Source organism: Actinosynnema sp. NPDC059335 (assembly GCF_042752395.1).
In the GTDB taxonomy this organism is placed as follows: domain Bacteria; phylum Actinomycetota; class Actinomycetes; order Mycobacteriales; family Pseudonocardiaceae; genus Actinosynnema.
In genome coordinates this window covers 21,817-75,932 of sequence record NZ_JBHYXZ010000024.1, presented here as the reverse complement: position 1 = coordinate 75,932, position 54,116 = coordinate 21,817, and the positions used below count along the sequence as shown (strand labels likewise).

The following is a 54,116-nucleotide window of genomic DNA, read 5'->3' as shown; positions in this document are numbered from 1 at the left end:
GGCTGTGTATCGTGGGCTGGGAGTTGTGTATAAGAGACAGCTCGTGCACGGCGACCACCGCGTCGGCCGGGATCGGCCCGTAGACGTGCGGGAACCACGGACCGTCCTCGGTCTCGCCCGGCTCCCACAGCACGGGCAGGCCCTCCGGGTCGATCACGAGCAGCACGAGGTCGTGCCGGTCGCGGTACAGGCGGTTGGCGGGCAGGTGCACGGTGCCCGGGTCGGAGCAGTGCACGAACCCGTCCGGGTCGAGCGGGATCGCGCCGTCCTCGCGCGCCCTCCGCCAGTCCGCCTTCGCACTGATCCGCAGGATCACGCCGCCTCCTGGGTTGTCCACAGGTCCTGTGGACAAAGCTGGGGATAGCTGTGGACAGCCGCTAGCGGAGGGTGATCTGCCGGCCGCGCAGACCGTCCCGCGCCCGCCGCTCCGCCTCGGTGAGCGGCTCGTCGTCCAGGCTGGTCAGAGCGTCCCGCAAACGCTTGCCCAACGCCTCCGCGCCGGGCGCCCACTCGCTGGAGTGCAGCTCGCGGTCCAGGTCCCACACGGGCACGAGCAGGCCGTGCGCCCGGAACGAGCCCGCGTACCGCGACCCCTCGCCCAGGTCCAGCTCGCCCCGCACGGACAGCCGGGCCAGCGCCGCCAGCAGCGCCTCCTCGGGCTCCGGCCGCACCCAGCGCAGGTGCGCCTTGTCGCCCGCGTCCACCCAGTACGCGGCGTCCACGCCGGGGGCGGTGAGGCGCTCGGTGGGCAGGATCGCGGCGTTCGCGCGTTCCAGGGACAGCGCGACCTCGCCCGCCGGCTCGTTGTCCGGCGGCAGCCACCACGCGAAGTCGGGGTGCAGCTCGGGGCTCAACGTCGCCTCGACGTCGAGCAGGTCCTGCAACCGGCCGGGGTTCGAGCCGTCGTCCGGGCCGACGACGGCGAGCGCGTCACCGGTCTTCGCCCGCAGCGCCCACTGCACGGCACGGGCCAGGTCGCGGCTCAGGTCGCCGGAACGGGTCTGCACCTGGAGGCCCACGAACGCGGTGCCGTCCGCCCGGACCAGGCCCGCCGCCGCCATCGGCAGCACGGTGGCCAGCACGATGTCCCGGCCGGAGTCGTCCTTGAGCGGCAGCTTCACCGTCGCCGAGGGCACGAACTCGCGCAGCGCGATCAGCTCGGCCTCGGCGGCCAGGCCCTGGAACGGGCGCGACACGATGACGTCCGCCGCGCCGCCCGCCGAACCGTGGCACGCCTTGTAGCGCTTGCCGGAGCCGCACGGGCACGGCTGCCGCGGGTTCACGCCGTCCGCCGGCTTGGTCTTCACGGCTGTCCGCTTCGCCACCGCGCCTCCTCGGTCTCAGGGCTGGTCGGGCGTCAAGTTATCCGCAAGGTGCCGGCGGGTCTCCTCCGGGTTGTTGGTCGCGAGGAACCGCACGCCCCGCTCCCGGCACAGCGCGATGTCGGCCGGGTCGTCCACCGTCCACGCGTAGACGCCCTCTCCCCGGTCCGGGTGACGCTTGAGCAGGTGAACGCCGGGTCCGGCGAAGTCGGCGAAGCGGGGCCGGGTGCGGGGCCACAGCCGGTCGTAGAGCAGGACCGTCGGCACCTCCGGCCGCAGCTGCTTGAACCGGTGCACGGCGAAGACGGAGAACGACATCATGACCACGTCGACCCGGTGCCGGCCCAGCTCCTCGGCGAGCCGCCGCTCCACCGCGCCCCGGCGCCGGACGGGGTGCTTGGTCTCGACGAACAGCCGCGTGCCGTGGTCGGCCGCGAACGCCAGCAGCGCGGCCAGCGTGAGCACCTCGGCCGGCTCGCCGCCGTGCCAGCTGCCGAAGTCGTGCCGGCGCAGCTCGGCCAGGGTCATCGCGCCGACCGCCCCGGAGCCGCCGCTGGTGCGGTCGATCGTGCGGTCGTGCACGCAGACCAGGTGCCCGTCCCTGGTCAGCCGCACGTCGCACTCCAGCCCGTCCGCGCCCTGGCGCAGGGCCAGCTCGTACGCGGCGAGGGTGTGCTCCGGCCGTCGGGTGGACGCGCCGCGGTGGGCGATGACTTCGGGCGACACGCTGGGCAATGGTCCTGGTGAGGCACGCGGGCGGTCAACCCGACTACGCGATGTCACAGCTCGCTGAATATTTGAAAGAACAACCACACTCGGATGGACGCGAGCCTCGCTCTAGACCTACCGTCCGTCACCGTGGCGTCCTTCGACCAGCACGACCCCGCGTTCATCGCGAACCCCTACCCCGCGTTCGCCGCCCTGCGCGCGGAGGGCGAGGTCCACTGGCACGAGGGGATGGGCGTCGCGGTGGCGGTGTCGCACGCGGCGGCGTCGGCGGTGCTGCGGCACCGGTCGCTCGGCCGGATCTGGAGCGACGCGGAGCCGCTGGACCTGTTCGGGTCGTTCAACCTGCTGCACCGCAACTCGATGCTGGAGAACGAGCCGCCCACGCACACCCGGCTGCGCCGGCTGGTGGCCGCCGCGTTCGGCCGCGGCCACGTGGAGCGGCTGCGGCCGTGGATCACCGACCTGGCCGACCGGCTGGTGGACGACCTGGCGGCCGCGATCCGCGACGACGGCCAGGCCGACCTGCTGGCCCGCGTGGCCGCGCCGCTGCCGGTCGAGGTGATCGCGGAGCTGCTCGGCGTGCCCGCCGGGGACCGGCCGCTGCTGCAGCCGTGGTCGAACGCGATCGTGAAGATGTACGAGTACGACCTGGCCGAGGACAAGCGGGCCGCGGCCGAGCGCGCGGCCACCGAGTTCGTCGCCTACCTGCGCGGGCTGGTCGCGCTGCGGCGCGCCTCGCCCGGCGACGACCTGGTGTCCGACCTGGTGGCGGTCACCGACTCGGACGGCGCGAAGCTGACCGAGGACGAGCTGGTGTCGACCGCCGTGCTGCTGCTCATGGCGGGCCACGAGGCCACGGTGAACGTCATCGGCAACGGCGTGCACGCGTTGATGGGGCACCCGGACGAGTGGCGTCGCCTGGTGGCCGACCCGGGGCTGCTGCCCACGGCGGTGGAGGAGCTGATCCGCTACGACTCGCCGCTGCAGCTGTTCGAGCGCACCGCGACCGAGCCGGTCACCATCGCCGGGTACCGGGTCGAGCCGGGCGAGAAGATCGCCGCGCTGCTGGGCGCGGCGGCCCGCGACCCGCTGGTGTTCCGCGACCCGGACACCTTCGACCTGTCCCGCGACCCGAACCCGCACCTGGGGTTCGGCATGGGCATCCACTACTGCCTGGGCGCGCCGCTGGCCCGGATCGAGGTGCGGGCCGCGCTGTCCGCGCTGGTCCGCAAGCTGCCGGGCGCGGAACGGGCCGCGGAACCGCGCCGGCGGGCCGAGTTCGTCATCCGGGGCTTGCACGACCTGCCGCTCACGGCTCCCCGCCGGTAGCCGCAGCGGGGCCTACCGCTTGAGCGGGTGCCGCTTCGGCAGCTTGAGGCCGCGGTCGGCCATCACGGTGCGCAGCCGGTCCGGGTAGTCGGTGATGATGCCGTCCACGCCGTCGTCGATGAGCTTGTGCATGGTGGCCGGGTCGTTGACGGTCCACGGGACGACCTTCAGGCCGTGCGCGTGCGCCTCGTCCACCAGGGCCTTGGTGGTGAACGGCACGTAGTCCGGGTCGCCGACCTCCCCGTTCTGCGGGTTGCCGTGGACCGGGGACAGCGCGGACGCGCCGAAGCTCTTGACCGCCTCGACCACGCTGCCGCCGAAGTCGGCCAGGTCGAGCCCGCCGGTCCACGGCGAGCCGGGGCGCAGGAACTCGGGCTGGGTCAGCGCGACCAGCGGCACGCGCGGCTCGACCTCGCGCCACAGCATGAGCGTGCCCCAGTCGAACGACTGGACGGTGACGTTGCGGAGGAAGCCGGACGCGCGGATCTCGCGGGCGGTGACCGCCACGAACTGCTCGCGCGGCGCGGTCTCGTGCGGCGCGGCGGCCTCGACCTTGGTCTCGATGTTGAACTTCACGTCGAACGCGCGGTGGCGGCGGGCCAGGTCGAACACCTCGGCCAGGGTCGGCATCCGCGCGCCCGGCGACAGCTCCTGCTCCGGGTACTGCGACCAGCGGGTCGACCCGCAGTCCAGCGTGCGGACCTGTGCGAACGTCAGGTCCTTCACGTACCGGCCGGCGTAGGGGAACGCCGGGTCGCCGGGGAACGCGGGCGCGGTGTCCAGGCACTTCGCCGGGTTGGTCCGGCGGTCGTGCGTCACGACCTCGCGGCCGTCCTTGGTGATCTGGACGTCCAGTTCGAGGGTCGTCACGCCCAGTTCGAGCGCCTTGCCGAACGCCGCCAGGGTGCTCTCGACCGTCAGCCCGATCCCTCCCCGGTGCGCCTGCAGGTCGAACTGCCGCTTGCCGCCGTGCGCCGCCGCCACGCCGGGGACCAGGACGGAGAGGACCAGAGCTGCCACGAGTGCCCGCATGGGGCCACCGTGGCACGGGGTCGGCCGGGCGCCCAACGACCGCCGGGGGAACGACCGCTGAACAACCGGGGCCGCCGGTCAGCCCGCGACCGGCTCGGGCCGGCACCAGGCGGCGGAGGCGGTCGGCACGCGGACCCGGGCGGACTTCCCGGCCGAACGGGTCAGCGCGGCGAACCCGACGGGCGGACCGGGCGCAGGGCGGGCGCCGGGGCGTCCTTGACGTCCACCACCCGCATGCGGCGGATCGCGCCCGCCTCCACCGGCAGCAGCAGCGTGGTGATGCGGCGGACCACCACCGCCGTCACGATCGCCACCGCGGCGGCCAGCAGGTCGGCCACGGCGTGGAAGAGCACGCCGTCGGCCAGGGCCTGCACCCCGTCGCGGAACCCCCAGGCGAGGGTGAACGCGGCGAACAGGCCGGCGGCCGCCCACAACCCCCACCACCAGCGCAGCAGCTTCGACGGGGCGGGGCGGGTGGTGGCGGGCGCGCGGCACGCGGCGTGCTCCAGCTCGGCCAGGACCGAGCCGGGCACGACGAGGTTGACGCCGGGCACGACGAGGCCGAGCAACACCTCGTGGTCCGACCTCGACGGGCCGTAGCCCGCCTCCGCGGCGGCGGCGTTGCGGGCCCGGCGCAGCCACAGGAGGGTGAAGACGAGGGCCGTCGCGGACGCGACGACCATCACCACCGACGACGCCACGACCATCGCGTCCGACACGCCGACCGTGGTCGCGGACAACGCGCCGTAGCGGCTGAGCAGCAGCAACACGTAACGCCAGATCTCGCTGCCCGCCGCCCACAGGGCGGTCAGCGCGGCCAGGCCCAGCGCGTGCGACGCGGTCCGCGCCACCCGCTGCACCTGGTCGACGGTGTCGGCGGGGCGGTCGTCCGTGGCCACGGACGTGGGCCAGCGCCACGCCAGCAGCGGGAAGCCCCAGCGCGGCGGCACCGGGTACGACGGCGGGCCGGTGTAGCCCCGGCGCGGCGCGCCGGGGCGACGGTGCGGGTAGGCGCCGGGCGGCGGGCTCGCCACCCAGTCCACCCGCAACGGCCGCAGCGCCATGTCAGATGACCTCGGGCTCCGCGCCGTCGACCTCGGCGACCAGCGGCCGACCCTGGGCGGCCCACACCTGCATCCCGCCGTCGACGTTGGTGGCGTCCCACCCGTTGGCGTTCAGGTACTGCGTGACCCGCGCGGAACGGCCGCCCGCGCGGCACACGACGTAGAACTCGGTGTCGTCGGGCAGTTCGCCGAGCCGGCCCGCCAACTCGCTCATCGGGATGTGCAGGGCGCCGGGCGCGTGGCCGGCCGCCCACTCGTCCGCCTCGCGGACGTCGAGCAGCACCTTGCCCGCCGGCAGTTCCGCCGGCACCCCGGACACTTCAACGCTGGGAACGGTCACGGCTCCATGCTGCCACGGTGGTCATAAGCGGGGGATAAGGAGCACGCCGGCCGCCGTCCCCGGGAGGACGACGACCGGCGTGCGGATCGCGGCGGGCGGACGGCGGCTAGTGCGCGACCGCCTTCTCGGCGCCGACGCCGGTGAGGGCGCGCACCTCCATCTCCGCGTACTTCTCCTTGTCGTGCTCCTTCGACAGGATCGTGCCGAGGTAGCCGAGCAGGAACGCCACCGGGATCGACACGATGCCCGGGTTGGACAGCGGGAACAGGGCGAAGTCGAGGTCCTTGAACATCGAGGTCGGCTTGCCGGACACCGCGGGCGACAGCACGATCAGCGTGATCGTCACGGCGAGGCCGCCGTAGATGCTCCACAGCGCGCCCGAGGTGTTGAACCGCTTCCAGAACAGCGAGTACAGGATGGTCGGCAGGTTCGCCGACGCCGCCACCGCGAACGCCAGCGCCACCAGGAACGCGATGTTCTGGCCGTTGGCCGCGATGCCGCCGACGATCGACACGATGCCGATCACGATGGCGGTCCTGCGCGCCACCTTGACCTCGGCGTCCTTGTCCTCGACCGCGCCCTTCTTGATGATGTTCGCGTAGATGTCGTGCGCGAACGACGCCGACGCGGTGATCGTCAGGCCGGCCACCACGGCGAGGATCGTGGCGAACGCGACCGCCGCGATCAGGCCCAGCAGCAGCGGGCCGCCCAGCGCCTCGGCGAGCAGCGGCGCGGCGGAGTTCGCCCCGCCCGGCGCCGACCGGATCTTGTCCGGGCCCACCAGCGCCGCGGCGCCGTAGCCCAGGACGAGGGTGAACAGGTAGAACAGGCCGATCAGCCAGATCGCCCACACCACCGAGCGGCGCGCTTCCTTCGCGGTCGGCACCGTGTAGAAGCGCATCAGGATGTGCGGCAGGCCGGCCGTGCCCAGCACCAGCGCGAGCGCCAGCGACAGGAAGTCGAGCTTCGACGTGCCGGTCGCGCCGTACTGCAGGCCGGGGCCGAGCAGCTTCTCGCCCGCCTTCGGCGCGTTCTCCACAGCCGAGCCGAGCAGGCCCGACAGGTTCAGGCCGAACTTGGCGAGCACCCACAGCGTCATCACGCCGGCGCCGACGATCAGCAGCACCGCCTTGATGATCTGCACCCAGGTGGTGCCCTTCATGCCGCCGATGAGCACGTAGGCGATCATCAGCGCGCCGACGACCGCGATCACGATCGCCTGGCCGACCTTGCCGGTGATGTTGAGCAGCAGCGCGACCAGGCCGCCCGCGCCCGCCATCTGCGCCAGCAGGTAGAAGAACGACACGGCCATGGTCGACGTCGCCGCCGCGGCGCGCACCGGGCGCTGCTGCATGCGGAAGCTCAGCACGTCGCCCATCGTGTACTTGCCGGTGTTGCGCAGCAGCTCCGCGACCAGCAGCAGCGCGACCAGCCACGCCACCAGGAAGCCGATGGAGTACAGGAAGCCGTCGTAGCCGTTGAGCGCGATCGCGCCCGCGATGCCGAGGAACGACGCGGCGGACAGGTAGTCGCCCGCGATGGCGACACCGTTCTGCGGGCCGGTGAACGCGCGGCCGGCGGCGAGGTAGTCGGCCGCGGTCTTCGTGTTGCGGCTGGCCCGGACGACGACGACCAGGGTTGCCGCGACGAAGATGCCGAAGATGCCGATGTTCAGCAGGGCGTTGCCGTTCACGCTTGACCCCCTTCGAGCTCGTTGCGGATCTTCTCCGCGGTGGGGTCGAGGTTCTTGTTCGCGTGCCGCACGTACAGCGTGGTGATGAGGAACGTGGACACGAACTGCAGCAGGCCGAGGATCAGGCCCACGTTGATGTTGCTGCCGAAGAGCTTGGTCGACATGAAGTCGTGCGCGTAGTCGGCCAGCAGGACGTACAGCAGGTACCAGGCCAGGAAGAGTCCGGCCATGGGGAAGACGAAGCTGCGCAGCCGCCGCCGGAGCTGCCGGAAGTCGGGGCTGTTCTGCACTTCGACCCAGTTGTGGTTGCCCTGGGCGTCGGCTGGGGTGTGCTGCTCAGAGGTGCTCACGGTCCCCTCCTCGCGTACTTGACGACGGTGTGAACGGCACGTAAGTCCTCCTGGTGCGTTCCTGATACGCCGTGCACCGTAGGGAGACCTGGGTCACGCCTGAAAGACCTTTCGTGTGGCGTTGCGCTCAACTGTCGAGTGATGCGATGAGCGGTAGTAATGCTGAGACGAAGTGCCACTCGGGTGATCGAAATCACCGGTAACCGGATCGGTGTGGTTATCTTCACCCGATCGAGACCTAGGTCCACTCTCAGCGATCACGCCTCAGGGCCGAACGGGTACCGCGCAGGTCATGACCGGGTTACCCGTCGCGGGGAGCGCTCCCGGAGGCCGCGAACCGGGCCCGGGACCGCGCCGAGCGCGTGTGAGCGATATCACGAAGTGGTGCCGTCGGGCTGGTGTCTCAGGGCGACGGCGGGGTGTCGCCGCCGCGGCTCCGCTCCGTGACGCGGGCCTTCTCCTCCGCCGTGCCGAACCGCTGCACGTCCCGGTCGCGCATGAACCCCAGCGGGTCCGGGGCGTGCAGCCGCAGCAGGATCTGGTTCACGTCGTCGGGTTTGCGGCGCGCGGTCAGCTTGCTGATCATCACCATGGTCAGGAACGCCGCCGGCACCGTCACCAGCGCCGGCTGCGAGAACACAGTCGGCGCCCAGCCGCCGGTGTAGGAGCTGACCACGGTCACCACCTGCGAGCCGATCACCAGCCCGCCGCCGACGACCAGCCCGGCCACCGCGCCGACCCAGGTCAACCCGCGCCACCAGATCCCCAGCAGCAGCAACGGGCAGAACGTGGACGCCGCCAGCGCGAACGACATCGCCACCGTCAACGACGCGTCCGCGCGCGGCAGCAGCAGCGCCAACCCGATCGCCACCGCGCCCGTCAGCACCGTGGCCCACCGGAAGTCGCGCACCTTGCCCGGCAGGATGTCCGTCGACACCACCCCGGCCACCGACACGAGCAGCCCGGACGACGTGGACAGGAACGCCGCGAACGCGCCCGCCGCCACCACCGCGCCCAGCACCTGCCCCAACGGGTTCGGCTGCATCGTGGTCGGCAGCAGCAGCACCGCCGCGTCGGTCTTGCCCGTCACCAGCAACTGCGGCAGGTACTGCCGCGAGATCACGCCCAGCACGGTCGGGAACAGGTAGAACAACCCCAGCAGGTACAGCACGTGCAACGCCGTGCGCCGGGCCGCCCGCCCGTCCGGGTTGGTGTAGAACCGCACCAGCACGTGCGGCAGGCCCATCGTGCCCAGGAACGTCGCGAAGATCAGCGAGTACGTCTCGAACAGCCCCGACAGGCCGTCGGTCTGCGGCCGCAGCCAGTCCTCGTTGGACGTCGGCGACCCCTCCACCACGGGCACCGGCGACCCGGCGGCGAACCGCAGCTCGGTGTCCGCGCCCACCTCGTGCAGGCCGGTCGTCCAGTACACCGGCCCGTCCGCGGGCGAACCGTTCACCACGCCCGTCGCGGACAGCTCGACCGGCACGTCCACCCGCACCCGGACCGGGTCGACCGTGGTCACCTCGACGTCCTCGGGGAACCGCAGCACGCCCGCGGCGTCCACCGGCTGCGCGCCGTTGTCCGGCCCGGTCAGGAACAACGCGAACAGCACGAACGTCGGCGCGGCGATCGCGAACAGCTTGCCCCAGTACTGGAACGCCTGCACCAGCGTGATCGCGCGCATGCCGCCGCCGAGGACGTTCACCACCACGATCGCGGTCACCAGCACGCCGCCCAGCCACGCGGGCAGGCCCGTGATCGTGTTCAGCGTCAGCCCGGCCGACTGCAACTGCGGCACCAGGTACAGCACGCCGATGCAGATCACGAAGAACGTGCAGAACTTCCGCAGGTTGGACGGGCCGAGCCGGGCCTCGGCGAAGTCGGGCAGCGTGTACGCGCCGGACCGCCGCAGCGGCGCGGCCACGAACAGCATCATCGCCAGGTACCCGGCGGTGAAGCCGATCGGGTACCACAGCGCGTCGATCCCGTCCTTGAGCACCAGCCCGGCCACGCCGAGGAACGACGCGGCGGACAGGTACTCGCCGGAGATCGCCGCGGCGTTGCGGGTGGCGGGCACGGCGCGGCGGGCCACCAGGAAGTCGGGGGTCGTGTTGGCGCGGCGGGAACCCACGTAGCCCAACGAGAACGTCAGCAGCGCCATCACGCCGACGAGCACCAGGCTCCACGGGTTGTCGATCACCGGTCCACCGAACTCACGAAGTCCTGCTCGTGGCTCTCCGCCAGTCTTCGGTACGCGTAGCCCACCCCGTACAGGAGCGGGAACGGCAGCAGCGCCAGCAGCAGCCACGGCAGCCGCACGCCCAGGAACTGCACGTCCGACAACGACGGCACGAGGTAGAACAGCAACGGCAGCGACGCGAGCAGCACCAGCGTGCCGCCGCCGAGCGCCAGGCCGGTCCGCAGCTGGGTCCTGATCAGGTCGCGGATCAGCTTCTCGCCGACGCTGGTCTGCTCCTCCAGCTCGATGATCGTGCGCAGCACCCGCCCGCGCCCGCGCGGGTCCGCCAGGACCACGCGCCGCCGGCGGTTCTTGCGCGCCGACACCGACAGCCAGGCGTCGCGTTCGGCCGGCTGCGGCTGGTCCGGTTGGCCGGGGGGGCCGGAGTGCTTGGTCATCCCCAACTGCTCTTGGGGGGGCGCACGATCCGCTCCTTCAGCTCACGCGTGTGCCGCCGGCTCACCGGCAGCTCCTTCGCCCCCTCGCCCGACCCGATCACCACCGCGTACCCGTTCGACGTCATCCGCAGCTCGGTCACCAGCGGCAGCGCCACCAGGAAGGAGCGGTGGATGCGCACGAAGCCCGCGTTCTCCCAGCGCTCCTCCAGCTGGGCCAGCGGGATGCGCACCAGGTGGCTGGCGCCGTCGTTGGTGTGCAGGCGAGCGTAGTCGCCCTGCGCCTCGACGTAGCGCACGGTGGCCCGCGGCACGAGCTTGATCGTGCCGCCCAGCTCGACCGGGATCACCTCGTCGTCCTGCGGCTCGGCGGCCGGCTCCGGGGTCACCGCCGGGGTCGCGGCGACCCGGTCGACGACCCGCGAGATCGCCTTGTTGACCCGGTCGGCGTTGATCGGCTTGGTGACGAAGTCCAGCGCGCCCACCTCGAAGGCCACCACGGCCTCCGAGTGCTCGACCCCCGTGACGAACACCAACGCCGGCGGCGCGCGGAACGCGCCGAGCACGCGCGCGAGGTCCGTGCCGCTCAACCCCGGCATGTTGATGTCGGCGAACACGGCGTCGACCGGCGGTAGCCCGGCCCGGGTGCGGTCCATCACCTCGACGTCGTAGTCACCCCGGAGGATGCGCAGTGCCTCGGCCGCGTCGAAGGCCGTGAGCACGCGTCGGATGTGCGGGCTGCTTTCGAGCAGGTACTTGATCTCGCTCAGACCGGGTGCCTCGTCGTCCACCGCCAGGACGAGGAGCCCCGAGTGGTCCGCGCGATTGTTCACTGGGGTACTCACTGTGCCGCGCATCTTGCCGACCCGGCGGGGTCGCTGTCTACGCCGGTTGCCGGACGGCCGCGCGGCCGTGACCTCACAAGCCGAATCGCGACCAGCGCGCCCGCTCCTCCAACGCCGCCAACCCGTCCAGCAGGAAGTCGCCCGATCGGGTGGTGGCGCCGGCGAGCCCGAGACGGGCCAGGAGGGGTCGGCGGGGCTCGGCGACCGCGATGTCGGCGTCCGGGTAGCGCTCCGCCACGACGCCGCGCAGCGTGCCCAGCCCGTCGACCAGGCCCAGCTCGACGGCCTTCGCGCCGGTCCACACCTCGCCGTTGAACAGCTCGTCGTCGGTGCCCTTCAGCTTCGCGCCGCGCCGCTGCCTGACCCAGGCGGCGAACTGCTCGTGCAGCTGCGCCTGCAGGCCCTTGAGCCACTCGACGTCCTCGGGCTTCTCCGGGCTGAACGGGTCGAGGCGGACTTTGTTCTCCCCGGCCGTGTGCACGCGCCGCTCGACGCCGTAGCGCTCGATCAGGCCGTTGAGCCCGAACCCGGCGCTGACCACGCCGATCGACCCCACCAGGGACGTGCCGTGGGCGTAGATCTCGTCGGCCGCGCAGGCCAGCCAGTAGCCGCCGGAGGCCGCCAGGTCCTCGCAGAACGCCAGGACCGGCACCTTCTTCTTCGCGGCCAGCTCGCGGATGCGCTCGCCGACCAGCGCCGACTGGGTGGGCGCGCCGCCGGGCGAGTTGATCAGCAGGGCGACCGCGACCAGCCGGTCGTGGTCGAACGCGCGGGTCAGCGCGCTCTCCACGGTCTGCACGTTGATGGTGTTGCGGGCCATCGGCGAGGGCGTCGGGGTGATGACGCCGTGCAGGCGGACGGCGGCCACCACGGGGCCGCGCTCGGTCCGCTCGCTGACGATCTTCGGCAGCCGGGCCGCGATCTTGTCCGTCACGCTCATGCCCCGACCTTACGTGGGCCCGGCGGGGAGTGTGGCCGGGAAGCGGCGGCGCGCGCGGCTACCATCGAGCGGTGACGTTCAACCCGTTCCGGTGGCTCGAACGCTACGTCGAGTGGTGGGACGACCGCGGGCGCAAGAACGCCGACGGCCCGACCGCGATGCACGTCTACTGGATGTGGATGTCGTGGGGCATGTGCGCGGTCATGGTGGTCACGGTCCTGGCGATCGCCGCCGCGTGACCCCCGGCGCGGGACGTCACGCGCGCACGGCGGGCTGCTCGGTGGTGTCCTCCAGCCGCGGCGGCACCAGGGGCAGGTTGGTCTGCACGCCCCGGCTGTACTTCGGGATCTTGAGGATGATCTTCATGCCGGCGTCCGGCGCGGTCTCCACGACCAGCGCGTAGTCGTCGCCGAACACCGCCCGCATCCGGTGGTTGATGTTGCCCAGGCCCACGTGGGCGCCGGTCTGGTGGGCGTCCTTCAGGTCCTCGAACAGGCGGTCCGGGTCCATGCCGACGCCGTCGTCCTCGACGGAGATCAGCGCTTCCGCGCCGTTGTCCTCGGCGATGATCGTCAGCAGCCCGCCGCCGGGCTTCTTGGCCAGGCCGTGCCGGACCGCGTTCTCCACCAGCGGTTGCAGCACCAGGAACGGCAGCACGACCTGGAGCACCTCGGGCGCGATCTTCAGCCGCACGTTCAGCCTCGACCCGTACCGCGCCTGCTCGATGGTCAGGTAGCGGTGGATGTTGGTCAGCTCGTCGGCCAGCGTGGTGAAGAAGCCGTCGGTGCGGAACGAGTAGCGGGTGAACTCGGCGAACTCCTGCAGCAGCTCCCGCGCGTGCGCGGGGTCGGTGCGGATCAGCGACGAGATCGTGTTGAGCGCGTTGTAGACGAAGTGCGGCGAGATCTGCGCCCGCAGCGCCCGGACCTCGGCCTGCGCCAGCGCCTGCCGGGACTTCTGCAGCACCTCCAGCTCGAGCTGGGTGGAGACGAACCGCGCGGTCTCCTCCGCCATCCGGATCTGCCGCTTGTTCGCCACCCCGCTGACCACGATCAGCGTGCCGGCGACGTCGCCCTCCACCACCAGCGGCACGATCACGGCGCTGTGCAGCGAGCACGGGCCGGGCAGCTCGCAGTCGAGCTTGCGGTGCTCGACGTGCTCCTTGTGGCCCTCGCCGATGGCGCGCTCGATGTAGGGGCGCAGGAACTCGTAGTGGTCGTTCGCGCCGCCGTCCCACGACAGGAGCGTGTCCTCGTGGTCGGTGATGCCGACCGCGACGCACCGCAGCATCTCCCGCAGGTGCGGCGTCGCCTTGTTGGCCGCGTCCTCGGTCAGCCCCTCGCGCAGGTCGGCCGACGCCTTCGACATGCGGTGCAGCATGTCCATCACCGCGTCCTCGACCGACGTGCTGACCCGGCGGGCGCGGCAGAGCATCACGAACAGGCCCAGGACGGCCAAGGTCGCGATGAGGCCGAGCACCGCACGCTCGGTCAGGAGGTCACGCACGGCGTCCATGCTCTGCCGTGGGGGCGGCGGTGGCAAGGGATTCGCGGTGTGCGGCCGTGCACATCCGATGAATTGGCGGCGACCGTGGCGGATTGCTTACCCAATCGGGCGATCAAGACGGGGTGCGATCACGGAGAGTGGGTGCGATCCGATCACTCGGACCGCACCCCGGGGCACGGCGCTCACCCCGCGTCAGCGCCGACCGTCCCGTCAGGTCGAGCTGGGCGCCGTCGTGGTCGAGGTCGGGCTCTGCTTCTTGCAGCCCAGCTTCTCGACCAGGTCGGCCAGGGCGGGTTCCTCCAGCAGGTCCAGCTCCTCCAGCACGCGGCAGATCACCTTCGTGACCTCGTCCTGCTGGAGCTGGGGTTTCTGCTCCTCGGGCGCGGCGGCCGAGACGGCGATGGTCGAACCGGCGAACGTGGCCAGTCCCATAGTGGCGCCGATCAACGCGGCGGCGATGCGCTGGTTCATGGCTCCTCCAAGTGTGGTTCGGACACCAGGAGGAGTGCCCCGACGAGCCCGGTTCAGCCGACGAACGGAGCAAGCCACTCGTCCGAGTGAGCTACTTGAGCAGCCGCGACATCCGGCGGTCGGCCAGCGGCCTGCCGCCCGTCTGGCACGTCGCGCAGTACTGGAAAGCCTTGTCCGCGAAGGAGACCTCGCGCACCGCGTCACCGCACACCGGGCACGGCAGACCGGTCCGCCCGTGCACCCGCAGGCCGGACCGCTTCTCACCCTTCAGGGTCGCCGCGTGCTGGCCGACCGAACGCGCCACGGCGTCGGTCAGCACGCCGACCAACGCCTCGTGCAGCCGGTCCAGCGCCTCCGCGTCCAGCTTGCCCGCCGTCGCGTAGGGCGACAGCCGGGCGGTGTGCATGATCTCGTCGGAGTAGGCGTTGCCGACGCCCGCGAGCACGGTCTGGTCGGTCAACGCCGTCTTCAGCCGCTCGGTGCGGCCCGCGAACAGGTCCTCCAGCTGGGTGCGCGTCACCGACAGCGCGTCCGGCCCCAGCCGCGCGATGCCCGGCACCTCCGCCGGGTCGGTCACGACCCACGCGGCCAGGCCCTTCTTGGTGCCCGCCTCGGTCAGGTCGAACCCCGGCCCCTCCCCCGGCGGGCCGAGGTGCACGCGCAGCGCCAGCGGCCCGCGACCGGGCTTGGGCGGCCCCGCCGACAGGTGCTCCGACCAGCGCAGCCACCCGGCGCGCGCCAGGTGCACCACCAGGTGCAGGCCGTCGCAGTCGAGGTCCAGGTGCTTGCCGAACCGGCCCGCGCCGGTCACCTCGCGCCCCTGCAGCTCGGTCCACGGCGGCGTGAACGTCTTCAACACGTGCAGCGACGCCACGTCCACCCGGTGCACGCGCCGTCCAACGGCGTGCTCGCGCAGGTGGTGGGCGAGCGCCTCGACCTCGGGCAGTTCCGGCACCGCACCAGTGTCACCCGCGCCGGGCCGTCAGTCGACCGGTTGCAGCGGGCCGTCCAGGTCGGGCAGCGAGTACATCTCGATCTTGCGGGCCACGTTGGCGACCTCGTTGCGCACGGTGAGGAAGCCGCGCACCGAGCCGACCCACCGCTCCGGCGGCAGCTCCTCGGTCTTCTTCGAGTCCGCCGTGATCCGCCACGGCCGCCGCACCGCCCAGCGGACCGGGAAGAAGAGGAACACCAGGACCAGCGCCACCAGCAGCCAGCCGGGCACGACGACCTCCGGCGGCGTCCACGCCACCAGGATGACGCCCATGGCGATGACGATCGCGAGCATCAGCACGCCCGGGCCCTGACCGCCGCTCACGTCGTGCTCGAAGTCGGCGTCGGCCGACGGGTTGCGCCACTCGATCTGGCTGCGCACCGTCCACATCCGGCCGTCCGCACCGCGCACCAGCCGCGTCATCACCGTCTCCTCGGGACGTCGAGCGATCACTCAAGCGATCTCCACGCTACCGGGAGAGTCTTGCACCTCGCGGGTGAAACCGGTGGCTACGCGGGGTCCAGCCGGATCGGCGTCGGGTGCAGGGTGACGGTCGTCGGCGTCACCGAGGGCTTCGGCGGCTCGACCGACGTGCCCGCCGACCTGGGCGGGGAGGCGGTGGTCGTCGTGACGGCGGTCGTGGTGACGGCGGTCGTGGTGGTCAGCACCAGCACCGACGCGGACGCGGAGGTCGTGACCGGCGCGGTGTCGGTCTCCAGGGCGCGTTCGCGGGCCGGCGGGGCGCTCCCGGTCGGCTCCACCGCGGGCGGCGCGGGCGGGGGCGCGGAGGTCGTGACGGGCGCCGCGGAGCGGTCGGCCGGCCGGGTCCCGACGTGCGCGACGACCTGCCTGGCGCCGGCCGACGGCGACGTCTCGCTGGTCGGCGTGCCGATCACGGTCGTGGTCGCGGTGGTCGAGCACAGCGCCAGCACCTGCTCGTCGGGCGCGCCGTTCGGGCCGGCCTGCACCAGCGCCGGTCCGGGCCCGCCGGTGACCGTCCCGGCGACCACCCCGAACAGCCCCACGGCCGCGGCCGAGGCGGTGGCCGCCAGCGCGAGCTTCACCCGCCCGGTCAGCCACGCGGCCTTGCCGACCACCGCCGGGCCCAGCGCGGCCGGGGCGAGCGCGGCCGGACCGAGCGCCGCCGGGGCGAGCAGCGCGGTCGCGGCCACCGGCACGGCGATGCTCGCCGCGTGCGCCCGCAGCGTCGAGCACACCTCGACCAGCTCGGCGTGCAGCGCGTTGCAGGACGAGCAGGTCCGGAGGTGCTTGCGGATGCGCTTGTGCTCGGCGCCCTGCGCGCCGCCCGCCGTGTACGTGCCGAGCTTGGCCACCACCGAGCCGCACGCGCTCGGCCCGGCGTCCGCGGCCAGGTGCGCCTGGAGGTAGGCCGCCCGCAGCCCCTCGCGGGCCCGGCGGGCCAGGGCCGCCATCGCGTTCGGGCTCAGGCCGTAGGCGGGCGCGACCGCGGCCGGCCGCTCGCCCTCCACCTCGACCCGCCACAGCACCGTGCGCCACCGCTCGGGCAGGCTGGTGAACGCGCGGGAGATCAGCGCGTGCTCCGGCCGGCTCGCGGTGACGTCCGGGAACGGCTCGACCCGCCGGCTCAGCTCCTCGTCCTCCACCGGCACGTCCCGCCGCCGCCCGCTCCACTCCCACGCCACCCGGCGCGCGACGGTCAGCAGGTAGGTCCGGACGTGGTCGGTCGGGCCGTTGCCCCGGCGGATCGCCTGGAGCACGCGGAAGAACGCCTCCGCGGTGAGGTCGTCGGCCTCGGCGTGTTCACGCACGTGCCGGAGGGCGAAGCGGCGGACGGCGTCCGCGTGCCGGGTGAACAGCTCGCCGAACGCGCCGTCGTCACCCGCCCTGACCCTGGCGAGCAGTTCCCGGTCGAAATCGGCATCTCCGGCCATCCCGCCCCGGCACCTCCCGCCAAGCCTGTGGTCCACTGGTCAAGATGCCACAGACGGCTGATCCCGGGCCGAAGCGATAGCGAGCCGATACCGAACACCCGACGGTCGGTGTGGGCCGTTCGGCCCAGTCGGAGCGGCTGTCCACCGCCGTCGAGACGCTCGCGGTCGGTGACGGACCGGTCACGGCTGGGCGTCAGGTGGTGGCCGACGGCGCTGCGGGTTCCGCCGCGACGAGTACGCTCCTGCCGCGTGGTCGACTGGCGCGCAAGGGCTTCCGCCCTCCTCCCCGAGCTGAGCGCCGTCGTCGAGCGCGAGTCGTGGTCCTGCCACGTCTTCCTGGCCGAGTTGTGGCAACTCGCGCTGGAGGCGCACCGCGACGGCGACCGCGAGGTGCTCGGCCGCGTTTACGGGTTCGCGCACTGGTGCTTCCGGCAGCCGGAGCGGTTCCTGTCCGACGCGTCCGTGGTGAGTTTCTACGAGCACGTGTTCGACGAGTGGGAGCTGCGCGACGAGGTGGCGCCGTGGCTGCCCGCCGAGGTGGTGGACCGCGTCCGGCCGCTCTGGGAGTGGCGCTGGCCGAAGGAGCGGTTGACCGAGGTGGACCGCTTGTTGGCGCGAACGGGACCCCCCGTCGAAACCCCCTTGGAACATGGGCTATAGTTGTCCCCAGCAGGCGGATGTAGCGCAGTTGGTAGCGCATCACCTTGCCAAGGTGAGGGTCGCGAGTTCGAGTCTCGTCATCCGCTCTCGGGAAGACCCCCCGTGTCCGCACCGGGGGTCTTCCGCATTCCGGCCTTCGGGTTCCGGCGCGCGCGGACGATCACCACTAGGTTTGGCGTCGACAGGTCCTCCACGTCGAACACGGAGTTGCGCACATGGCCACCACCCGCAAGGCGACCACCAACTGGGAAGGCAACCTGCTCGAGGGCAAGGGCACCGTCGCCCTGGAGTCGTCGGGCATCGGCACGTACGAGGTGAGCTGGCCGTCCCGGGCCGAAGCGGCGAACGGCAAGACCAGCCCCGAGGAGCTGATCGCCGCCGCCCACTCGTCCTGCTACTCGATGGCGCTGTCGCACGGCCTCGCGCAGGCGGGCACCCCGCCGCAGGAGGTCGAGACCTCGGCCGAGGTGACGTTCCAGCCGGGCACCGGCATCACCGGCATCCACCTGACCGTCACCGCGGTCGTGCCCGGCCTCGACGCCGAGGGCTTCGCCGCCGCCGCCCAGAACGCCAAGGAGAACTGCCCGGTCAGCAAGGCGCTGGCGGGCACCGAGATCACGCTGACCGCGAACCTCAAGCAGTGATCGCGTGACGGTGGTACCGGCCCGATACCCGAAGTGTCGGGCCGGTACCAGATGTCCCGAAGGATTTGACCCTAACGAGTGAGGCCGGTAGTCGTTGGGGATGCTCACGGCGTTGAGTGCCCCCGGCCGGCTCGCCTTCGGCGCCCTGATCGGCGCGGCGGTGGCCGCCCTCCTGGCGGTCCAGGGCGGGCTGGGCAGAGCGCCCCGCAGCCTGGAGCCCACCGGCGGTGGCGGCGAGATCGTCGTCGTCAAGCGCAGCGAGCAGCCCGCGCGCACGGCGGCCGCGACCGGCACGACGACCACCGGCTCACGCCCGTCCGGCACGACGACGACCACGACGTCATCGTCCGCGACGACCACCAGCACGACGACGACCGAGGTCACCACGACGACCGAGGCGACCACCACGACCACCACCACGGCGCGGCCCACCACGACCACCACGCGGCGGCCCACCACCACGACGACCACGACCACGACGACGACCCGCAGACCGTGCGGGATCATCTTCTGCTGATCGCCCTCCCCCGGGTCACCGAACGTGTTTTGGCAAGATCGGAGGAGTGACGTCCAGCCAGGTGCCCACCCAGCCCCAGCGAACCCACGACACGCCCACGATCCGCATCCAGCCCGTCACGGACGCGCGGGAACCCGCTTGGCCGACCGCGGAACCGGTGACGGCGACCGACCTGACCCCCGTCGCGGTCGCCACGACGAAGTTCCCGCCCGTGCCCGCGCACGACGTGCCCGCCGGCCCCCTGCCGCAGCCCGCCGTCCAGGCCGCCCCGCTCCAGGTCGCGCCCGTTCCCGCCGCCCCCGCCCAACCCGCGCCCCTTCAGCCCGCGCCCCTTCAGCCCGCGCCGCTCCAGGCTGCTCCCGCCCAACCCGCTCCCGTTCAGGCCGCACCACTTCAGGCCGCACCACTTCAGGCCGCACCGCTCCAAACCGCGCCCGCCCAGCCCGCGCCCGCCCAGCCCGCGCCGGTCCAGCCGGTGACGCCGCCGGTGAACGGCGCACCCGCGCCGGCCCCCGCGCCGACCGCCGACCCCGCGCCGCAGGCCGCGCCCGAGGCGGCCAAGCCGACGCCGCCGCCCGCCAAGCCGCGCAGCCGGTTCCGCCGGATCGCCCGGCGCATCGTCGGCCCCACGCTGCTCACCAAGAAGGGCTGAGCGCCCGGCTACGCGCTCTGTGCCCGCGCGTACAGACCCCCCGACCGCAGCAACTCGTCGTGCGAGCCGATCTCCGCGATCCGGCCGTCGTCCATCACCACGATCCGGTCCGCGTTGCGGATCGTGGACAGCCGGTGCGCCACCACGAACACCGTGCGCCCCCGCACCAGGCGGGCCAGCGCCTGCTGCACCAGCGCCTCGGACCGGTGGTCCAGCGCGGAGGTCGCCTCGTCCAGCACGAGCACCCGCGGGTCGCGGATCAGCGCCCTGGCGATCGCCAGCCGCTGCTTCTGCCCGCCGGACAGCCGCGCGCCGCGCTCGCCGACCACGGTGTCCAGCCCGGACGGCAGCCGGTCGATGAACTCCAGCGCGTTGGCGTCGGCCAGCGCGCGGCGCACCACGTCCTCGGGCACGTCGTCGAGGCCGTAGCCGACGTTCTCCCGGATGGTGCCCTCGAACAGCACCGACTCCTGCGGCACCACCGACAGGAACCGCCGGTAGCTGCGCAGGTCGAGGGTCTCCATGTCCACGCCGTCGAGCAGGATGCGGCCCTCGGTCGGTCGCAGGAACCCGATGACGAGGTTCACCACCGTCGACTTGCCCGCGCCGGACGCGCCGACCAGCGCGATCGTCTCGCCCGGCCGCACGTCGAGGTCGAAGTCGCGCACGGAGGGCCGGTCGGCGTCGGGGTAGGAGAACCCGACGCCCTCGAACCGCACGCCGCCGCGCACCACGTCCACCCGCGCCTTGCCCGCGTTGTGCTCCAGGTCGGGCGCTTCCAGCACCTCGCCGAGCGAGCGCACCGACGCCAAGCCCTTGCCGATCAGCGGGGCCAGGCTCATCAACGTGGTGACCGCGCCGGTGAGGGAGGCGAAGTAGGCGCTGAGCATCACCACGTCACCGGGCGTGACGGACAGCCGGCCGTGGTAGGCGGCCAGGGCCGAGCCCGCGAGGCAGCCGACGCCCAGGGCGTTGAGCAGGATCCAGGCCAGCGCGCCGAACCGGACGTTGAGGCCGTCGAGCTTCATGCCGGCCGCGAAGACCTGGCGCAGCGTGCCGTCCATGCGGTCGAGGGCGGTGCGCTCCAGGCCGTGCGCGCGGGTGATGGGGATGAGCGTGGTCATCTCCCCGACCCGCGACGACAGCTGCTCGACCTCCTGGCGGAACGACTCGTTGTACGCGCGCAGCCGGCCGCGCAGCCACATCACCAGCACCGCCGCGGCGGGCACGACGAGCAGGAACACCGGCAGGAACGCGGGCGCGCCCACCGCGATCACGGCCAGCGCGCCGCTCAGCGTGGCCAGCGCGGCGAGCCCCTGGTCGCCGATCTGCTGGGTGGAGGTCTCGATGCTCTCGACGTCCCGGATGACCTTGGTCTGCAGCACGCCCGCGCTGACCCGCGCGTGGTAGCCGATGGAGAGCTGCTGCATGCGGCGGCTCAGCGCGGACCTCGTCCGCATGCCCATCCGCCGCGCGCTGCCGTACCACCAGCGCGTGTAGAGGATGGCGAACGGGTAGTTGAGCACGAGCATGACCAGCAGCAGCCCCGCGCCGAGCCACATGCCGACGATCGGCCGGCGCTGCACGACGACGTCGATGACGTGGGCCGTGATGAGCGGGGTCAGCCAGGTCGGGCTGTGCTTGACGAAGAACGCGCCCGCGCCGAGGGCGAGCTTCCCGCGGTCCTCCCGGTAGAGGTAGAGCAGGGTGCGGAGCGGGTGCTCGCCGCGGTAGCGGTGGTCGAGCGGACCGTGGGGCATGGGGCTGCTCCTGCGGACGGCGGGTGGTGTGACGCCCACACCGCGCCGTGTGGGGAGCGCTCTCACATCGTAGGTGGCCGGTGCGCGCGCCCGGCCCGCCCGCGCGGCGTCGCGGACCGTGGGCGGTCGGGCGCCGAACGTCAGGGCGACGGACCCCGTCACGGGCCGCGGCGGTCGCGTGGCGTGGGCCACCCGGAGGGACCAGCGGCCGGCAACGACCGCATCACAAGTGCCGTATGCCCGCACCGCCCCGGAACGCATAGGCAACAATGGCGCTCGCGCGGCAACCCCTGGAGGAGCGGAATGTCCTGGCAAGAGGACCTGGCAGAGTTGGACCGCACGTTGGCGGAGGGTCGGATCAGTGCCGACGACTACCGCCGTCGCCGGGATGAACTCCTCGCCGCCGCCTCGGGTGGCGGCCCGGCCGCACCGGCGCAGACCAACAGCGGCCCGTTCGCGCCGCCCGTGCGGTGGGACGCGGTGCCCCCGCAGCACCAGCAGCAGCAGCCGAACCCGGACGCGACCCAGATCGTCACGCCCGGCGGCCCGCAGGCCAACGCGGACAAGACCCAGGTCGTGAGCCAGCGGCCGACCGACGCCGACCGCACCCAGTACGTGGCGCCCATCGCGCCGCCGCCGAACCAGATGCCCCCGCCGCCGCCGGGCGGCTGGCAGGCGGGCCCGCCGTCGAGCACCCCGCCGTGGGGCGGCGACAGCTACAGCCCCGTCGGCGACGCCAACCCGAGCTGGATCGCCCAGGGGCCCGAGGTCTTCGACGACAGCGGCAGCGGCGGCAAGGGCAAGGTCATCGGCATCGTCGTGGCGATCGTGCTGCTCGCGGGCATCGCGTTCGGCGCCTACTGGATCTGGGGCCGCGGCGGCTCGACGCCCGCCGCCGAGTCCTCGAGCCAGACGCCGACCGCCACCACGACCACCACGCCGCCACCGCCGCCGGACCCGCTGCCGGTCGGCAAGGTCCCCGGCAAGGTGAGCACGAACAAGGCGGTGACCGACTTCACCGCGGTCCCGAACCTCAAGTACCTGCTCGACTCCGAGAGCGCGCTCTACACCTCCGCGGGCGCGTCCAAGACCAAGCTGGCCCAGTTCACCCTGGACGACGGCTCCAAGGGCATCATCCTGATCGTGCAGTGCACCGACGCCGCGGCGGCCGCCGCCGGCACGGTCGGCCTGCACAACACCCAGATCAACAACGGCATGGTGCAGGTGACCGACACCCCCGCCGGCGTGATGGCGGGCCAGGTCGACGCGAAGGACGGGCAGAACGCCCGCGTCCGCGGCCACTACACCAGCAAGGACCTGATCGTCCGGGTCGACGTCGCCGCGCCGACGCTCGCCGCCGCGCGCAAGGGCTTCGACGAGGCGCTGGACGCGGAGCTCGAGGTGCTGTCCGCCGATGGCTGAGCCGCGACCCGACGGCGGCGCGGTGACCGCGTGCACCGTCGTCGCCCGCAACTACCTGCCCGCCGCGCGCGTCCTGGCCGCGTCCTACCTGGAGCACCACCCCGACCACGAGTTCGTGATCGCGGTGATCGACGCGCCGCGCGGGTCGGGTGAGCGGCAGGGCCGGCTGCGCACGGTCGGTCCGGAGGCCACCGGCATCGACGCCGAGGACTACCTGCGGATGGCCACCGCCTACAACGTCACCGAGCTGGCGACGGCGGTGAAGCCGTACCTGCTGCGCGAGCTGCGGGCGGCGGCCGACGTGGTGATGTACCTGGACCCGGACATCCAGGTGTTCGCGCCGATGCCGGAGTTGGCGGAACTGGCGCTGGCGCACGGGATCGTGCTCACGCCGCACTTCCTCAACCCGTTGCCGCGCGACGGCAAGGACCCGAGCGAAGCCGCGATCATGGGCGCGGGCATCTTCAACCTCGGTTTCGTGGCCACCGGTCCCGGTTCCGAGCCGTTCCTGGACTTCTGGGCCGAGCGGCTGCGCCACGACGCGATCGTCGCGCCGGAGAAGCAGCTCTTCACCGACCAGCGGTGGGTGGACCAGGTGCCCGCGCTGTTCGACCACACCGTGCTGCGCGACCCCGGGTTCAACGTCGCGTACTGGAACATCCACGAGCGCCCGGTCGAACGCGACGCGGACGGCGTGCTGACCGCGGGCGGTCACCGGCTGCGGTTCTTCCACTACAGCGGTTACCGGCCGGAGCACCCGTGGCTGCTGTCCTGCCACACGCCGCGCCGGCCGCGCGTGGTGCTGTCCGAGCACCCGGTCGTCCGCGAGCTGTGCGACGGCTACCGCTCCTCGTTGCAGCGCAACGGTTACGCCGAGACGCTGGAGTCGATCCCGTACGGCTTCGCGAAGATGGCCGACGGCACGAAGATCAGCCCGGCCATGCGCGCCCTGTACCGGGACGCGTGGGTCAAGGCCGAGCGGAAGAAGAAGCCCGTGCCGCCGCACGCGTTCGGCGACGACGGCGGCGAGGCGTTGCGCCGGTGGCTCGCCGCCCCGCCGGACGACGCGCCGATCGGCACCGCGCTCAGCCGCCTGGTGCAGGCGGTGTGGGACTCGCGCCCCGACCTGAAGACCGCGTTCCCGTTGCCGCACAGCCGCGACGCCGCCCCGTTCCGCTCCTGGTGCGCGAGTTCCGGGGTGACCGAGGCGTCCCTGCCGGCGTGGGCGCTGCCCGCCGAGCCGGTGGAGCCCGCGGAGCCGTCGGCCGAGTTCGGCGTCAACGTGGTCGGCTACCTGACCGCCGAGCTGGGCGTCGGCGAGATGGCCCGGCTGGTGCACGACGCGATCCGCGAGTCCGGGGTGCCGGTCGCGTCGGTGGTCGAGGACCGGCTGGTGTCCAACCGCACGGGCCTGGCCGAGCCGGGCACCGTCGGCGACCCGAAGTTCCCGGTCAGCCTGCTGTGCGTGAACGCGGACCAGACCCGCGCGGTGCTCGACCGCCAGCCGCAGGTCGGCCACCACCGCTACCGGATCGGCCTGTGGGCGTGGGAGCTGGAGGAGTTCCCCGGCGAGATGCACCACGCGTTCGACCTGGTCGACGAGGTGTGGACGGTCAGCGAGTTCTGCCGCGACGCGATCGCCCGGCACACGTCGATCCCGGTCAAGGCGATCCCGGTGCCGGTGCGCGACCCCGGCCCGCCGGTCCGGCCGGAGCGCCGCCCCGGCGACCCGGTGCGGTTCCTGTTCGCGTTCGACTTCTTCAGCATCGGGCAGCGCAAGAACCCGTGGGGCCTGGTCGAGGCGTTCCAGCGGGCGTTCGAGGGCCGCGACGACGTGCGCCTGGTGCTCAAGGCGATCAACGGCGACAAGAACCCGCACACCGCCGAGCGGCTGCGGGTCAAGGTGCTGGACGACCCGCGGATCGAGCTGATCGAGCGCTACCTGTCCGTGGAGGAGCTGGACGAGCTGTACGCGTCCAGCAGCGCGTACGTGTCGCTGCACCGCAGCGAGGGCTTCGGCCTCACCGTGGCCGAGGCGATGGCACGCGCCATGCCGGTGATCTCCACCGACTACTCCAGCACCGCGGAGTTCCTGGACGCCAGGACCGGCTGGCCGGTGCCGCACCGGCTGGTGCCGGTGGGACCGGGCAACCACCCGTACCCGGCGACCGCCGTGTGGGCCGAACCCGACCTGGACGCCGCGGCCCGCGCCATGCGCGAGGTCGCGGACGACCCGGCCGAGGCCGCCCGGCGCGGCCGCGCGGCCCGCGAGCACATCCTGCGCACCCGGTCGGTGGCCAGGGCGGCCGCGTGGATGGCCGAGCAGTTGCGGGAGGCGCACCGGAGCTGGCTGGGCAGCGGTGGCGCGGGCTACCGGGCCGAGCTGCCGGGCTCGGACCTGCTGCGCCCGCTGCGCGACGCCAAGCAGGCGCTGCTGTGGCGCGCCGAGGTGGGCACCGCGTCGCGCACGCCGCTGGCGCCCGCCCTGCGCAAGGCCGTGCTGCGCGCCATCGACCACTACGACGTGCACCAGCGCAAGGTGATGGGCACGCTCGTCGGCGGCGTCGAGGACACGTTGAACGGCGTGGTCGCGCGGCTGGAGGCGGTCGAGTCGAGCGTCGAGTCCACGCGGTGGGCCAACGAGGGCCTCAAGACCCGCCTGGCCGCCGTGCAGGACGACCTCCGCTCCGCCGCGCAGGACGCCGCGTCCGCGGTGTCCGACCTGGAGCAGCGGGTCGACACCACCCTCGACCGCGTGTGGTCGCGGCTGGACGAGGAGCAGCGCACCACGTTCGACCGGTTCGCCGAGCGCGACGAGCGGTTCGACGGCGGCGACCGGCGGCTGGACGAGCTGGCCCGCGCGCTGGCCGCGGTGCAGGACACCGCCCGGCTGCGGCACGCGCCGGTGCCCGCCGGCGCGGACGTGGTGGTGTGCGACGCGGGCGCGTTGCTGCTGCCCGTGGACCGCGTCGTGCTGCCGTGGCTGGCCTACCACCGGTCGTGGGAGGCCGAGGAGGCCGAGCTCATGGCCCGGCTGGTGGGCGACGGCACGTTCGTCGACATCGGCGCGCACGTCGGCTACCACACGCTGCGGCTGCTCCGGCAGGCCGAGGGCGTCGAGGCGGTGGTCGCGGTGGAGGCCAACCCGGTCAACGCCGAGTACCTGCGCCGCAACGTCACCGCGAACCTCGGCCCCGAGGGCGCGCGGTCGGTGGACGTGCTGCCGGTCGCGGCGTGGGACACCGAGGGCAGCATCCGGCTCGTGCAGGCCGAGGACGGCAACAGCGGCGACCACCGGGCGCACGACGCGTCCGACGAGGCCGCGGGCGGCGTCGTGGTGCCGGCGGTCCGGCTCGACACCAGGCCGGAGGTGTCCGACCGCCGCGTCACGCTGGTGAAGGTGGACCTCCAGGGCCGCGACCACCGCGCGCTGGCCGGCCTGACCGCCGTGCTGGAACGCGACCGGCCGCACGTGGTGTGCGAGTTCTGCCCCGACGCGATCACCGAACTCGGCGACGACCCGCTCCAGGTCCTGCTGGGCTACCGCAAGCTCGGCTACGCGCCCGTGCCGCTGGGCGGCGACGCGGAGGCCGAGCACGCCGACGAGGACCTGGTGCGCCAGGCGGAAACGGCGGCGAGCGGCTTCGTCACGTTGTGGCTTCGACCACTCTGACCTGAGCATTTCCTGTGACAGGCGGGGTTCGGCCTGCGACACTCGTGCCCGGTTCCCACTCGGGGGCCGGGTTTCGAGTGTGGAGGTAAGTCCCGCGTGAGTGAGGTACGGACGCGCACCTCCGTGCTCGGCGCACTGCTCGTCACCGGCGTGCTCGCCGTCGTCACGTTCGGCGCCTGGAGCATCTGGGGCGGGGACCCGCTGCCCGCCAGCGCCCGCAACGTGCCGGCGACCGGCGAGGCGGGCCGCCTGGCCGCGGACCCGTTGGCGCTGGCGGACTTCGACTCCGGCACCGAGTCGTACGACAGCGTGCGCGCGTTCTCCGACCTGGTGGAGCTGAACTTTCTCAACGACCTCGAGGTCGAGGTCTACGCCGAAGGGGGCGCGGGCGCGGCCCGGCTGACGCTGTCGTCCCGGCGGCCCGAGGGCCGGGTGCTCGTCGCGGTCGTCCGGATGGCGGACCGCGAGGCCGCGCTGCGCGCCGCCGACCGGCTCGACGGGCTCCAGCAGGAGTTCGGCCTGGAGCGCATCGCGCCCGAGCACGGGATCACCCGGGTGACCCGGGTGGTCGCCAACCCGGACGCCGACCCCGCGCCGCGGCCGACCGTGCGCGCCTTCTACGTGCACCAGGACCTGCTCGTCCGGGTCGAGCTGAACGCCAGGTCGCACGACCTCACCTCCGCGTTCGGGCCCCTGCTCGCCCTCCAGCTGGAAGCGCTGCCCGCCGATGGCTGAGACCAGGACACCCGTCGAGGCGGGTGGCACGACCCTGCCCGGCGTGCGCGTGGTGACCGCGGCCGCCGTCTGCCTGCTCGCCTACAGCTACCTCGTCGGCCTGTGGCCGAGCCGGCACGGGGACACCGGCGACCTCGTCGTCGTGATCCGGGGCTGGGTCAACCAGCCGACCGGGCTCGGCGAGGACTTCGGCTTCCTCGGCACCGCGCTGCTGCTCCTGTCGGCCGGCTACGCGATCGCGGGCGTGGACCGGTGGTCCGTGGCGGTGCGGTTGCTGCGCCGGGTCGCGGCCGCGCTGGCGGGCGCGGTCGTCGTGGGCGCGCTGCTCCTGCTCCTGGGCGCGGAGCCGTTGACCGACGCGGCGGTGATCACGCCGATCGCGGCGACGGCGTGCTCGGGGCTGCTGGTCGCGGCGCTGCGACCGGTGGAGCGCGGCGCGCCGTGGCTCGCGGTCCTGGTGCGGCTGGAGGTCGCCTGCGCGCTGGTGATGGCGGGCGGTTGGGCCGGCGCGCCGGACGTGCTGCGCGACCTCGGACAGGTCGCCGCCCTGGTGCCGCTGATCGTGCTCGGCGAGGTGGCGTGGCTCGTGCGGGCGGGGCGGCTGACCGCGGCGCACGGCTTCTGCCTCGGCCTGCTCGCCGCGGCGCTGCTGGTGGTGGCCGACGAGGTGACGCCGGAGCTGGCCGGGTACTGGCACCCGCTCGGCGGCGTGCTGGCGCTGCTGGTGTTCCTGATCGCGCTGCCGCGCGGCGCGGCGCTCGCGAGCACGCGGCCCGTGCGCTGGTTGAGCAGCCGCGCGGTGCCGCTGTACGTGTCCGTCCCGGTCGTCGGCTACGCGGTGACCGGCGTGCTGTCCGCCGTCCTGCCGTCATCGCTCGCCGTGGTGGTCGCGGTGGGGTGCGCGGGTTTCGCCGCGGAGGGTCTGCACCGGGTTGTGGAGAAGGTGGCATGACGGCGACCACGCTGGCGCGGCCCGAGGCCGCGGCCCAGGGCACCGGGTACCTGCACGGACTCGACCTGCTGCGGGTCGTCGCGTCCTGCGCGGTCGTGCTGACCCACCTGACCGCCTGGTTCGCGTTGAACGACCGGGAGTTCTGGCTGTCGACCGCGGTCGAGCAGGGCGTCGTCGACCGGTTGCACCTCAACCCGCGCCTGTCGTTCTTCGGCGTGGCGTTGTTCCTGGTCGTCAGCGGCGTCGTGGTGACGCACGTGGCGAACCGGGAGCGCCCGGTCCAGTTCCTGCGCCGCCGCGTCGTGCGGCTCGTGCCGCTGCTGTGGGTCGTCACGGTGATCGCGTGGATCCTGATCAACCTCGGTTTCCGGGTGTCGTCCGCCCGCGAGGGGGACCTCGACCTCGGCGACCTCGTCAGCGGCCTGTTCCTCGTCAACTTCCTGCAGACGCCGCAGGTCGCGCTGGTCGCGGTGACGTGGACGCTCCAGGTGCAGGTGGTCTTCTACTGCTACGTCGCGCTGACCATCCCCGTGCTGCGCAAGTGGCCGTGGATCCCGCCGCTGGCCGCCGCTCCCGCGTGCTTCACCGTCCTGCTGATCACCAACCACTTCCCGACCTCGCTCGGCCACGGGATCGGGCAGTTCGGCGCGTACCTGCCGGTGCTCGTGATCGGGCAGCTGATCTCGCTGGTGCACTCCGGGAAGGTCCACCCGGTCGCGGGCACGGCCATCGCCTCGGCGCACTTCCTGCTGTTCGTCTGGACCGACAAGGTGGGCGGCTACACCGAGCAGGGCGACGCGGTGCCGCGCACGCTGCTGTTCGCCGTGCTGCTGACCGTGCTGCTGGTGGCCGCGAGCGGTCCGGTGAGCCGGTCCGCGCTGATCCGCGGTTGGTCGAAGCGGACGTACGCGATCTACCTGATCCACCTGAGCGCGATGTACCCGTTGTACGACACCCTGATGCCGCACCTGGACCCGACCCTGGTCGTGGTGGTGGGGCTGGTGGCGGCCGCGGTGGCCGCCGAACTGCTGCACCGCCTGGTCGAGATGCCCGCCAACCGGGTGATCCGCAGGTGGGAACGGCGCGAGCGAACGGGCGAAGCCGGTTCAATCACGGGGAGGACACGAACGTAGGCGGTTCGTTACCATACGCGCGGCACGGGCGGTTAGTGGAAGGGTTGAGCCCCTGGACGGCCGGAGTTCGCTGAGCGGGCGGGAGCCTGCCGAGAAGACCCGCATCGCGTTCATCGACATCGGTCGCGGGCTCGCCGCGCTGCTGGTTTTCTACAGCCACCTGGCCGAGCAGTGGATCGCCAAGCGCGAAGCGGGCCCCACGCCTGTGATCGACGTGGTGGACGCGGTCACCAGCGATCCGATGCACATGGGGTTGCAGGGCATCGGCCAGGTCGCGGTGCCGTTCTTCTTCCTCGTCAGCGGGTACGTGGTGACGCCGGTGGCGCTGCGCCAGGGCGCCCGCGGGTTCGGCCTCAACCGCCTGGTGCGCGTGTACGTGCCGATGACGTTCGTGGTGCTGCTGACCGCGGCGGTGATCCTGCTCGGCGGGAGGCCGCTCGGCGGCGGCAACGAGCCCGTGATCACGTGGTGGACCGTGGTCACCAACGCCCTGACGATCAACTACCTGATCGTGCCGCAGGTCGTGATGGTCGGCGTGGCGTGGACGCTCGTGGTCGAGGTCATCTTCTACGTCCTGCTGGTGGCGCTGCTGCCGGTCATGCGGCGCGCGCCGTGGCTCGCGATCTCGGTCCAGCTGGTCTTCATCTTCGTGGTGATGATGACCAACCGGCAGTTCGGCCCGTCGTGGCTCGTGTTCGCGGTGAACGTGTCGTACCTCGCCATCCCGCTGATCGGGCAGATCGTCTGGGCGACGACGACCAAGCGCGTGCCGCTGTGGCTCGGCGGGGTGTTCGCCGGCGCCGCGTGGGCGCTGTACGTGCTCGCCGACCACCTGAAGTTCGGCAGGCTGGACGCCTCGTACAACCTGGCGCTGGCGGTCGCGGTGCTGTGCTTCCTGATGGGGATGTTCGCCGAGCCGCGGCTCGTGGAGCGGCGGATCTGGGTGGGGCTGTCCGAGCGCAGCTACTCGATCTACCTGCTGCACGGCCTGGTGGCGTTCACGGCGCTCGACCTCCTCCGGCCGCAGGTGCCGCTGTGGCTCGCGGTGCCGATCGCGATCGCGGTGACGTTCGGCGTGGTGGAGCTGAGCTACCGGTACGTGGAGAAGCCGAGCCACGTCCTCGCGCGGCGGCTGGCCCGCAAACCCGCGCCCAAGCCCGTGCCCGAGCCCGCGGAGCCCGAGTCGGACCTCGACGACGACCTCGACAACGATCTCGAGGACGACTTCGAGGACGACTTCGAGGACGTGGAGGAACCCGAGGACGCCGCCGAGGACGCGGAAGACGCCGAGTGGCCGGACGACGAGCCGGAACCCGTCCGCGAGGAACCGACCGAGGTGCTGCCCCGGGTCCGGTCGAACCGCCTGCGCACCCCGCCGCCCCAGCGCCGGCCGCCCTTCGCCACCCGGCCGCAGGGCCCGCCCGTGCCCCGCACGCCTCCGCCGCGCAGCCAGCCCTCGCGTCCCGACGCGCCCCGACCCGACGCCCCGCGCCCGCCGGCCCCGCGACCCGACGCGCGTCCCCACCCGCCGCGTCCCGAGCCCGCTCGCCCCGAGACCCCGCGTGCCGACGCGCCGCGCCACCCGGCGGCCCGCCCCGAACCACCCCGACCCGAAGCGCCCCGTCCCGAACCACTCCGTTCCGAAGCACCCCGGTCCGGGGCACCCCGATCCGGGGCACCGCGTCCCCAGCCACCGCGCACCCCGGCGCGGGACGTCCCCCTCGACCGCGCCCCGGTCCCCGGCCCGCCGGCACCGCGACCGCCGCTCGCCCGTCCCGTCCCGGCGCCCGGTCCGGCCGAGGAGACCCGGCACCTCCCCGCCGCCTGGCCGGCCGACGAGTCGGAGGACGTCGCGCCCCGGCGCAGGCGGTTGCGCGACGACAGCGGGCCGGTGGTCACCGTGGCGTCCCTGCTGGAGAACCACGCCCGGGAGAACGGGCGCCGGCGTTAGCGCGGCTGCTTGGCCAGCTCCTCGGCGATGACGTCGATGACCGGCGGTTCGAGGACCGGGTCCAGCCCGCTGACCAGCAGCCGCTCCGCGGCTTCGAGCACCACGACGTCGGTGGCGGCGAGTGCGCGCGCGACCTCGCGGGCGTTGCCGGAGAGGCGTTCGACGTGGACCATCGTGAGGTCGGTGAAGCAGGCGACCAGGTACTGCCCGGCGTAGTAGGAGAACGAGTCGCCGAGCAGACCGACCTTGGCGTCGACCACGCCCTTCGACGGCGGCTGGGTGAACCGCTGCGGCTTGGGGTCGGGGGTGATCTCGCGGCTGCGCACGGTGCTGCCGTCCGGCGCGAGGTCGTAGGACTGGATCGGGTCGGTCGCGGTCCGGCCGAGCAGCGGGGCGAGGTCGCCCTCGCGGTCGATCACGTTGGTGGGCCGGACCTTCCAGCCGCGCGAGGTGCCCGGTTCGATCGTGTCGGTGATCACGCGCGCCATGACCAGGCTGCCGTCGTGCGTCCAGTGGCTGTCGTACTTGGGGTAGGGCAGCCGGTTGTTCAGCTTGGCGGTCTCGTGCATGCGCGACCGCAGGTCCAGCGCGCCCGTCTTGGCGGACAGGTCCTTCCAGAACTCCTCGGTCGCCTTGGCGTGGCAGTCCTTGCCGAAGTACTTCGACGGCAGGTACTGCGGCACCATGGTGCTCTTGTTCGGCGCGACGACCAGCACGAACCGGCGGCCGGACGACTCGACCGCGCGACGCAGGCGGGCCAGCCGGGCGTGCACCTCGGCGATCGGGATCAGCGGTTCGCAGGCGCCCTCGACGTCGTCGCCGAGGAACAGCCAGTCGTCCTTGCCCTCGATCGCGTCCACGAACGCCGTCGGGGTGGGTCGGTCGAGGGACGGGTCCTTCGGGGCGACCACCACGCCGACCTCGTCCTGCGACCGGTCGAGCTGCGGCGCCTCGCCGAACACGCCGCGGCTGACGCCGTCCGCCACCGCCACGGCCTTGTCGCGCAGCGGCACGTGGTCGCTCGCCCACGCGTTGAGCCCGGTGAAGAAGCCCCAGCCGTCGGTGATCGACGGGAACGCGGCGAGCCTGCGGTTCTCGAACTCGGCCGGCCGCACGCCGACGACCAGCAGCATCGCGGGCGTGCAGAAGAAGATGACGGCGAGGGTCAGCGCGGTGCGCTGGCGGCTGCTGTGCCGAGGCCGGTAGAGCGCGTGCTCGCGGGGGAGCAGCGACTCGGGCACCGCCGGGAGGTTCTTGGCCGGGTCGATGCTCACGCGGACAGCGTAGTTGGCGGCCATGTCACCCGTTCGCGGTTCACCGCAAGGTGGTGATTCGCACGGTGCCCGCCGGGCAACCCGCCACCTGTGGCGGACGTCTACCCGGGTGACAGGAGAGCCGATGCGGCGGAGGACCGGTATGTGGCCCACTGTGATCCTGGTCACCACGGGCGGGCTCGCTTTTATAGTGCGAACCGTTCGCGTCCTGCGATCCGCATCGAAATCGGAAGGTGGGCGACCCCGTATTGAGACCGCCCCGCCGGCCTAGTCCCTATGGCGGCTTGTCCGCTTGCCGTACGATCATTTCCGGGTCGAACGACCTGTGCCTGCTAGGGGACCTCAGAACAGAGGTAGGTGCGTCATGGATCTCGCACTCAGCAAGGTGATCGAGCTGCGCGAAAGCGGCTTCCAGTTCCTGCACCTCCGCGACGAGGACGGGCAGCTGGACCGCATCATGGCGTTCAAGCAGCGCAGAGGGTTCATCGACTCGATCTTGTTCTGGTCGGAGACCGAGGCCCGCGCGGGCCGGCTGCCGGCCGTGCGGGACAGCCGGCGCGCCGCCCAGGCCGTGTGGATTTACGAGGGACCGCTGGTCGAGGCCGTGGACCGGCTCCTGGACCTGCCGGAGCCCGGCTCGCGCAACGCGCCGACGCTGATGAAGAAGACGGCGTCGGACCTCGCGGTCGTGACCACGCTGCCGTTCAAGCTGAAGCTGCCGCCGGGCGCTATCGCCTAGCCCCCTTCGTTCACGTCACCCGCCGCACACACAATGCGGCGGGTTTCGGCGTTTTCGTCACTGTCAGTGATATTTGTTGTTTTTCGCAGAACTTTCGCGGGACCCGTCCGGGGAGCCTCGGACCGCGCGCCAACAATGAATATTCACCCTCGGCGCGGGGACACCAAACCTGATTCATAGGCGAGCACGACGAGTTGCGCGCGGTCCCGCGCGCCCAGTTTGGTCATCACCCGGCTGACGTGGGTCCGGGAGGTGGCCGGACTGATCACCAGGTGCGCGGCGATCTCGTCGTTGGACAGGCCGGCGGCCACGAGCGCCAGCACCTCCCGCTCCCGCGCGGTCAGCTCGCGCAGCGCCCGGGGGTCGGGACGCCGGTGCTCCGGACGACTCGCGAACTCCTCGATCACCTTCCGGGTGACACTCGGTGCGAGGAGCGCCTCACCCTCCGCGACGACCTTGAGGGCGTGCAGCAGCTCCACCGGGTCGGTGTCCTTCAGCAGGAAGCCCGAGGCGCCGGCGCGCAGCGCCTCGAACACGTACTCGTCCACGTTGAAGGTCGTCAGCACCAGGACCTTCACGTCCGGCAGCTCGGCGCAGATCCGCCGGGTGGCGGCCAGGCCGTCGACGCCGGGCATCCGGATGTCCATCACCACGACGTCCGGCCGGTGCTCGTGCGCCCGCCGGACGGCCTCCTCGCCGTCACCGGCCTCGCCCACGACCTCGAACCCGTCCTCGGTGTCGAGCAGCAGGCGGAAACCCGCGCGCACCAGCGCCTGGTCGTCGGCCAGCACCACCCTGATCACCACGAACCTCCCACGGTAGGACCGCCCTGACGGTGAAGCCCCGGGTCGACGGCCCCGCGTCCAGCGTGCCACCGAGCGCCTCCACCCGTTCCCGCATGCCGCGGATGCCGGAGCCCGCGCCCTGGGGCGGCCGGTCGCCGCCGCCACCGTCGTCGGCCACGGTGAGGACCAGCGCGTCCTCGGTGCGCTCGAACGAGATGACGACCTCGGACGCGTCCGGCGCGTACCGCATCGCGTTGGTCAGCGCCTCCTGCACCACCCGGTACGCGGCGGCGTCCACGGGGGCGGGCAGCGGCCCCGGCGTGCCGACGACCCGGGCTGCGGGCACCGGCCGCACCAGCTCGTCCAGCCGGTCGAGGCTGGGCGCGGGCGTCGTGCCCTCGCCGGTGCGCAGCACGCCGAGGGTGGCGCGCAGGTCGTCCAGCGCGCGACCGCTCGCCTCCTTGATGGCCCGCAGCGCCTTGACCGCCTCCTCGGGGCGGCGGTCGGCGACGTGCGCGGCGACGCCGGCCTGCACGTTGATCATGGCGAGGCTGTGCGCGACGACGTCGTGCACCTCGCGCGCGATCCGCAGCCGTTCCTCTTCCACCTGGCGGCTCCGCTGCTCGACGACCCTGGTGCGGCGCAGGGACAGCACGGCGACGGCGGGCGCGACGATGAGCGGACCCCAGTGGCCGGTCAGGTAGTACAGCCAGGTGGACACCCCGGTCACCGCGATCACGGCGACGGGGAAGCGCTTGCGCCAGACCAGCGGCGCGAACGTCGCCGCGAACCAGACCCACGCCAACCACGCCACGGCACGACGGTACGGGAGGCCACGCCGGTCGGCGTCGGTCCGCAGGCGCTTCGCGCCGGTACGTCGACCGTCGTACGGCACGCCCCACAGCCCACCTGAGGGGGTGAAGTAATCCACTCCGGGGGATGAGCGGGCTTGAACCGCAACCCCCGGTTGCGACACTTTGCCGCCCATGAACCTCAGGAAGACCATCGCGGGAGCCGCGGTCACCCTCGGCGGCGCGGCCGTCCTGCTCGGCCTCGGCGGCACCGCGCAGGCGGTCGAGGTGGGCGCCCACACCACGCCCGACGTCGAGGGCGAAGTGGGCCGGGTCGCCACGGTCGGCGACATCGTCCGGGTGGACACCGCCGACCCGGCCGGGCCGGTCGTCCTCGGCCCCGTCGCCGCGGGCCAGGACGCGGGCGCGCCGCTGGACGTGCGGCTCGAGTTCCTCGGCGGCTGACCCCGACCCGGTCCGCCGGGAGGTTCACCGAGAAGCCGGAACGGTCCCGACCCCCTCCCCCTCGGGCCGGGGCCGTTCCAACCTCGCGGCGACGGCCCGGCCCGGCGGGCGGCTACCGGCCGACCGCGTAGCCCTGCGCCCCGCGCGCGTTGGCGGCGGCGCGCAGCAGGCCGTCGCGGGAGTCCCGGGACACCGCGGACATCCGGCCCAGCGCCCACGGGCCCGCGTCCACCACCGCGTGACCGCGGTCGCGCAGCTCGTCCAGCGCCGCCCGGCCGAGGCGGGACTCGACCACGACCTCGCCCGGCGTCCACGACCGCGGGTAGAACGAGCTGGGGAACGCGTTGGTGTGCCACATCGGCGAGTCGATGGCCTCCTGGAGGTTCATCCCGCCGGCGGTGTGCGCGAGCCAGAACCCGAGCTGCCACTGGTCCTGCTGGTCGCCGCCGGGCGTGCCGAACCCGAGCGCGGGCAGGCCGTCGCGCAGCGCCAGCGTCGGGGACAGCGTGATGCGGGGCCGCTTGCCCGGGGCCAGCGAGTTCGGCAGGTCCGGTTCCAGCCAGAACATCTGCGCCCGGCTGCCGAGGCAGAACCCCAGCGAGGGGATCGTCGGCGAGGACTGGAGCCAGCCGCCGGACGGGGTGGCCGACACGATGTTGCCCCAGCGGTCCACCACGTCGACGTGGACCGTGTCGCCCTTGACCGCGCCGGTGCGGGAAACCGTGGGTTCGCCGAGCGCGCCGCCGTCCTCCTCCTGCCCGGCGAGGCGCGGGCCGCGCAGCACGTGGCCGGGCAGCCGGGCCGCGACCGCGCCGGGCGAGCCGGGCCGCAGGTCGAGCGAGGCGTGGTCGCCGACGAGTCGCCGCCGCCGGTCCGCGTAGTCCCGGGACAGGAGCAGGTCGAGCGGCACGTCGCCGGTGTCGCCGTACCACGCCTCCCGGTCGGCGAACGCGAGCTTCGCCGCCTCCACCGCGAGGTGCACCGTCTCCGCCGTCGGCACGCCGTCCACGTAGGAGAGCCGGTCGGCGAAGCCCTCCAGCAGCAGCAACTGCTGCAGCAGCACCGGTCCCTGGGTCCACGCCCCGGGCTTCACCACGGTCCACGGCCCGAAGTCCACCGACACGGCGTCCTCGTAGCCCGCCTCCCACGACGCCATGTCCTCGCCGGTGAGCACCCCGGCGTGGTCGGCGCCGGAGTCGTCGCGGTGCGCGATCCGGGCGAACTCGTCCACCTGCGCCGCCACGAAACCCTGCGACCACGCCCGCCGCGCCGCGTCGATCTGCGCCTCGCGGTCGGCGCCCGCCGCCTCGCCGGCGGCCAGCAGCCACTCCCAGGTGTCGGCGAGCCGGGGGTTGCGGAAGCGCGTCCCGGCGGCGGGCGGCTTGCCGCCCGGCAGCCACAGCGCCGCCGACGACGTCCAGTGGTCGCGGAACAGGTCGGCGACCGTCGAGATGGTGAACGACACCCGCTCCAGCAGCGGGAACCCGTCGCGCGCGTACCCGATCGCGTAGCCGAGCACGTCGCGCAGCGACTTGGTGCCGTAGTCGCGCAGCAGCGTCAGCCAGCCGTCCCACGCGCCCGGCACGGTGGCGGCCAGCAACCCGCTGCCGGGCACCAGGTCGAGCCCGAGCCCGCGGTAGTGCCCGATGGTGGCGCCGGCGGGCGCGACGCCCTGGCCGCACAGCACGCGCGGCGCGGTCTCGCCCGCCGCGGCGAACACCACGGGGACCTCGCCGCCGGGCCCGTTGAGGTGCGGCTCCACCACCTGCAGCACGAAGCCGACGGCGACCGCGGCGTCGAAGGCGTTGCCGCCGTCCTCCAGGACGGCCATGCCCGCGGTGGACGCGAGCCAGTGCGTGGAGGCCACCATGCCGTGCGTGCCGGCCAGCTCAGGTCGGGTGGTGAACACCCCGTCAACCTACGTCCCGCGACCCGGTTTTGTTACCCCGGCTAACGAGATGTCTCCTGAAGATCCGCTGAACCTCACCTCGCCTGGTCCGGGACGCGCAGGTCGCGGCCCAGGCCGTGGAGCACGAGGCCGGCCCGCGCCACCGCGTCCGGGTCGAGGTGGTTGCGGGTGTCCAGCACCGTCGAACCGGCCATCGCGGACGCCACCAGGCCCCAGTCGAGCGCGCGGAACTCCGGCCACTCGGTCAGCAGCACCACCGCGTCCGCGTCGCGCACCGCCGCGTACGGCGAGTCCACCACGGTCATGCCCGCCAGCGGCCGGTCGATCCCGGGGTCGTGGGCCACCAGCTCCGCGCCCTCGAACGCGAGCAGCTCGGCCACCGCCAGGGCGGGCGAGTCGCGCAGGTCGTTGGTGCCCGCCTTGAACGCGAGCCCCAGCACGCCCACGCGGGCGCCCGCCAGCGGCCCGATGGCGCGCCGCAGCTTGTCCACGACCCGCCGCTGCTGCCGCGCGTTCGTCTCGATGGTGGCCCTGACCAGCGAGAAGTCCACGCCGACGGCGTCGGCGATGCGGACCATGGCGTGCGTGTCCTTGGGCAGGCACGACCCGCCCCAGCCGGGTCCGGGCTGGAGGAACGACTGGCCGATGCGCTTGTCGTGGCCCATGCCCTCGGTGACGGAGGTGACGTCGGCGCCGACCAGCTCGCACAGCTCGGCGACCGCGTTGACGTAGGACAGCTTCATGGCCAGGAAGCAGTTGGCGGCGTACTTGACCATCTCGGCGCTGGCCGCGTCCATCAGCACGGTGGGCGCGCCGAGCCGGGTGAACAGCGCGGCGACGCGTTCGGCGGCGCGCGGCGAGCCGGCGCCGACCACGATCCGGTCGGGGTGCAGGAAGTCGCGGACCGCGCTGCCCTCGCGCAGGAACTCGGGGTTCGAGACCACCGCCACGTCGTCGCGCCCGAGCAGCGCCGCGACCCTGGTCGACGTGCCGACCGGGACGGTGGACTTGCACACCACCACCGCGTCGCGGGGCAGCACGTCGCGGATCTCGGCGGCCACCGCCTCGATGGCGGCGAGGTCGGCCGCGCCGCCCGCGCCCATGGGCGTCGGCAGGCACAGGAACACCACCTCGGCGTCGGCGACGGCGTGCCGCGCGCCCTCCACGAACTCGAGCCGGCCTGCGGACCGGCCCTCCACGACCAGGTCCGCGAGACCGGGCTCCAGGATGTCGACCTGCCCGGCGCGCAGCCGGGCCACCTTCAGCGCGTCCACGTCGGCGCACACGACCCGATGCCCGAGGGAGGCCAGGCACGCCCCCGTCGTCAGGCCCACGTAACCCGTTCCCACGACCGCGATCCGCCGGACGAACATGGCACGACGGTGACAGCCGAAGTTGGCCGTGGGTCAAACACCAGGCGTATGCGGAGAGTGAGGTGGGTAGTCCCCTGGGGGTACGGGGAAACACCCCTCGCGGCGGACGCGGTTTCGCCTGGACAAGGGCAAGGTCGTGGGTATGGAACTCGTCCTCATCTCGCTGCTCTTCGCGGGGCTGGCGCTGCTGGCGGCCGTGCCGTTGGTCGCATTGCTCCACTTCTCCGCGCGCCGGGGGCTGAACGACCGTTAACCTCCTGGTCCCAGGACAGGAGGAAGCATGGAGATCTCGGGTACCGCGGCGATCGTCACCGGCGGCGCGTCCGGTCTGGGCCTCGCGACCGCGCGTGCGCTGGCGGCACGGGGTGCGGCGGTGTTCGCGCTGGACCTCTCGACCGACCACGCCCCGGACGTGGAGGGCGTCACGTACCTGGCGGCGGACGTCACCTCGGAGGAGGACGTCCAGGCCGCCGTCGACACGGCCGCCGGCTCCGGCTCGCCGCTGCGGGTCGTGGTGAACTGCGCGGGCATCGGCCCGTCGGCGCGGACGGTGGGCAAGTCCGGCCCGCACCCGCTCGACCTGTACCGGAAGGTCGTCGACGTCAACCTGGTCGGCACGTTCAACGTGCTGCGGCTGGCCGCGGCCGCGATGGGCAAGACCGAGCCGCTGGAGCACGGCCAGCGCGGCGTGGTGATCAACACCGCGTCGATCGCGGCGTTCGACGGGCAGATCGGGCAGGTGGCCTACGCGGCGTCGAAGGCCGCGGTGGTCGGGATGACGCTGCCCGCGGCGCGTGACCTGTCGTCGGTCGGGGTGCGGGTGATGACGATCGCGCCGGGCATCGTGGACACGCCGATGCTCGCGACCGTGTCGGAGGAGTTCCGGGCGGGCCTGGCGGCGGGCGTGCCGTTCCCGAAGCGGCTGGCGCAGCCGGAGGAGTACGCGCGGCTGGCCGTGTCGATCGTGGAGCACGACTACCTGAACGGCGAGGTCATCCGCATGGACGGCGCGCTGCGGATGCAGCCCAGGTAGCGCTACCGGTCGCAGTCCTCGACCAGGGTGGCCACGGCCGTGCCCGGCCGGTGGGGGCAGACCCGCGCCGTCGCGCCCCTCGGCCGGGCCGGGCTAGAGGTCCCCGGCGAACGGCAGGTCGTCCATGGCGTCCGACGTCATCCACAGCCGCAGGGTGTGGGTGGCGCGGACGTCGTCCTCGTTGTACTCCAGCAGCCGGCGGCGCTGGGCGGGGTCCGGCGGCCTGCCGTCCATGCCCACGGCGTCGCGGTACCAGCGCATCGAGTTCTCGCCGCCCGCCTCCGGGTCCCGCCAGCGGAACCCGGCGACCGGCGCGATGGTCTTCAGGCCCTTGCCGTGGGCGCACAGGAACTGGTCCTGCACGATGCCGAACAGGTCCACCCACGAGTCGGACGTGATGAACTCCCGCACCTGCGCCACGGTCGGGATGCCGGGCTGCCCCTTGAACCGCTCGGCCGAGCCGAGCAGCCAGCGGTTCTCCGCCAACTCGTTGTAGCAGTACGCCTTGAACGACAGCCCGCGCGCCCGGGCCCGCAGCCGGATGCCGGTGAGCCAGCCCCAAAACTCGGCGAACGACCGGGCCTCGTCCGCGCACGGCAGCGGGTCCCACGTGGCGAACGCCCGGTAGCCGGGCTCCTCGCCGACGTCCTGCCCGGACAGCCAGCAGCCCCACATGTACGCGCCGAGGTCGCCGAAGCTCTCCATGTCCACGTCGACCTCGACGTCGGCGCGCGGCACCTCCATGCGGGACACGCGGCGCACCACGGTCAGGTCGCGCAGCCACGCGCGGGCCAGCACGACCGCGTCCGAGTGCAGCATGCCGACCAGCGGGACGAGCTGCTCGGCCGGGTCCAGCGCGGCCAGCTCGTCGACCGTGGTCACACCGGCCTTGCGCAGCGCCACGGCGTCCTCGCCGCGCACCACCAGGCTGACGTCCCGGGCGGCCTTCAGGTCGGCCTCGCACACCGGCCACCACGGGCAGCTGCGGCACTCCACGATCCGGGACGGGCGGGCCAACGGGTCGGCGCCGGTGGCGGCGGCGGTGGCCACCGCGAGCCGGTCGGAGAAGCGGTTGTCGTACTCGGCGAGCGCGGTGCGCCCGGCGGGCCACGTCGGCGCCTCCAGGTCGTGCCACACGACGACGTCGGCGTCCATGCCGATGACACCGCCGGTGGCGCGGCCGCGCGCGGCGAAGCCGGACGCCTGCAGCTGCCGCTGCGCGTGGGCCAGCCGGAGCTGGTCGCGCGGCTGGGGCCGGACCTTGCGCAGCGGGTCCACCCGCGCGCCGCCCGGCAGCGGGTGGGACAGCGGCGACGTGCGCGCGCCGTGGCCGGGGTCGCTGACCTTGTGCCGGACCACGAGCACCGGCACGTACCCGGTCTTCTCCTTCACCAGCAGGTCGATGCCGCCGCGGCGCCCGCCCAGCGGGTCGCGCGGCAGGGCGGCGCCCCAGATGAACGGCACGCCGGCCTGCATGGCCTCGGCGGTCACGCGCTCCCGGTCGGCCGAGGGCACGTCCTGCGGGATCTCCAACAGGTCGGACCCGACGACGCGGCCCAGCGCCGCGGCGACCGCGCGCCGGTGGTCCTCGGCGTCGGCCTTGCGCTGCTGACCGGTGGGGTCCGGCGGCAGTGTCGGCACGTCGCGCATGGTGGGATCGTGTTCGAGGTGCACCCGCCGCCGGCAACGAGTGACCACACCGGCGTCGAGCTGCACCTGGGAAGTCACCGGTGCAGCGTATGACGCCGGGCGCGTCGTCGTGCCGGCAACCTCGCGGAGTCGAGTCGATCTTTTGCCCGGACGGCTCTAGGGTCTGGGGTGAGGAGGTGCGGCCGTGGCACGGGCGAAGGGCAAGGGGTTCACCCCCGGCAGGGCGAAGAACCTCGTGGGCGTGGCCAAGGTGCTGGCGCCGGCGTTGATCCCGGTGGTGGCGCCGGTGGCGGCGCGGGCCGCCGCGTTGCTGAGCGACCGCTACGACCACTTCCGGGCGTCCCGGTTGGGCGTGCCGGTGGACCAGCTCACCCGGTACTCGGGCAAGGGCGCGCGCCTGCACGCCCGGATCGTCGGCTTCGGCGAGGCGCTGGACCAGCTCCGCGGCTCCGACGCGGCCTACGTCGAGGGCGTCGAGAAGCGGCTCGCGCAACTGCTGGCCGCCGTGCGGGCCTCGGAGCGGATGCCCGCGCCGCGGCGCCGGGCGGCGCACCGCGCGATCTCGGCCGACCTCGACGCGATGGAGGCCGACCTGCTCAAACGCCTCGGCGTGTGAGCTGCTCCACCGCCCGGTAGGCGGTCTCCTCCGGCCCCATCTGGGCGGTGACCTCCTCCATGACCTCGGCGACCCGCTCCTCCCGCCGGATCAGCGGGTCGCTGCGCAGGTCACGGGCCAGCGACACGCACAAGCCGACCATGACGACCAGGAACGGCAGCGCGGCGATGATGGTCAGGTTCTGCAGGCCGGTCAGCCCGCTCGACCCGCCGACCAGCAGCATCACCGCCGCGACCAGGCCCGTGAGCACGCCCCAGAACACCACCACGCCCCGGCCCGGCCGGATCGAGCCGCGCTGCGACAGCGTGCCCATCACCACGGACGCGGCGTCCGCGCCGGACACGAAGAAGATCGCCACCAGCACCATCACCACGATCCCGGCGACGGTGGCGAGCGGGAACTGGTCGAGCAGCCCGAACAGCTGGCCCTCCGGCGACGACGCGCCCGCGAGGTCCGCGCGGTGGCGCTGCACGAAGATCGCCGTGCCGCCGAACACGCAGAACCACACCAGGCTGACCAGGCTCGGCACGCCGATGACGCCGGCCACGAACTGCCGGATCGTGCGGCCCCGGCTGATGCGGGCGATGAACATGCCGACGAACGGCGTCCAGGAGATCCACCACGCCCAGTAGAAGATCGTCCAGCCGGACAGCCACGTCTGCGTCGCGTCCCCGCCGGACGCGGCGGTCCGGCCCGCCATGTCGGCCAGGTCGCGGAAGTAGTCGCCGATCGCGGTCGGCACGAGGTTCAGCACGAACACCGTCGGCCCGACCACGAACACGAACGCGGCCAGCACCACGGCCAGCACCATGTTGACGTTGGACAGCCACTGGATGCCCTTGGCCACGCCGGACACCGCCGACGCGACGAACGCCGCGGTCAGCACGGCGATGACGCCGACCAGCACGCCGTTGCCGACGTCGCCGAGCCAGCCCGCGACCCGCAGGCCGCTGCCGATCTGCAACGCGCCCAGGCCGAGCGAGGTGGCCGACCCGAACAGCGTCGCGAAGATCGCCAGCACGTCGATCGCCCGGCCGGCCGGTCCCGCCGCCCGGCGCCGCCCGAGCAGCGGCGCGAACGCCGCGCTGATCAGCTGGCTGCGGCCGCGGCGGAAGCTGCCGTAGGCGATGGCCAGGCCCACCACCGCGTAGATCGCCCACGGGTGCAGCGTCCAGTGGAACAGGGTGGTGGCCATCGCGGTCTGCAACGCCTGGTCCGTGCCGCCCTCCACGGTGCCCGGCGGCGGCTGCACGAAGTGCGTGAGCGGCTCGTTCACCCCGTAGAACATCAGGCCGATGCCCATGCCCGCGCTGAACATCATCGCCACCCACGAGACCGTGCGGAACTCCGGCTGCTCGTCGTCGCGGCCGAGGGGGATGCGGCCGTAGCGGCTCGTCGCGAGCCAGAGGGCGAACAGCACGAAGCCCGACGCGCTGAGCACGAACGCCCAGCCCAGGTTGGCGATGACCCAGGTCAGGGCCGCTTTCGACGCGCCGGCCAGCGAGGCCGTGCCGAAGATGCCCCACGCGACGAACGCCAGTGTGACGACGGCGGCGACGCCGAAGACCGCTCGGTCCGTGCGCCCTGGCCGATCCGCCCTCGGATCACCGGGCAGGGGTTCGTGGACGGGTTTGCTCTCGTGCGTCACGGGTACCCGATACCCCCGTTCGGCGTAGGGGAAACCCCAGGACGGCCGTAGGGGCTCACGCCACCGTCGTGCGACCTCCTACGCTCTGGGGTGTGACCAGCCGGCCCGCTCCGACCCGCCTCGCGCGGGCCGCGCTGCTGGCCGTCACCTCGGCGGCACTGAGCGTGGCCGCGCACGGCGCGGCGGGCGGTTCGGTCACCGAGTTCGCGCCCGCGCTGCCGCTGACCGTGCTCGTCGCGTTCGCGGGCACGGCGCTCGCCGAGCGCGGACGCCGCCCCTGGACGATCCTGGCCGCGCTGGGCGTCGCCCAGGTCGGGCAGCACGCGCTGCTCAACCTCGGCCACCACGCCGCCGAGCGCCCCGGCCTCGGGTTCGGCCCGACCGCGATGACGGCCGCGCACGTGGTCGCCGCCCTGCTCACCGGACTGCTGCTGGCCCGTGCCGACGCCGTGCTGCACGCGCTGGCCACCGCCGTCACCCGGCTCCTGCCGCCGCCGCCCGCGCCGCCCGCCCCGGTCGGCGAGTGGTGGGCGCTCACGCCCGCGTCGTCGGCGAACACGCTGGTCGACGTGCTGCGGCGGCGGGTGCACGGCCGCCGCGGTCCACCCGGTTCCTGACCACCCGAGTCCCCCAACACACGTCCTCTGGTCTCAGGAGCCACAACTTCATGTCGACACATCGATTTGGCGCGCGCACGCTCGCCAAGGGCGGCGCCGTGCTCGCGACCGCCGCGTTCCTCTGCCTGACCACCGCGGGCCTGGCGTCCGCGCACGTCACCGCGTCCACCCCCGGCAACGCCGTGCAGGGCGGGTACACCAAGGTCACGCTGCGCGTGCCCAACGAGCGGCCCGACGCGGGCACGGTGAAGCTGGAGCTGACCCTGCCCGCCGAGTACCCGCTGGCCTCGGTCAGCACCAGGCCGACGCCCGGCTGGAAGGTCGAGGCGGTCAAGGAGAGGCTGGCCACGCCGGTCAAGAGCCACGGCCGCGAGGTCACCGAGGCGGTGCGCACGGTCACCTGGACCGCCGACCCGGGCACCCGCATCGAGCCCGGTCAGTTCAACGAGTTCGACCTGTCCATCGGGCCGCTGCCGGACAACACCGACAAGCTCGTCCTGCCCACCAAGCAGACCTACGACAGCGGCGAGGTCGTGGACTGGAACGCCCCGCCGCCCGCCGAGGGCGGCGAGGAGCCCGAGCGCCCCGCGCCCGTGCTGAAGCTCGTCGCGAAGAGCGGCGACGACGACCACGGCGACGCCACGGCCACCGCGGTCGCGGACGACGGGCACGACGACGCCGCGGCCGGCGCGACCGACGACACGGCCCGCTGGCTGGGCGGCGCGGGCCTCGTGGTCGGCGCGCTGGGCCTCGGGTTGGGTGCGGGCGCCGTGCTGCGGTCCCGCCGCGCGGGCAAGCCGACGGCATGAGGCGCGTCGTCTCGCTGCTGCTGACCGGCTTGCTCGCGGGCGGGCTCGCGCTGGCCACGGCCGCGCCCGCGTCCGCGCACAACGTGCTGATCAGCAGCGACCCGAAGGACGGGTCCTCGCTGGAGACCGGGCCGGCGACGGTCACGTTGACCTTCGACCAGCCCGTGCAGGCCGGCGAGAAGTTCAACACGATCACCGTCACCGGCCCCGAGGGCACGCGCTGGGAAGCGGAGGGCGAGCCGACGGTCAAGAACAACAGCGTCGTCTTCCCGATCCGGCCGCTGGGGCCGGCCGCCGAGTACACCGTCGGCTACCGGGTTCTGTCCGCGGACGGGCACCCGGTGACGGGGTCGCTCAAGTTCACCCTCACCAAGGCGGGTGACGGCACGCCCGCGCCGGCGGCCCCGGCCGACCCGGACGCGGGCTCGTCGTCGTCCGGGTCCGGCGTGCCCATCTGGGTGTGGATCGCGGCCGCCGCCGTGCTGCTGGCCGGTGGCGCGTTCTTCGCGGTGCGCGGCGGCTCGGGCGACGCCAAGGAGAACGGCGGGCGATGACCGCGAACCGGACCATCACCGCCGCCGGCCGGTACTGGGTCGTGGGCGGCCTGCTGGCGGGCGGGGTCGTCGGCGTGCTGTTGGGCCTCGGCCTGTCCACCGCGCCCGCCGCGGTGGGCGTGGCCGAGGCCGGGGTGGTGGCCCGGTTCGCGCAACCGCTGGTGCGGACCCTGCTGGACGTGGCGGCGACGATCGTCGTGGGGCTCTCGCTGCTTCCCAAGCTGCTCGGGTTCACCCGACCGGCGCTCACCGAGCCGGTGCTGCGGATCGCCCGGCCGGCCGCCGTGGTCGCCGCGGCCGTGTGGGCTTTCACCGCGTTGTTGTCGATCGTGCTCCGGGCGTACGAAACGCGTCCGGACGCGGAATTGACCATGCCCATGGTCGTGGATTACGTCCAGCGCGTGGGGGCCGGTCAGGGATTGCTGTTCAGCGCGGTCTGCGCGCTGGTGTACCTGTGGATCGGCATCATGGCCGTGCGCCGCGGTGAATCGGTGCCGGCGGAATTGCGCATCCTGATCGCGATGTTCGGTTTGCTGCCCCTGCCCGTCACCGGTCACGCGTCGAACTGGAAGTACCACGACTACTCCATGATCTCGATGGAGTTGCACGTGTTGGGCGCGGCGGCGTGGACGGGCGGATTGGCCGCGCTGGTGGTGCTGGTCGCGCACCGGCGCGGTCTGCTCGCCGACGCGCTGCCGAAGTTCTCGAAACTCGCCACGGTCGCCTTGGCGCTGGTGTCCGTCACGGGATTGTTCAACGGCGTGCTGGAACTCGCGTTGAACCCGGTCGTCGGCCTGCCCGGTTCGTTGTTCACCACGTCGTACGGGCTGGTGCTGGTCGGCAAGGTCGTGTGCGCCGCCCTGCTCGCGGTGCTCGGCGCGAACATCCGGTGGCGGTTGCTGCCCCACATCGCCCAGCACAAGGCGACGGCGATCGTGGGCTGGGCCGCCGTGGAACTGGCCGTCATGGGCATCGCTTTCGGGTTGGCCGTCGTGCTCTCCCGCGCGCCGGTCGCCTGACCCGCGACGCGTCGTCGAAAAGGGGTGTGCGGGACTGTCCCGCACACCCCTTCCGCTTGTCCGGCCCCGGTCGAACGGATTGCCTCGTGGCGAGCGAATCCGACGAGAAGGGGCCAGGAGATGCCACGCCGACAGAGCACCGGTCGCCACCGCCTCGCCACCCCGGCGCGGGACCGGGAGCACCCCACGAAGGCGCTGCTGCTGTTCGCCGCGTTCGCGCTGACGGTGGTGGCGGCGTTCCTGCTCGGCCACCAGCAGGGCGGGGACGCGGCCATCGCCGAGCCGCCCGTGTCGCGAGCACCCGCGGACCTGGTCGAGGACCCGGCTGAAGACCCGGCAGGGGACCCGGCCGATGACCCGGCCCAGCCGACGACCCCGTCCGAACCCGAGCCGGCCGAGCCGACGCCCGCCGACGAGCCGCCCGCCGACGAGCCGGCCGACCAGGAGCAGGCCACCGAGGAGCCGACCGCCCAGGAGCCGATCGCCGAGGAGCCGCCCGCCGAGTCGGTCACCGCCGACGAACCGGCCGCTGACCTGCAGCCGGTCGACCAGGCACCGGTGCCCGCCCCGCAGCCGCAGAGCCCCCGCCCCGCGACGCCGCAGCCCGTGACGCCGCAGCCCGTGTTCGAGGTGCTGGCGGACCGCTCCCGCGAACCGGAACAGGCCGAGGAGCCGGTCGAACCGGTCGAGCCGAACCCGGAGCCGGAGCCGACCCCGGACGACCCGACCCCGCCGACCGCGAGCCCCGAGGTGCACGAGACGCGGGTTCCCGAGACGCCCGAGGTGTACGGGACGCCGGTGGACGAGACCCCCGAGGTGTACGGAACCCCTGAGGTGTACGGGACGCCGTACGAGCCGACCGCCCCGGAGACCTACCTCGTCCCCCTGGACCACGACCTGAACCCCGTCCCGTGCCCGGACTCGGACGCGGTGACGGACGGGGCGCGCCCCGACTTCCCGACGCCGATCCTCGTCGGGCCCGACGCCGACGGCCCCTTCACGATCCTGCCCGCCGGTCGCTGAACAACCCAACACCTCCGAAGGAGCAATTCCTCATGCGATTCACCCTGCCCGGAAAAGCCGCCGCCCGAATCGTCGTCCTCGCCGCCGCGGTGATCGGCGTGGCGTTGTTGGGGATGTCCACCGACCGCGGCACCGCGGTCGAAGTGGAACTCGTCGCCGCCAAGAAGTCCACGTCGCAGCAGGCCGACGACGAAACCCGGCGCAAGATCGTGGAAACCGCCGAGAAGGAGATGAACAGCAGCCGCAACAAGGAAACCGGCGTCAACTGCAACGCCTATAGCCCGGACGGCCGGTGCCAGGCCTGGTGCGCCGACTTCACGAAGTACGTCTGGGGCAAGAGCGGGGCCAAGACCGACGGCGTCAACTCGATGGCGAAGAGCTTCAAGGATTACGGCCTGAAGAACAACACGTGGAAGGCCGGGGCGGGCGTGAAGAACGTCAAGCCCGGTGACGCGGTCACCTACCGCCTCAACGACAAGAACTCCGGCAACGACCACGTCGGCATCGTCACGGCCGTCGACAAGAAGACCGGCAAGATCACCGTGATCTCGGGCAACAGCGGCGACAAGATCCGCAAGGTGACGATCGACCCGAAGAAGTCCCAGGTGACCGGTTACGCCTCGCCCGTCGAGAAGAAGAAGGCCACCAAGAAGACCGACGCCAAATCCGACACCAAGAAGACCGACACCAAGAAGAGCGACGGCAAGAAGAGCGACGGCAAGAAGACGGACTCCAAGAAGAGCGACACGAAGAAGACCCAGCCGAAGAAGGCCGAGGACACCAAGCCCGGGCAGGTCGAGCCCGAGGGCCCGGTGATCCTGCACGAGTCCCAGGTGGCCACCGCCTACGGCGTCATCGGCTGACCCCCGACCACCTCACCCACGGAGACCCACCATGACGTCCACCACGACCTCCCGGACCGGGCGCGCCCTGGGCGCGGCGCTCGCCCTGGCCGTCGCGCTCGGCGCGCTCGTCGGCCTCGCCCCCGACGACCGGGCCGGCGCCGACGGCGCCACCGCCACCCCCGTGCCCGTCGCGGCCAAGGAGCCGCTCCGCAGGGTCAAGGCGAGCGCGAAGATCGACCAGACGCACTGGGAGCGCGTGCCGGGCCTGGGCGGCACCACCTGCGTCAAGACCAGGATCCAGGGCACGATCGCCTACGAGTACGTCTGGGCCCCGCCGCTGCGCCCCCGACCCGACAAGCCGGCGAAGACCTACCCCTCGCTCAACCGGACCACGATCGTGTCGCCGCAGGTCACCGTGTCGGCGTGGTCCCGCTGCTCCGGGTCGGGCCGCAAGGCGGTCAAGCTGAGCGGCGCGTCGTTCGAGCAGCGGTGGCTCAACGGCAACCAGTGCAGCGCGAGCGGGTTGTCGCTGAGCGTCGGAGGTCCGCCGTGGGCGGCCTACGTCGGCACGACGATCAACTGCGGCGAGTCGTCGGTGCTGGGCCGCAAGAGCGACTTCGCCAAGGTCGACAACGACTTCCGCGAGTCCAACAGCAACGTCCGGATCGACGTGCACGGCAGCGCGCTGAAGCGCAAGGGCAGCCCGGACACCGGCGAGTGGTACTGCGCCCGGGTCGAGGTCGGCGGCCGGGTGACCAAGTCGAACAGGAACGACAACTTCGCCCACACGTTCTACCCCTGCCTCCGCCTCCCGGCGGGGCGCAACCCCTGACGGGTGATCCGCGGGGCGGTGGCCGGCGGTGCCCCAGCCACCGCCCCCGGATTGTCGGACCCCTGTGCTGGGGTGCACCCATGGCTGATGCACCGATCCTCGTCCTGGGAGCCACCGGTTCGACCGGCCGCCGGGTCGCCGCGCGGCTCGCCGACCTGGGCCACGCCGTGCGCCGGGCGTCCCGCCGCGGCGACGTGCGCTTCGACTGGACCGACCCCGGCACGTGGCCGGCCGCGCTGACCGGCGTCGAGCGGGTGTACCTGATGGCGCCGCACGAGCTGCCGATCGACCCGGCGTTCGTGGGCGAGGCCGTGGCGCGGGGTGTGCGGCGGTTCGTCCTGCTGTCCTCCCGCGGCGTGGTGGAGATGCGCGACGAGCGGCTGCTCGCCGCCGAACGGCTGGTGCGCGGGTCCGGGGTCGGGTGGACCGTGCTGCGGCCGGACTGGTTCAACCAGAACTTCGACGAGGGGTTCTTCCGCCCGTCGGTGCTCGCGGGCGAGCTGGTGGTGCCGCTCGGCGAGAAGGCGCAGACCTTCGTGGACGCCGACGACATCGCGGCCGTGGCCGTCGCCGCCCTGACCGGGGACGGGCACGAAGGCCGGGTGTACGAGGTCACCGGGCCGGAGGCGTTGTCGTTCCGGCAGGCCCTGGCCGTGATCGGGGAGGTGACCGGCCGCCGGGTCGAGTACCGGGGCACGGCCGACGACTACCGCGCGGTCGTGCCCGCCGAGACGGCCGAGCGGCAGATCCGGGCGTGGGACGCGCTGGGCGACGGCGAGCCGACCGACGTCGTCGCCCGGGTCGCCGGGCGGGAGCCGACGCGCTTCCGCGACTACGTCACCCGGGCGTGGGACGCGGGCGCCTGGCGCGGGTAGGCGTCGGCGAGTGGTCCGTTCGGTGCGACGAACTGCTCCGGACGCCCTAGTCGGTGACCAGTCGCGCGGAAGGGTCCTCGCGGAGCCGGGTCAACGCCGCCATCGCGTCCTGACCACGCCGTTCGAGCTCCTTGGCGTCGATCCAGCCGTTGGCGAAGTACCGGTAGTCCTGCGCGAGCTTCACCAGTTCGGCCAGGTAGTTCGCCGAACGGCGGCGGCGTTGCTCGTCGAACGACGCGAGCAGCGGCAACTGGGTGTCCACGACCTCGTCCAGCATGCGGGCGGCTCGCAGGGCGCGCTTCACCCGCCGTCGCCGCACCACCGGCAGATTCCCGACCACGCACACCTCGCCGACCCCGTCGCGCATCCGTCGTTGCCTGAGTCGTCGGACGCCCGCCGAGTGTTACGGATCTGTTTCCCCACGCCCCCGCGGTCAGCGGTAAGGGGCCCAGCGGGTCGTCGTGTCGCCCGCGCGCAACGCCTTCAGCCGGCTGCGCAGCTCGTCGCGCACACCGGGGTGGCTGCGCATGATCGGCAGCACGCTCGTGGTCAGCTTCAGCTCCCTGACCTCGCGCAGCACCGGGAAGCCCGACCACTGGACCACGTCGAACCCGTACTCGTCGGCGAGCTGCCGGTACCACTCGTCCGGGTGACCGAAGCGGGCGACGCCGACCGGCAGGGTGCTCAGGTCCCACTCGCGCGGCCCGACGCTGGTCGAGTCGAAGTCGCAGATCACCGGCCCGTCGGGACTGGGGATCAGGTTGCCCAGGTGCGCGTCGCCGTGCAGCACGCCCTGCGGCAGCACGGTCCGCAGCTCGGCCAGGCGGGCGTCGGCCTCGGCGCACCGGTCCTCCAGGAACCGGCGGTCCGGCCCGGACAGCTCCTCGGCGTCGGCGATGCGCCGGCGCACGTCGTCCAGCGGCGCCCAGCGCGGCAGGTCGAACTCCGGCACGGGCAGCGCGTGCACCTGCCGCAGCACCCGCCCCAGGTCACGGCCGTCGACGGGCCGGCCGCCGGAGGGCACCGTGTGCCACAGGGTGGCCAGGTGGTCGCCCACCTCCAACGGCTGCGGCACGTCCTCGACCAGCCGCACGGCGGGCACGTCGTGCGAGGCGAGCCAGCGCGCGACCTCGACCACCTTCCGGGCCCGGTGCCGCAGGTTCATCGAACCGACGATCCGCACCACCACCCGGTCGCCGGGCAGGTCGAACACGGCGTTGCTGGTGAACTTCACGAGCCGCGCGTCGCGGTGCGCGAGCCCCAGGTCGGCGCACAGCCGTTCGAGCACGGCGGTCAACGCGGCCGAGGTGAACCTGCCGTCCACCGACCCCGACACCCGCCGGTCAGGCCGCGCTGTCGGAGCCGCTGCCGGTGAACTTGGCGAGGCGTTCGGCCAGCTCACGGGCGTCGGGGTTGTTGCGGCGCTTCTCGGCTTCCTTCTGCAGCGGCTTCATCCGGTCCTTCGTGCGGACCGACTTCAGGCCCTCGGACAGCTCGATCGCCTGGCGGCCCAGGCGGGCGCCGTGGTCGATGTCGCCGTCGAGCAGGTGGTTGATCGACAGCGAGGTGAGGTTGAACGACCGGCTGCGGGTCATGTCCTCGCCGTAGCCGCCGATCGCCTTGGTCAGGGCGGGCACCGCGGTGCGGGTGTACTTCGTGTCCACGGTCTGCGCCAGCTCCGTGTGCACGGTGCCGATCATCGCGGACAGGTCGTTCGCGTCGAAGAACTTCGCCCAGGCGGGCGCCTCGCCGATGTTGGCGCGGGCGAACTCGTCGCGCGCCCGGCCGAGCAGCTTCAACGCCTGGTCGTCGGAGCCCATCTTGGCGTAGGCCCACGCCTCGTTGGCGCAGAGGATGCCGACGGCGAGTTCCGAGCCGGAGTTCTGCGCGGCCAGCTGGCCGAGCTGGAACACCTTCAACGCGTCGTCCGGCGCGTTCTGGTGCAGGTAGACGCGGCCCATCCGGTACAGGATGTTGGCCACCAGCTCTTCCTTGCGGCCCTGCTTCGCGAGGCCGAGGGCCTGGCCGAAGTGGTTGCGGGCCGAGTCGTACAGGCCCGTGTCGAACGAGGTCCAGCCGGCCAGGTTGTGCAGGTCGGCGAGCGCGACGTAGAGGCGCTCCTTGACCAGGTCGGTCGCGTTGGCGCCGAGCATCTGCTGGCCCCAGGAGAGCTGGGCGACCACCGCGTCGCGGCACGAGCCGCCGCCGTACTGGTAGTCCAGGGTGCGCAACGCCCTGGTGGCCGCCTCGACCTGGCGGACGTCGGTCATGCCGATCCGGCCGGGGGCCGGAGTCTGCGCGGGCGATGAAGCCCAAGACCCGGAGTCCGTACCGAACACGGCCGCGCCGACGGTGATGGCGGCGGCGTGCGCGAGGAACTTCCTTCGCTTCACCGACTCGTCCTCCTCAGAATGGGGTGACTCCGCCGTGGCGGCCACCCTCACTGCCGTGGCCTCGTCGTAGGCGAGGCCCATGTACCCCCTGGGCACACCCAAGCCCTGGGCGATCCGCGCGAGGACGTCGTAGGCCATGACCTGGCGTCCCTTGAGGATCTCCGAGACTTCGGACTGCGACTGGCCCGTCAACGCCGCGATCTGGCGCTGCGAGACGCCGTGCCGCCGGAGCAGGCGGTACACCGCGCTGATCTCGCGTCGGGCCAGGGCGTCGCGCATCTCCTGCTGGTCCCAGACGTCTGGTGTAACAGGAGAACTCGGCGAACCGATGGTGTTCAATTGCGCCCCCTCACAGTCCTTTGGGCGTCAACGGCAGAGTAGGGGCACTCCCCCGACTGCGAGAAGTGCCGATCGGCGAGGCTGATCGGCCCTGCCGAACTCCGCTGACCGCTTACCGTGGAACGGCCACCGGCCAGCGCTGTGACGTCCCGATCCGGGTTGAATCATCGCAATCTAAGTTCCGGTAAGCGAGCGAGCACGGAGAGGAACCTGGCTGTGGACCTGATCGAGCGGGCGGTGACCACCTCGGGTGGCCCGACAGCGCCTGCCGTCGCCACGGTCCCCCCTCCGGCCGCTCCGGAGTCCGTCCAGGAGCCGACCGACCTCGGTTCCGGATGGCGCGGCACGACCGGGCACCGTCGCTGGTGGCGCATCCGCTGCAGCGACGTGGTCGACCGGGAGCGCTGCCTCACCGTGATGGTCGACCGGGGCCGCGTGGTCCTGGTCGGTCCGCCCGGTGAGACGGCGGTCCTCTCGGCCGACCAACTCGTACAGCTCAGGGCCGCGCTACGCGAAGCCGCCGAGCAGGCGGAAAGGTGACGGTGACGTTTCGGTGGACGAGATCCTCGGACAAGTTCTTCGCAACGCGGTGTGGGAGCGGTTGGACCTGCTCACGGAGTTGGCCAACGAGGCCGACGCCCCGTCCCTCCTGTCGGTGGCACGTTCCGAGCTCCCTCGGCTGACCGAGGGGTGGCGGGCGCTGCTCGCCGCGCACGAACCGGACGAGAAGGGCAACTGCCCCGAGTGCTCCGGTCGGTGGCGGCAGCAGAAGAGCCCCTGCTCGGTGTGGCGCGCCGCGTACGAGCACCTGGTCGCGGGCGGGTTGGCCCCGCGCCCGGCTCGACACCTCCGATCGGCGCCGGTGACGCCTCCTGTCACCCGGTCGCGCCGGGGAGTGGTTGCTCGAGCCCACTAACGGGCGGCCCCGACCTGTCGTTCCCCCGACGCGACCAGGTCGAGCACCCGCCTACTGGCCGGCGGTCCGGGACGTGCGAACCCCCGACCGCGACGAACGGATCGCCGGCCGGCTGAAACTTCACGAACGGCAGGGCACGACAACTGCACACAGTCATCCGCGGGCCGGTGTTGTGCACACCTTCCCTCCCCGACCGACACCGGTCCGCGGGCACCACCTCGGGGCCCCCTTTCCCCCCCCCCCCCCGGGGCAGGGGGGGCGGCCCGCCGCGACCGGAGTGCCACACCCCCCGGCACCGCACACAACGACGGGTAGAGCGGGGCGCCCCAGACCCCCCCCCCAACCCC

Annotated in this window: 54 protein-coding genes and 1 tRNA gene; 27 read left to right on the top strand and 28 right to left on the bottom strand. The window is 72.9% G+C overall.

The features are described 5' to 3' along the window. The 3 genes from ACFXGA_RS10920 to ACFXGA_RS10910 all read right to left on the bottom strand — a co-directional run. On the bottom strand, positions 1 to 316 hold a 316-nt coding region (locus ACFXGA_RS10920; protein WP_378086497.1), incomplete at its 3' end, for a DUF952 domain-containing protein. Between the two features lie 61 nt (positions 317 to 377). Continuing rightward, a complete protein-coding gene (locus ACFXGA_RS10915) occupies positions 378 to 1,325 on the bottom strand; it encodes a DUF5926 family protein (RefSeq protein WP_378086495.1) in 948 nt (315 codons plus the stop codon). Positions 1,326 to 1,340: 15 nt separating this feature from the next. Further along, the gene (locus tag ACFXGA_RS10910) at positions 1,341 to 2,048 is read right to left on the bottom strand and encodes a glycerophosphodiester phosphodiesterase family protein (protein WP_378086494.1); all 708 of its coding nucleotides are present in this window, start codon (positions 2,046 to 2,048) and stop codon (positions 1,341 to 1,343) included. Between the two features lie 93 nt (positions 2,049 to 2,141). Between ACFXGA_RS10910 and ACFXGA_RS10905 the strand changes: the two genes are divergently transcribed. Next, a complete protein-coding gene (locus tag ACFXGA_RS10905; RefSeq protein ID WP_378086492.1) occupies positions 2,142 to 3,380 on the top strand; it encodes a cytochrome P450 in 1,239 nt (412 codons plus the stop codon). A gap of 12 nt (positions 3,381 to 3,392) precedes the next feature. On the opposite strand, the gene ACFXGA_RS10900 is transcribed toward ACFXGA_RS10905, so the two are convergent. From ACFXGA_RS10900 to ACFXGA_RS10860, 9 genes are all read right to left on the bottom strand, one after another. Then, positions 3,393 to 4,412, bottom strand: a complete 1,020-nt coding sequence (locus ACFXGA_RS10900) for a glycerophosphodiester phosphodiesterase (RefSeq protein ID WP_378086490.1) — start codon at positions 4,410 to 4,412, stop codon at positions 3,393 to 3,395. Between the two features lie 161 nt (positions 4,413 to 4,573). Further along, the gene (locus ACFXGA_RS10895; protein ID WP_378086488.1) at positions 4,574 to 5,476 is read right to left on the bottom strand and encodes a DUF4328 domain-containing protein; all 903 of its coding nucleotides are present in this window, start codon (positions 5,474 to 5,476) and stop codon (positions 4,574 to 4,576) included. Between the two features lies 1 nt (position 5,477). After that, positions 5,478 to 5,816 carry a rhodanese-like domain-containing protein gene (locus ACFXGA_RS10890; protein WP_378086486.1) on the bottom strand — a complete coding sequence of 113 codons (339 nt, stop codon included), beginning with the start codon at positions 5,814 to 5,816 and terminating at the stop codon, positions 5,478 to 5,480. A 106-nt stretch (positions 5,817 to 5,922) separates the two neighbouring features. Beyond that, a complete protein-coding gene (locus tag ACFXGA_RS10885) occupies positions 5,923 to 7,509 on the bottom strand; it encodes a cation acetate symporter (protein ID WP_378086484.1) in 1,587 nt (528 codons plus the stop codon). Continuing rightward, positions 7,506 to 7,859, bottom strand: coding sequence for a DUF485 domain-containing protein (locus tag ACFXGA_RS10880; RefSeq protein WP_378086482.1), 354 nt, complete (start codon positions 7,857 to 7,859; stop codon positions 7,506 to 7,508). Before ACFXGA_RS10880 ends, ACFXGA_RS10885 begins: the two co-directional genes overlap by 4 nt. Positions 7,860 to 8,262: 403 nt before the next feature. Further along, a complete protein-coding gene (locus tag ACFXGA_RS10875) occupies positions 8,263 to 10,023 on the bottom strand; it encodes a cation acetate symporter (protein WP_378086507.1) in 1,761 nt (586 codons plus the stop codon). Between the two features lie 35 nt (positions 10,024 to 10,058). After that, positions 10,059 to 10,499, bottom strand: a complete 441-nt coding sequence (locus ACFXGA_RS10870) for a hypothetical protein (RefSeq protein WP_378086480.1) — start codon at positions 10,497 to 10,499, stop codon at positions 10,059 to 10,061. After that, a complete protein-coding gene (locus ACFXGA_RS10865; RefSeq protein ID WP_378086478.1) occupies positions 10,496 to 11,353 on the bottom strand; it encodes a LytR/AlgR family response regulator transcription factor in 858 nt (285 codons plus the stop codon). The genes ACFXGA_RS10870 and ACFXGA_RS10865 overlap by 4 nt, the downstream gene beginning before the upstream one ends. 61 nt (positions 11,354 to 11,414) lie before the next feature. Next, positions 11,415 to 12,281 carry a S49 family peptidase gene (locus ACFXGA_RS10860; RefSeq protein WP_378086476.1) on the bottom strand — a complete coding sequence of 289 codons (867 nt, stop codon included), beginning with the start codon at positions 12,279 to 12,281 and terminating at the stop codon, positions 11,415 to 11,417. A gap of 71 nt (positions 12,282 to 12,352) precedes the next feature. Here ACFXGA_RS10860 and ACFXGA_RS10855 point away from each other — a divergent pair, with 71 nt between their 5' ends. Then, entirely contained in the window at positions 12,353 to 12,520 is a 168-nt protein-coding gene (locus ACFXGA_RS10855; protein ID WP_378086474.1) for a hypothetical protein, read from the top strand. A 16-nt stretch (positions 12,521 to 12,536) separates the two neighbouring features. Here the strand turns inward: ACFXGA_RS10855 and ACFXGA_RS10850 are convergent, their stop codons facing one another. The 5 genes from ACFXGA_RS10850 to ACFXGA_RS10830 all read right to left on the bottom strand — a co-directional run bounded on the left by ACFXGA_RS10850 (position 12,537) and on the right by ACFXGA_RS10830 (position 17,165). Then, positions 12,537 to 13,796: a histidine kinase gene (locus ACFXGA_RS10850; RefSeq protein WP_378086472.1), complete on the bottom strand. Its 1,260-nt coding sequence runs from the start codon at positions 13,794 to 13,796 to the stop codon at positions 12,537 to 12,539. Between the two features lie 201 nt (positions 13,797 to 13,997). Further along, positions 13,998 to 14,258, bottom strand: a complete 261-nt coding sequence (locus ACFXGA_RS10845; protein ID WP_378086470.1) for a hypothetical protein — start codon at positions 14,256 to 14,258, stop codon at positions 13,998 to 14,000. A gap of 91 nt (positions 14,259 to 14,349) precedes the next feature. Next, positions 14,350 to 15,213: a DNA-formamidopyrimidine glycosylase family protein gene (locus ACFXGA_RS10840; RefSeq protein WP_378086468.1), complete on the bottom strand. Its 864-nt coding sequence runs from the start codon at positions 15,211 to 15,213 to the stop codon at positions 14,350 to 14,352. A gap of 27 nt (positions 15,214 to 15,240) precedes the next feature. Next, the gene (locus ACFXGA_RS10835; RefSeq protein WP_378086466.1) at positions 15,241 to 15,675 is read right to left on the bottom strand and encodes a DUF983 domain-containing protein; all 435 of its coding nucleotides are present in this window, start codon (positions 15,673 to 15,675) and stop codon (positions 15,241 to 15,243) included. Between the two features lie 86 nt (positions 15,676 to 15,761). Beyond that, entirely contained in the window at positions 15,762 to 17,165 is a 1,404-nt protein-coding gene (locus ACFXGA_RS10830) for a sigma-70 family RNA polymerase sigma factor (RefSeq protein WP_378086464.1), read from the bottom strand. Positions 17,166 to 17,414: 249 nt separating this feature from the next. Here ACFXGA_RS10830 and ACFXGA_RS10825 point away from each other — a divergent pair, with 249 nt between their 5' ends. The 5 genes from ACFXGA_RS10825 to ACFXGA_RS10805 all read left to right on the top strand — a co-directional run bounded on the left by ACFXGA_RS10825 (position 17,415) and on the right by ACFXGA_RS10805 (position 19,638). Beyond that, complete coding sequence (locus ACFXGA_RS10825; protein WP_378086462.1) at positions 17,415 to 17,825, top strand: hypothetical protein; 411 nt, start codon at positions 17,415 to 17,417, stop codon at positions 17,823 to 17,825. Positions 17,826 to 17,838: 13 nt separating this feature from the next. Next, a tRNA-Gly gene (locus ACFXGA_RS10820) sits at positions 17,839 to 17,911 on the top strand. Positions 17,912 to 18,040: 129 nt separating this feature from the next. Continuing rightward, positions 18,041 to 18,469: an OsmC family protein gene (locus ACFXGA_RS10815; protein ID WP_378086460.1), complete on the top strand. Its 429-nt coding sequence runs from the start codon at positions 18,041 to 18,043 to the stop codon at positions 18,467 to 18,469. 112 nt (positions 18,470 to 18,581) lie between these two features. Beyond that, a complete protein-coding gene (locus ACFXGA_RS10810; protein WP_378086458.1) occupies positions 18,582 to 18,986 on the top strand; it encodes a hypothetical protein in 405 nt (134 codons plus the stop codon). A 46-nt stretch (positions 18,987 to 19,032) separates the two neighbouring features. Further along, positions 19,033 to 19,638, top strand: a complete 606-nt coding sequence (locus ACFXGA_RS10805; protein WP_378086456.1) for a hypothetical protein — start codon at positions 19,033 to 19,035, stop codon at positions 19,636 to 19,638. 8 nt (positions 19,639 to 19,646) lie between these two features. Here ACFXGA_RS10805 and ACFXGA_RS10800 read toward each other — a convergent pair whose 3' ends face one another. Further along, entirely contained in the window at positions 19,647 to 21,398 is a 1,752-nt protein-coding gene (locus ACFXGA_RS10800) for an ABC transporter ATP-binding protein (protein ID WP_378086454.1), read from the bottom strand. Positions 21,399 to 21,701: 303 nt separating this feature from the next. Between ACFXGA_RS10800 and ACFXGA_RS10795 the strand changes: the two genes are divergently transcribed. The 6 genes from ACFXGA_RS10795 to ACFXGA_RS10770 all read left to right on the top strand — a co-directional run bounded on the left by ACFXGA_RS10795 (position 21,702) and on the right by ACFXGA_RS10770 (position 31,264). Then, the gene (locus tag ACFXGA_RS10795; RefSeq protein ID WP_378086452.1) at positions 21,702 to 22,820 is read left to right on the top strand and encodes a hypothetical protein; all 1,119 of its coding nucleotides are present in this window, start codon (positions 21,702 to 21,704) and stop codon (positions 22,818 to 22,820) included. Further along, positions 22,813 to 26,493 (top strand): FkbM family methyltransferase, encoded by a 3,681-nt coding sequence (locus tag ACFXGA_RS10790; protein ID WP_378086449.1) that lies wholly within the window; start codon positions 22,813 to 22,815, stop codon positions 26,491 to 26,493. Before ACFXGA_RS10795 ends, ACFXGA_RS10790 begins: the two co-directional genes overlap by 8 nt. A gap of 96 nt (positions 26,494 to 26,589) precedes the next feature. Then, positions 26,590 to 27,228 (top strand): hypothetical protein, encoded by a 639-nt coding sequence (locus tag ACFXGA_RS10785; RefSeq protein ID WP_378086447.1) that lies wholly within the window; start codon positions 26,590 to 26,592, stop codon positions 27,226 to 27,228. After that, positions 27,221 to 28,180: a hypothetical protein gene (locus tag ACFXGA_RS10780; protein ID WP_378086445.1), complete on the top strand. Its 960-nt coding sequence runs from the start codon at positions 27,221 to 27,223 to the stop codon at positions 28,178 to 28,180. Before ACFXGA_RS10785 ends, ACFXGA_RS10780 begins: the two co-directional genes overlap by 8 nt. After that, positions 28,177 to 29,313 (top strand): acyltransferase family protein, encoded by a 1,137-nt coding sequence (locus ACFXGA_RS10775; RefSeq protein ID WP_378086443.1) that lies wholly within the window; start codon positions 28,177 to 28,179, stop codon positions 29,311 to 29,313. Before ACFXGA_RS10780 ends, ACFXGA_RS10775 begins: the two co-directional genes overlap by 4 nt. A 13-nt stretch (positions 29,314 to 29,326) precedes the next feature. Beyond that, the gene (locus tag ACFXGA_RS10770) at positions 29,327 to 31,264 is read left to right on the top strand and encodes an acyltransferase family protein (RefSeq protein WP_378086505.1); all 1,938 of its coding nucleotides are present in this window, start codon (positions 29,327 to 29,329) and stop codon (positions 31,262 to 31,264) included. Here ACFXGA_RS10770 and ACFXGA_RS10765 read toward each other — a convergent pair. Then, a complete protein-coding gene (locus ACFXGA_RS10765; protein WP_378086441.1) occupies positions 31,261 to 32,538 on the bottom strand; it encodes a hypothetical protein in 1,278 nt (425 codons plus the stop codon). The two genes, ACFXGA_RS10770 and ACFXGA_RS10765, sit on opposite strands and share 4 nt — an antisense overlap. 364 nt (positions 32,539 to 32,902) lie before the next feature. On the opposite strand from ACFXGA_RS10765, the gene ACFXGA_RS10760 reads away from it, so the two are divergent. Further along, positions 32,903 to 33,277, top strand: a complete 375-nt coding sequence (locus ACFXGA_RS10760; RefSeq protein WP_378086439.1) for a hypothetical protein — start codon at positions 32,903 to 32,905, stop codon at positions 33,275 to 33,277. 143 nt (positions 33,278 to 33,420) lie between these two features. Here the strand turns inward: ACFXGA_RS10760 and ACFXGA_RS10755 are convergent, their stop codons facing one another. After that, positions 33,421 to 34,080 (bottom strand): response regulator, encoded by a 660-nt coding sequence (locus ACFXGA_RS10755; protein WP_378086503.1) that lies wholly within the window; start codon positions 34,078 to 34,080, stop codon positions 33,421 to 33,423. Next, the gene (locus tag ACFXGA_RS10750) at positions 33,977 to 34,876 is read right to left on the bottom strand and encodes a sensor histidine kinase (RefSeq protein ID WP_378086437.1); all 900 of its coding nucleotides are present in this window, start codon (positions 34,874 to 34,876) and stop codon (positions 33,977 to 33,979) included. The genes ACFXGA_RS10755 and ACFXGA_RS10750 overlap by 104 nt, the downstream gene beginning before the upstream one ends. Positions 34,877 to 35,048: 172 nt before the next feature. Here ACFXGA_RS10750 and ACFXGA_RS10745 point away from each other — a divergent pair, with 172 nt between their 5' ends. Continuing rightward, positions 35,049 to 35,318, top strand: a complete 270-nt coding sequence (locus tag ACFXGA_RS10745) for a hypothetical protein (RefSeq protein ID WP_378086435.1) — start codon at positions 35,049 to 35,051, stop codon at positions 35,316 to 35,318. Between the two features lie 112 nt (positions 35,319 to 35,430). Here the strand turns inward: ACFXGA_RS10745 and ACFXGA_RS10740 are convergent, their stop codons facing one another. Next, positions 35,431 to 37,227 carry a gamma-glutamyltransferase family protein gene (locus ACFXGA_RS10740; RefSeq protein ID WP_378086433.1) on the bottom strand — a complete coding sequence of 599 codons (1,797 nt, stop codon included), beginning with the start codon at positions 37,225 to 37,227 and terminating at the stop codon, positions 35,431 to 35,433. A 74-nt stretch (positions 37,228 to 37,301) separates the two neighbouring features. Further along, a complete protein-coding gene (locus ACFXGA_RS10735; RefSeq protein WP_378086431.1) occupies positions 37,302 to 38,600 on the bottom strand; it encodes a UDP-glucose dehydrogenase family protein in 1,299 nt (432 codons plus the stop codon). A gap of 280 nt (positions 38,601 to 38,880) precedes the next feature. Here ACFXGA_RS10735 and ACFXGA_RS10730 point away from each other — a divergent pair, with 280 nt between their 5' ends. Then, positions 38,881 to 39,633 (top strand): SDR family NAD(P)-dependent oxidoreductase, encoded by a 753-nt coding sequence (locus tag ACFXGA_RS10730; RefSeq protein WP_378086429.1) that lies wholly within the window; start codon positions 38,881 to 38,883, stop codon positions 39,631 to 39,633. 93 nt (positions 39,634 to 39,726) lie between these two features. Here the strand turns inward: ACFXGA_RS10730 and ACFXGA_RS10725 are convergent, their stop codons facing one another. Beyond that, positions 39,727 to 41,361 (bottom strand): TM0106 family RecB-like putative nuclease, encoded by a 1,635-nt coding sequence (locus ACFXGA_RS10725; RefSeq protein ID WP_378086427.1) that lies wholly within the window; start codon positions 41,359 to 41,361, stop codon positions 39,727 to 39,729. A gap of 106 nt (positions 41,362 to 41,467) precedes the next feature. On the opposite strand from ACFXGA_RS10725, the gene ACFXGA_RS10720 reads away from it, so the two are divergent. Next, a complete protein-coding gene (locus ACFXGA_RS10720) occupies positions 41,468 to 41,899 on the top strand; it encodes a DUF6474 family protein (RefSeq protein WP_378086426.1) in 432 nt (143 codons plus the stop codon). On the opposite strand, the gene ACFXGA_RS10715 is transcribed toward ACFXGA_RS10720, so the two are convergent. Further along, entirely contained in the window at positions 41,880 to 43,547 is a 1,668-nt protein-coding gene (locus ACFXGA_RS10715) for a BCCT family transporter (protein WP_378086424.1), read from the bottom strand. The genes ACFXGA_RS10720 and ACFXGA_RS10715 overlap by 20 nt on opposite strands. A 92-nt stretch (positions 43,548 to 43,639) precedes the next feature. Here ACFXGA_RS10715 and ACFXGA_RS10710 point away from each other — a divergent pair, with 92 nt between their 5' ends. The 8 genes from ACFXGA_RS10710 (at position 43,640) to ACFXGA_RS10675 (ending at position 50,121) form a co-directional block, all read left to right on the top strand. After that, the gene (locus ACFXGA_RS10710) at positions 43,640 to 44,164 is read left to right on the top strand and encodes a hypothetical protein (protein ID WP_378086422.1); all 525 of its coding nucleotides are present in this window, start codon (positions 43,640 to 43,642) and stop codon (positions 44,162 to 44,164) included. A 50-nt stretch (positions 44,165 to 44,214) separates the two neighbouring features. Further along, positions 44,215 to 44,973 carry a YcnI family protein gene (locus ACFXGA_RS10705; protein ID WP_378086420.1) on the top strand — a complete coding sequence of 253 codons (759 nt, stop codon included), beginning with the start codon at positions 44,215 to 44,217 and terminating at the stop codon, positions 44,971 to 44,973. Then, positions 44,970 to 45,527, top strand: a complete 558-nt coding sequence (locus ACFXGA_RS10700) for a copper resistance protein CopC (protein WP_378086418.1) — start codon at positions 44,970 to 44,972, stop codon at positions 45,525 to 45,527. Before ACFXGA_RS10705 ends, ACFXGA_RS10700 begins: the two co-directional genes overlap by 4 nt. Continuing rightward, positions 45,524 to 46,546 carry a copper resistance D family protein gene (locus tag ACFXGA_RS10695; protein WP_378086416.1) on the top strand — a complete coding sequence of 341 codons (1,023 nt, stop codon included), beginning with the start codon at positions 45,524 to 45,526 and terminating at the stop codon, positions 46,544 to 46,546. The genes ACFXGA_RS10700 and ACFXGA_RS10695 overlap by 4 nt, the downstream gene beginning before the upstream one ends. Before the next feature lie 120 nt (positions 46,547 to 46,666). After that, positions 46,667 to 47,569, top strand: coding sequence for a hypothetical protein (locus ACFXGA_RS10690; protein ID WP_378086414.1), 903 nt, complete (start codon positions 46,667 to 46,669; stop codon positions 47,567 to 47,569). A 32-nt stretch (positions 47,570 to 47,601) separates the two neighbouring features. Further along, positions 47,602 to 48,432: a CHAP domain-containing protein gene (locus ACFXGA_RS10685; RefSeq protein WP_378086412.1), complete on the top strand. Its 831-nt coding sequence runs from the start codon at positions 47,602 to 47,604 to the stop codon at positions 48,430 to 48,432. Between the two features lie 31 nt (positions 48,433 to 48,463). After that, entirely contained in the window at positions 48,464 to 49,246 is a 783-nt protein-coding gene (locus ACFXGA_RS10680; protein ID WP_378086410.1) for a hypothetical protein, read from the top strand. 80 nt (positions 49,247 to 49,326) lie between these two features. Beyond that, positions 49,327 to 50,121 (top strand): NAD(P)H-binding protein, encoded by a 795-nt coding sequence (locus tag ACFXGA_RS10675; RefSeq protein ID WP_378086409.1) that lies wholly within the window; start codon positions 49,327 to 49,329, stop codon positions 50,119 to 50,121. Between the two features lie 46 nt (positions 50,122 to 50,167). On the opposite strand, the gene ACFXGA_RS10670 is transcribed toward ACFXGA_RS10675, so the two are convergent. From ACFXGA_RS10670 to ACFXGA_RS10660, 3 genes are all read right to left on the bottom strand, one after another. Continuing rightward, the gene (locus ACFXGA_RS10670; RefSeq protein ID WP_378086407.1) at positions 50,168 to 50,488 is read right to left on the bottom strand and encodes a hypothetical protein; all 321 of its coding nucleotides are present in this window, start codon (positions 50,486 to 50,488) and stop codon (positions 50,168 to 50,170) included. A gap of 66 nt (positions 50,489 to 50,554) precedes the next feature. Then, positions 50,555 to 51,445, bottom strand: a complete 891-nt coding sequence (locus ACFXGA_RS10665) for an aminoglycoside phosphotransferase family protein (protein ID WP_378086405.1) — start codon at positions 51,443 to 51,445, stop codon at positions 50,555 to 50,557. 19 nt (positions 51,446 to 51,464) lie between these two features. Next, complete coding sequence (locus ACFXGA_RS10660) at positions 51,465 to 52,793, bottom strand: helix-turn-helix domain-containing protein (protein ID WP_378086501.1); 1,329 nt, start codon at positions 52,791 to 52,793, stop codon at positions 51,465 to 51,467. 276 nt (positions 52,794 to 53,069) lie between these two features. Between ACFXGA_RS10660 and ACFXGA_RS10655 the strand changes: the two genes are divergently transcribed. Together ACFXGA_RS10655 and ACFXGA_RS10650 are read left to right on the top strand one after the other, a co-directional pair. Beyond that, the gene (locus tag ACFXGA_RS10655; RefSeq protein WP_378086403.1) at positions 53,070 to 53,393 is read left to right on the top strand and encodes a hypothetical protein; all 324 of its coding nucleotides are present in this window, start codon (positions 53,070 to 53,072) and stop codon (positions 53,391 to 53,393) included. 13 nt (positions 53,394 to 53,406) lie between these two features. Continuing rightward, complete coding sequence (locus ACFXGA_RS10650; protein ID WP_310310641.1) at positions 53,407 to 53,769, top strand: hypothetical protein; 363 nt, start codon at positions 53,407 to 53,409, stop codon at positions 53,767 to 53,769. Positions 53,770 to 54,116: the final 347 nt, after the last annotated feature.

What these genes read in the sequence shown, in the direction of transcription:
- ACFXGA_RS10800 (WP_378086454.1), bottom strand. Translation starts at nt 21,398, where the DNA reads ATGCCCCACGGTCCGCTCGACCACCGCTACCGCGGCGAGCACCCGCTC.
- ACFXGA_RS10780 (WP_378086445.1), top strand. Translation starts at nt 27,221, where the DNA reads ATGGCTGAGACCAGGACACCCGTCGAGGCGGGTGGCACGACCCTGCCC.
- ACFXGA_RS10775 (WP_378086443.1), top strand. Translation starts at nt 28,177, where the DNA reads ATGACGGCGACCACGCTGGCGCGGCCCGAGGCCGCGGCCCAGGGCACC.
- ACFXGA_RS10875 (WP_378086507.1), bottom strand. Translation starts at nt 10,023, where the DNA reads ATGGCGCTGCTGACGTTCTCGTTGGGCTACGTGGGTTCCCGCCGCGCC.
- ACFXGA_RS10830 (WP_378086464.1), bottom strand. Translation starts at nt 17,165, where the DNA reads ATGGCCGGAGATGCCGATTTCGACCGGGAACTGCTCGCCAGGGTCAGG.
- ACFXGA_RS10895 (WP_378086488.1), bottom strand. Translation starts at nt 5,476, where the DNA reads ATGGCGCTGCGGCCGTTGCGGGTGGACTGGGTGGCGAGCCCGCCGCCC.
- ACFXGA_RS10900 (WP_378086490.1), bottom strand. Translation starts at nt 4,412, where the DNA reads ATGCGGGCACTCGTGGCAGCTCTGGTCCTCTCCGTCCTGGTCCCCGGC.
- ACFXGA_RS10735 (WP_378086431.1), bottom strand. Translation starts at nt 38,600, where the DNA reads ATGTTCGTCCGGCGGATCGCGGTCGTGGGAACGGGTTACGTGGGCCTG.
- ACFXGA_RS10745 (WP_378086435.1), top strand. Translation starts at nt 35,049, where the DNA reads ATGAACCTCAGGAAGACCATCGCGGGAGCCGCGGTCACCCTCGGCGGC.
- ACFXGA_RS10730 (WP_378086429.1), top strand. Translation starts at nt 38,881, where the DNA reads ATGGAGATCTCGGGTACCGCGGCGATCGTCACCGGCGGCGCGTCCGGT.
- ACFXGA_RS10860 (WP_378086476.1), bottom strand. Translation starts at nt 12,281, where the DNA reads ATGAGCGTGACGGACAAGATCGCGGCCCGGCTGCCGAAGATCGTCAGC.
- ACFXGA_RS10845 (WP_378086470.1), bottom strand. Translation starts at nt 14,258, where the DNA reads ATGAACCAGCGCATCGCCGCCGCGTTGATCGGCGCCACTATGGGACTG.
- ACFXGA_RS10790 (WP_378086449.1), top strand. Translation starts at nt 22,813, where the DNA reads ATGGCTGAGCCGCGACCCGACGGCGGCGCGGTGACCGCGTGCACCGTC.
- ACFXGA_RS10865 (WP_378086478.1), bottom strand. Translation starts at nt 11,353, where the DNA reads ATGCGCGGCACAGTGAGTACCCCAGTGAACAATCGCGCGGACCACTCG.
- ACFXGA_RS10695 (WP_378086416.1), top strand. Translation starts at nt 45,524, where the DNA reads ATGACCGCGAACCGGACCATCACCGCCGCCGGCCGGTACTGGGTCGTG.
- ACFXGA_RS10760 (WP_378086439.1), top strand. Translation starts at nt 32,903, where the DNA reads ATGGATCTCGCACTCAGCAAGGTGATCGAGCTGCGCGAAAGCGGCTTC.
- ACFXGA_RS10850 (WP_378086472.1), bottom strand. Translation starts at nt 13,796, where the DNA reads ATGGACGCCGTGCGTGACCTCCTGACCGAGCGTGCGGTGCTCGGCCTC.
- ACFXGA_RS10660 (WP_378086501.1), bottom strand. Translation starts at nt 52,793, where the DNA reads ATGCGCGACGCCCTGGCCCGACGCGAGATCAGCGCGGTGTACCGCCTG.
- ACFXGA_RS10870 (WP_378086480.1), bottom strand. Translation starts at nt 10,499, where the DNA reads ATGACCAAGCACTCCGGCCCCCCCGGCCAACCGGACCAGCCGCAGCCG.
- ACFXGA_RS10705 (WP_378086420.1), top strand. Translation starts at nt 44,215, where the DNA reads ATGTCGACACATCGATTTGGCGCGCGCACGCTCGCCAAGGGCGGCGCC.
- ACFXGA_RS10685 (WP_378086412.1), top strand. Translation starts at nt 47,602, where the DNA reads ATGCGATTCACCCTGCCCGGAAAAGCCGCCGCCCGAATCGTCGTCCTC.
- ACFXGA_RS10835 (WP_378086466.1), bottom strand. Translation starts at nt 15,675, where the DNA reads ATGACGCGGCTGGTGCGCGGTGCGGACGGCCGGATGTGGACGGTGCGC.
- ACFXGA_RS10815 (WP_378086460.1), top strand. Translation starts at nt 18,041, where the DNA reads ATGGCCACCACCCGCAAGGCGACCACCAACTGGGAAGGCAACCTGCTC.
- ACFXGA_RS10700 (WP_378086418.1), top strand. Translation starts at nt 44,970, where the DNA reads ATGAGGCGCGTCGTCTCGCTGCTGCTGACCGGCTTGCTCGCGGGCGGG.
- ACFXGA_RS10675 (WP_378086409.1), top strand. Translation starts at nt 49,327, where the DNA reads ATGGCTGATGCACCGATCCTCGTCCTGGGAGCCACCGGTTCGACCGGC.
- ACFXGA_RS10670 (WP_378086407.1), bottom strand. Translation starts at nt 50,488, where the DNA reads ATGCGCGACGGGGTCGGCGAGGTGTGCGTGGTCGGGAATCTGCCGGTG.
- ACFXGA_RS10690 (WP_378086414.1), top strand. Translation starts at nt 46,667, where the DNA reads ATGCCACGCCGACAGAGCACCGGTCGCCACCGCCTCGCCACCCCGGCG.
- ACFXGA_RS10795 (WP_378086452.1), top strand. Translation starts at nt 21,702, where the DNA reads ATGTCCTGGCAAGAGGACCTGGCAGAGTTGGACCGCACGTTGGCGGAG.
- ACFXGA_RS10905 (WP_378086492.1), top strand. Translation starts at nt 2,142, where the DNA reads ATGGACGCGAGCCTCGCTCTAGACCTACCGTCCGTCACCGTGGCGTCC.
- ACFXGA_RS10680 (WP_378086410.1), top strand. Translation starts at nt 48,464, where the DNA reads ATGACGTCCACCACGACCTCCCGGACCGGGCGCGCCCTGGGCGCGGCG.